General features: G+C 66.7%; 39 protein-coding genes and 7 pseudogenes. 22 read left to right on the top strand and 24 right to left on the bottom strand.

Features of this window, described 5'->3' with window-relative positions; all coding sequences use genetic code 11:
- Window positions 1-38: 38 nt before the first annotated feature.
- Complete coding sequence (locus ABLE93_RS23500; RefSeq protein WP_348842173.1) at window positions 39-812, bottom strand: multiheme c-type cytochrome; 774 nt, start codon at window positions 810-812, stop codon at window positions 39-41.
- Here ABLE93_RS23500 and ABLE93_RS23495 point away from each other — a divergent pair.
- Window positions 799-2,197: pseudogene (locus ABLE93_RS23495) on the top strand (IS1380 family transposase). The gene ABLE93_RS23500 and the pseudogene ABLE93_RS23495 overlap by 14 nt on opposite strands.
- A 341-nt stretch (window positions 2,198-2,538) precedes the next feature.
- On the opposite strand, the gene ABLE93_RS23490 reads toward ABLE93_RS23495, so the two are convergent.
- The 3 genes from ABLE93_RS23490 to ABLE93_RS23480 all read right to left on the bottom strand — a co-directional run bounded on the left by ABLE93_RS23490 (window position 2,539) and on the right by ABLE93_RS23480 (window position 4,669).
- Entirely contained in the window at window positions 2,539-3,261 is a 723-nt protein-coding gene (locus ABLE93_RS23490; protein WP_348842172.1) for a sll1863 family stress response protein, read from the bottom strand.
- Between the two features lie 52 nt (window positions 3,262-3,313).
- Window positions 3,314-3,922 carry a sll1863 family stress response protein gene (locus ABLE93_RS23485; RefSeq protein WP_348842171.1) on the bottom strand — a complete coding sequence of 203 codons (609 nt, stop codon included), beginning with the start codon at window positions 3,920-3,922 and terminating at the stop codon, window positions 3,314-3,316.
- 90 nt (window positions 3,923-4,012) lie between these two features.
- On the bottom strand, window positions 4,013-4,669 hold the full coding sequence (locus ABLE93_RS23480; protein WP_348842170.1) for a CerR family C-terminal domain-containing protein: 657 nt from the start codon (window positions 4,667-4,669) through the stop codon (window positions 4,013-4,015).
- Window positions 4,670-4,789: 120 nt separating this feature from the next.
- Here ABLE93_RS23480 and ABLE93_RS23475 point away from each other — a divergent pair, with 120 nt between their 5' ends.
- From ABLE93_RS23475 to ABLE93_RS23460, 4 genes are all read left to right on the top strand, one after another.
- On the top strand, window positions 4,790-5,869 hold the full coding sequence (locus tag ABLE93_RS23475) for an efflux RND transporter periplasmic adaptor subunit (protein WP_348842169.1): 1,080 nt from the start codon (window positions 4,790-4,792) through the stop codon (window positions 5,867-5,869).
- Entirely contained in the window at window positions 5,866-9,189 is a 3,324-nt protein-coding gene (locus tag ABLE93_RS23470) for an efflux RND transporter permease subunit (protein ID WP_348842168.1), read from the top strand. Before ABLE93_RS23475 ends, ABLE93_RS23470 begins: the two co-directional genes overlap by 4 nt.
- 87 nt (window positions 9,190-9,276) lie before the next feature.
- Window positions 9,277-10,332, top strand: a complete 1,056-nt coding sequence (locus tag ABLE93_RS23465; RefSeq protein WP_348842167.1) for an AI-2E family transporter — start codon at window positions 9,277-9,279, stop codon at window positions 10,330-10,332.
- Between the two features lie 190 nt (window positions 10,333-10,522).
- The gene (locus ABLE93_RS23460) at window positions 10,523-12,805 is read left to right on the top strand and encodes an FAD-dependent oxidoreductase (RefSeq protein ID WP_348842166.1); all 2,283 of its coding nucleotides are present in this window, start codon (window positions 10,523-10,525) and stop codon (window positions 12,803-12,805) included.
- 23 nt (window positions 12,806-12,828) lie between these two features.
- On the opposite strand, the gene ABLE93_RS23455 is transcribed toward ABLE93_RS23460, so the two are convergent.
- From ABLE93_RS23455 to ABLE93_RS23425, 8 genes and pseudogenes are all read right to left on the bottom strand, one after another.
- The gene (locus tag ABLE93_RS23455) at window positions 12,829-13,941 is read right to left on the bottom strand and encodes an ABC transporter permease (RefSeq protein ID WP_348842165.1); all 1,113 of its coding nucleotides are present in this window, start codon (window positions 13,939-13,941) and stop codon (window positions 12,829-12,831) included.
- Window positions 13,942-13,943: 2 nt separating this feature from the next.
- A complete protein-coding gene (locus tag ABLE93_RS23450; RefSeq protein ID WP_510183076.1) occupies window positions 13,944-15,743 on the bottom strand; it encodes an ABC transporter permease in 1,800 nt (599 codons plus the stop codon).
- Window positions 15,744-15,745: 2 nt separating this feature from the next.
- Complete coding sequence (locus ABLE93_RS27065) at window positions 15,746-16,711, bottom strand: ATP-binding cassette domain-containing protein (protein ID WP_510183075.1); 966 nt, start codon at window positions 16,709-16,711, stop codon at window positions 15,746-15,748.
- Window positions 16,708-17,778: an HlyD family secretion protein gene (locus ABLE93_RS23445; RefSeq protein ID WP_348842164.1), complete on the bottom strand. Its 1,071-nt coding sequence runs from the start codon at window positions 17,776-17,778 to the stop codon at window positions 16,708-16,710. The genes ABLE93_RS27065 and ABLE93_RS23445 overlap by 4 nt, the downstream gene beginning before the upstream one ends.
- Window positions 17,779-17,924: 146 nt before the next feature.
- Entirely contained in the window at window positions 17,925-18,353 is a 429-nt protein-coding gene (locus ABLE93_RS23440) for a phasin family protein (RefSeq protein WP_348842163.1), read from the bottom strand.
- Between the two features lie 170 nt (window positions 18,354-18,523).
- Window positions 18,524-19,600, bottom strand: coding sequence for an ABC transporter ATP-binding protein (locus tag ABLE93_RS23435; RefSeq protein ID WP_348842175.1), 1,077 nt, complete (start codon window positions 19,598-19,600; stop codon window positions 18,524-18,526).
- A pseudogene (locus ABLE93_RS23430) lies at window positions 19,600-20,229 on the bottom strand (FecCD family ABC transporter permease); the annotation flags it as partial. The gene ABLE93_RS23435 and the pseudogene ABLE93_RS23430, both read right to left, overlap by 1 nt.
- Before the next feature lie 441 nt (window positions 20,230-20,670).
- Window positions 20,671-21,066, bottom strand: a pseudogene (locus tag ABLE93_RS23425) (transposase); the annotation flags it as partial.
- A 100-nt stretch (window positions 21,067-21,166) separates the two neighbouring features.
- Between ABLE93_RS23425 and ABLE93_RS23420 the strand changes: the two are divergent.
- Entirely contained in the window at window positions 21,167-21,487 is a 321-nt protein-coding gene (locus tag ABLE93_RS23420) for a Spy/CpxP family protein refolding chaperone (protein WP_348842162.1), read from the top strand.
- A gap of 216 nt (window positions 21,488-21,703) precedes the next feature.
- Window positions 21,704-21,901: pseudogene (locus ABLE93_RS23415) on the top strand (helix-turn-helix domain-containing protein); the annotation flags it as partial.
- Window positions 21,902-21,918: 17 nt separating this feature from the next.
- On the opposite strand, the gene ABLE93_RS23410 reads toward ABLE93_RS23415, so the two are convergent.
- Together ABLE93_RS23410 and ABLE93_RS23405 are read right to left on the bottom strand one after the other, a co-directional pair.
- Window positions 21,919-22,950, bottom strand: a complete 1,032-nt coding sequence (locus ABLE93_RS23410) for an IS1595 family transposase (RefSeq protein ID WP_348842161.1) — start codon at window positions 22,948-22,950, stop codon at window positions 21,919-21,921.
- Between the two features lie 45 nt (window positions 22,951-22,995).
- Window positions 22,996-23,748: an ISAs1 family transposase gene (locus ABLE93_RS23405; protein WP_348842160.1), complete on the bottom strand. Its 753-nt coding sequence runs from the start codon at window positions 23,746-23,748 to the stop codon at window positions 22,996-22,998.
- Between ABLE93_RS23405 and ABLE93_RS23400 the strand changes: the two genes are divergently transcribed.
- From ABLE93_RS23400 to ABLE93_RS23350, 11 genes are all read left to right on the top strand, one after another.
- Window positions 23,672-24,631 carry a MaoC family dehydratase gene (locus tag ABLE93_RS23400; RefSeq protein ID WP_348842159.1) on the top strand — a complete coding sequence of 320 codons (960 nt, stop codon included), beginning with the start codon at window positions 23,672-23,674 and terminating at the stop codon, window positions 24,629-24,631. The two genes, ABLE93_RS23405 and ABLE93_RS23400, sit on opposite strands and share 77 nt — an antisense overlap.
- Window positions 24,632-24,727: 96 nt before the next feature.
- Window positions 24,728-25,732, top strand: coding sequence for a TRAP transporter substrate-binding protein DctP (gene dctP, locus ABLE93_RS23395; protein ID WP_348842158.1), 1,005 nt, complete (start codon window positions 24,728-24,730; stop codon window positions 25,730-25,732).
- Window positions 25,725-26,324, top strand: coding sequence for a TRAP transporter small permease (locus tag ABLE93_RS23390; protein ID WP_348842157.1), 600 nt, complete (start codon window positions 25,725-25,727; stop codon window positions 26,322-26,324). Before dctP (ABLE93_RS23395) ends, ABLE93_RS23390 begins: the two co-directional genes overlap by 8 nt.
- Entirely contained in the window at window positions 26,321-27,592 is a 1,272-nt protein-coding gene (locus ABLE93_RS23385; RefSeq protein ID WP_348842156.1) for a TRAP transporter large permease, read from the top strand. The genes ABLE93_RS23390 and ABLE93_RS23385 overlap by 4 nt, the downstream gene beginning before the upstream one ends.
- Before the next feature lie 11 nt (window positions 27,593-27,603).
- The gene (locus tag ABLE93_RS23380; RefSeq protein ID WP_348842155.1) at window positions 27,604-29,016 is read left to right on the top strand and encodes an MmgE/PrpD family protein; all 1,413 of its coding nucleotides are present in this window, start codon (window positions 27,604-27,606) and stop codon (window positions 29,014-29,016) included.
- 10 nt (window positions 29,017-29,026) lie between these two features.
- Complete coding sequence (locus ABLE93_RS23375) at window positions 29,027-30,187, top strand: acyl-CoA dehydrogenase family protein (protein WP_348842154.1); 1,161 nt, start codon at window positions 29,027-29,029, stop codon at window positions 30,185-30,187.
- Window positions 30,184-31,374: a CaiB/BaiF CoA transferase family protein gene (locus ABLE93_RS23370; protein WP_348842153.1), complete on the top strand. Its 1,191-nt coding sequence runs from the start codon at window positions 30,184-30,186 to the stop codon at window positions 31,372-31,374. Before ABLE93_RS23375 ends, ABLE93_RS23370 begins: the two co-directional genes overlap by 4 nt.
- On the top strand, window positions 31,371-32,147 hold the full coding sequence (locus ABLE93_RS23365; RefSeq protein ID WP_348842152.1) for a GntR family transcriptional regulator: 777 nt from the start codon (window positions 31,371-31,373) through the stop codon (window positions 32,145-32,147). The genes ABLE93_RS23370 and ABLE93_RS23365 overlap by 4 nt, the downstream gene beginning before the upstream one ends.
- Window positions 32,144-33,373, top strand: coding sequence for an MFS transporter (locus ABLE93_RS23360; RefSeq protein WP_348842151.1), 1,230 nt, complete (start codon window positions 32,144-32,146; stop codon window positions 33,371-33,373). The genes ABLE93_RS23365 and ABLE93_RS23360 overlap by 4 nt, the downstream gene beginning before the upstream one ends.
- Window positions 33,374-33,404: 31 nt before the next feature.
- Window positions 33,405-34,202, top strand: coding sequence for an HpcH/HpaI aldolase/citrate lyase family protein (locus ABLE93_RS23355; protein ID WP_348842150.1), 798 nt, complete (start codon window positions 33,405-33,407; stop codon window positions 34,200-34,202).
- A 30-nt stretch (window positions 34,203-34,232) separates the two neighbouring features.
- On the top strand, window positions 34,233-34,988 hold the full coding sequence (locus tag ABLE93_RS23350; protein WP_348842149.1) for a class I SAM-dependent methyltransferase: 756 nt from the start codon (window positions 34,233-34,235) through the stop codon (window positions 34,986-34,988).
- A 56-nt stretch (window positions 34,989-35,044) separates the two neighbouring features.
- On the opposite strand, the gene ABLE93_RS23345 is transcribed toward ABLE93_RS23350, so the two are convergent.
- The 10 genes and pseudogenes from ABLE93_RS23345 to ABLE93_RS27060 all read right to left on the bottom strand — a co-directional run.
- On the bottom strand, window positions 35,045-36,334 hold the full coding sequence (locus tag ABLE93_RS23345) for a TRAP transporter large permease (protein ID WP_348842148.1): 1,290 nt from the start codon (window positions 36,332-36,334) through the stop codon (window positions 35,045-35,047).
- Window positions 36,331-36,897, bottom strand: a complete 567-nt coding sequence (locus ABLE93_RS23340; protein ID WP_348842147.1) for a TRAP transporter small permease — start codon at window positions 36,895-36,897, stop codon at window positions 36,331-36,333. The genes ABLE93_RS23345 and ABLE93_RS23340 overlap by 4 nt, the downstream gene beginning before the upstream one ends.
- An 11-nt stretch (window positions 36,898-36,908) precedes the next feature.
- Entirely contained in the window at window positions 36,909-37,925 is a 1,017-nt protein-coding gene (gene dctP, locus ABLE93_RS23335) for a TRAP transporter substrate-binding protein DctP (RefSeq protein ID WP_348842146.1), read from the bottom strand.
- Window positions 37,926-37,991: 66 nt separating this feature from the next.
- A complete protein-coding gene (locus ABLE93_RS23330; protein WP_348842145.1) occupies window positions 37,992-38,891 on the bottom strand; it encodes an ArgK/MeaB family GTPase in 900 nt (299 codons plus the stop codon).
- Entirely contained in the window at window positions 38,888-40,015 is a 1,128-nt protein-coding gene (locus ABLE93_RS23325) for a CaiB/BaiF CoA transferase family protein (RefSeq protein WP_348842144.1), read from the bottom strand. The genes ABLE93_RS23330 and ABLE93_RS23325 overlap by 4 nt, the downstream gene beginning before the upstream one ends.
- Window positions 40,012-40,455, bottom strand: a complete 444-nt coding sequence (locus ABLE93_RS23320; protein ID WP_348842143.1) for a cobalamin B12-binding domain-containing protein — start codon at window positions 40,453-40,455, stop codon at window positions 40,012-40,014. The genes ABLE93_RS23325 and ABLE93_RS23320 overlap by 4 nt, the downstream gene beginning before the upstream one ends.
- A complete protein-coding gene (locus ABLE93_RS23315) occupies window positions 40,452-42,080 on the bottom strand; it encodes an acyl-CoA mutase large subunit family protein (protein WP_348842142.1) in 1,629 nt (542 codons plus the stop codon). Before ABLE93_RS23315 ends, ABLE93_RS23320 begins: the two co-directional genes overlap by 4 nt.
- 6 nt (window positions 42,081-42,086) lie before the next feature.
- Window positions 42,087-42,866 carry an enoyl-CoA hydratase/isomerase family protein gene (locus ABLE93_RS23310; RefSeq protein ID WP_348842141.1) on the bottom strand — a complete coding sequence of 260 codons (780 nt, stop codon included), beginning with the start codon at window positions 42,864-42,866 and terminating at the stop codon, window positions 42,087-42,089.
- Entirely contained in the window at window positions 42,863-43,603 is a 741-nt protein-coding gene (locus ABLE93_RS23305) for an IclR family transcriptional regulator (RefSeq protein WP_348842140.1), read from the bottom strand. Before ABLE93_RS23305 ends, ABLE93_RS23310 begins: the two co-directional genes overlap by 4 nt.
- A gap of 137 nt (window positions 43,604-43,740) precedes the next feature.
- Window positions 43,741-43,941, bottom strand: a pseudogene (locus ABLE93_RS27060) (IS5/IS1182 family transposase); the annotation flags it as partial.
- A gap of 234 nt (window positions 43,942-44,175) precedes the next feature.
- On the opposite strand from ABLE93_RS27060, the gene ABLE93_RS23295 reads away from it, so the two are divergent.
- From ABLE93_RS23295 to ABLE93_RS23275, 4 genes and pseudogenes are all read left to right on the top strand, one after another.
- Window positions 44,176-45,447 (top strand): IS256 family transposase, encoded by a 1,272-nt coding sequence (locus tag ABLE93_RS23295; RefSeq protein ID WP_348842174.1) that lies wholly within the window; start codon window positions 44,176-44,178, stop codon window positions 45,445-45,447.
- Between the two features lie 153 nt (window positions 45,448-45,600).
- Window positions 45,601-45,912 (top strand): annotated as a pseudogene (locus ABLE93_RS23285) (enoyl-CoA hydratase/isomerase family protein); the annotation flags it as partial.
- Window positions 45,913-45,953: 41 nt separating this feature from the next.
- A pseudogene (locus ABLE93_RS23280) lies at window positions 45,954-46,595 on the top strand (4Fe-4S dicluster domain-containing protein); the annotation flags it as partial.
- Window positions 46,596-46,856: 261 nt separating this feature from the next.
- Window positions 46,857-47,246, top strand: a complete 390-nt coding sequence (locus tag ABLE93_RS23275; protein WP_348842139.1) for a hypothetical protein — start codon at window positions 46,857-46,859, stop codon at window positions 47,244-47,246.
- The last annotated feature ends 146 nt before the right edge of the window (window positions 47,247-47,392 follow it).

Below are 47,392 nucleotides of genomic sequence, written 5' to 3'. Positions count from 1 at the left end.
AGGGCATGGGACGCATCAAACGCTTCAAGCGCGTCGCGCTACGCTGCGAAAAGACGGCTCGAAACTTCCGATCCATCGTCAGTTTCGCCGCAGGCCTCTGCTTGATCAAATTCGTCCACACGGCCTAAGGCCGGGCGGCCAGCTTCATTGTCGAGCTTGGCGTAGCGCCCCGGCTCGGCATGGCAGACGAGGCAGTCGACCGCAGTCTCGCTTCGGGGCGGGCCGTCGGCCATCTTCTCCCATCCATAGCCGGCATGGCAGCTCGTGCAGCGTGGCTCGTTCGAGGCGACATTGCCGCAGAACGAGTTGATCACCTCGCTCTTGCCCAGCTCCTGGCCGGTCTTCGGATTCTTGAAATGCCAGGTCCAGTGGATGGAGCCCATCACCTGCTTGGCGGCTTCTGTGTGGCAGGTGAGGCAGGCTTTCGTGACCTCCTCCCCGGACTTGAAGTCCTGCTGCAGGATCTTGAACTTGCAATGGTCCGCCGTGCCGCCGGACCGCGCACTCGATGGGTGATCGGCGCCCGCTGCCGGCGCGCCCGCGCCCTTGTCGAGGCCGGCGGGCTGCGCGATGCCGGGCGACGGCATCTTCGTTTCGGGCGTTTGGGCCCGCGCGGGCATGGCCGCGAGCGCCGCCAGCCCCGCCGCCAGAACTGTCAGCCGCCACGGGCCGACACCAGCCGTTGGCATCTTTTCCCTCCCTGCCCACCTGGCGAAAGCGGTGTTCACCCATCTTATTGGCGACGACGCTGTTCGAAGGTTGGCGAGCGTAGCATAAAGCGCTGAAACGGCGTAGGATTTGGTTGCTGACACCAAGCCTTTCCGCCTTCACCGACCTGCCACGCTCGCCAAGACAGACGATACGTTTCCCGCCGTCGCGTTTCCAGCCGTCGCGGGCAAGAAAGTCACAGCCGCGTTCGACGGCGGACGCATCTCGTCGGATGGCGGCGTCATGCTGCTCGCCATGGCGGAGCGCCGGCTCGGCGTCGCCCAGCGGCTGGCCCGCTGCTTTCCCGATCGCCGCGATCCGTCGCGCATCACTCATACGCTCGCCGATATGATCCGCGCCCGCATCTTCGCGATCGGCTGCGGCTATGAGGACGCCGACGATCTCGACTTTCTGCGCTCCGACCCGGCGTTCAAGCTCGCTTGTGGGCGCCTGCCCGAGACGGGTCGCGATCTTTGCTCGCAACCGACGCTGTCGCAGCTCGAGAACGCACCCGCCCTGCGTGACGTGATCCGCCTGACCTATGCGCTCGTCGACCAATGGATGGCCTCCTACGACAAGCCGCCGTCCTCCGTCACGCTCGACATCGACGACACCTGCGACATCACGCATGGTCATCAGCAATTGTCGCTGTTCAACACCCACTACGACGAGCGCTGTTTTTTGCCGATCCATATGTCTACGACACCGATCGCAGCCGCCCCGTCGCCGTGATCCTGCGCCCGGGCAAGACGGCGTCCGGCGTCGAGGTCAGAGCGCATCTGCGCCGGTTGGTGCGGCATATTCGCGAGCAATGGCCGGCGACCCGCATCCTGTTTCGCGGCGATGGGCATTATGCGCGGCCTGAGGCGATGGCCTGGTGCCAGGATCACGGTGTCCATTACATCTTCGGCCCTCCCGGGACCAAGCCGTTGTCCAGGAAAGTCGACGAGGCGGCGGACGCTGTCCGCGTCGAGCGCGCCCGCGACGACCAGGACGCCGCTTCGGCTACGCCGAGACGCGCCACCGCGCCAAATCCTGGGATAGGGAACGCCGCGCCATCGCGCGCATCGAGGCGACGCGGCTCGGCCTCGACATCCGTTTCGCCGTCACCAATCTTTCGCATGGCGCGCCGCAATGGCTCTACGACAGCCTCTATTGCGCGCGTGGACAGGCGGAAAACCTCATCAAGCTGCACAAAGCGCAGCTTTGCTCCGATCGAACCTCCTGCCGCTCGGCGCTCGCCAATCAGGTTCGCCTCGTCCTGCACACCGCCGCCTATTGGCTGATGCTCGGCGTTCGCGATGCGATCCCAAAGCCGCGCGATCTGGCGAAAGCCGAGTTCTCCACGCTGCGCCTGCGGCTGTTGAAAATCGCCGCTCGCGTGATCGAGACCGCGAGCCGCGTGCGCCTCGCCTTCTCCGCCGCTTGCCCCGAGGCCGATCTCTTCTGCTCCCTGCCGGCGGCGCTGCTCATGCCCTGCGGCCCTTGAACGACGGGGCGTCATGCCCCTCTCGTCGCTCCTGATCCCTCCAACCTGTTCCAAAAAGTGCGATCCCCGAAGCGGTGAAAAAGCCGAACTCCGACGCGCGGCCCGCCCCCATGCACCGCCCGACGTTCCAAAAACCCGCGCTGTCGTGAATAAGATGGGCTAAATGATCAGGACTCAAAACTTCCAGGATGGACTCTCAGAGACTTTTCGTCGGGAAAAGCAAAAAATCACAGCGCGCCGAAAGCGCCAATCACGCTCTCAATTTAGAGCGTTGAACAGCCCTGGTTGAAAGGATGTTGGGCCCGCCCGCAGAATCACGGGCGGATAATACAAGGATATCTTTATTTTGACGCGTCGTCGATCGCCTTTCGAATCGAGCGATAGGTCTCGTAAAAAAGCGTCCTGGCATCCGTGTAGCTCTTCTGCACGGCCTTCCAGGCTGTACTTGAACCTTCTTCGAGCCGTGCGAGCCTCGCCTGAGCATCATCGACCTGCGCTTTCAGCGCGGCGATGCGCGCTTCAATGGCCACGCGCTGGTCGGCCCCGACCTTTTCCGCCCGCGCCCGCAGGTCCTCGACGGATTGCAGCCAAGCCGTGCGCCGGGCATCCAATTCCGCCTGGAGCACGGCCCGGCGCGTCGCGAGGTCTGCTTTGGCGGAATCCAGGTAGGAATCGCGCGCGGATTGGAATGCCGTCCAGTTCGCATCGAGCCGTTCTTGAGCCGCGCTGACCTGCGCATCGGTCCAGGATTTCGCGTTGGCGATCGACGTGTCGGCCTGCGCTCGATAAGCGTCGCGTTGCTCGCGCAGCGTCTTGATCGCGGCATCCGCCTTGGCGCGCGCCTCGCCCGTAAGCGCTGCGGCGTTGCGCTCCAGCGCGGCGATGGTCGCATCGGCCTCCGCCAGACGATCCTGGGTCCATTGGATGGCCTGGCGGGCCGCCGAAGTCTTATCGACGTCCTGCGTCGGCGGCGCGGCGCCCTCGGCGAGGGCATGCGGCGCGGCGAACGCGAGAGCGGGAACCAGGAACGCAATCCCGGCGATGGTGGCGCGCATGTTCTTCATTGTGATCTCCGCAGCATGAGGAAGGGGTCGGAAAGCCCGGACGTCACGTGCTTCAGAGCAACTTGGCGAACGCGCCCTTGATTTTGTCGATGGTACGGTTGTGGACGGCCTTCGCCTCCGCAAGGCCGCTCTTCACAGCCTCCCAAGACGTATCTCCCGCGTCCTTGACCTCGCCGATCCTGGCCTGGAACCTCTCGGCCTCCTCGGACAGACGATTGATGGCCGCGTCCAGCTCCCCGCGCGCGGTGTCCACCGTCTCGGCGGCCTGATCGCGCAGCCTCTTCAGGGAATTGTCCCAAGCCTGGCGCTGCGCTTCGACACGCGCCGCCACGATGCCACGCGCCGTCTCCGCCTGGTCGGCGAGCGCCCCGAGGAGGGACTGGAAGGCTGTCTCGACCTCGACCCATTGGGCGTCGAAGGCGTCCTGGAGATCTTCCGCAGTGCGATCGAGAGCCTCCGCCTCGGCGCGGAGTTCATCGTAGGACTGCTGCAGGCTGGCGCGGGACGCCTCAAGACGGGCCAGCGCGGCATCGGCTTCCGCCCGGACACTACCGCTCAGATCCTTGGACCTCTTCTCCACCTCGGAGATGAGCGCGTCCAGCTCATCAAGCCGCTGCTTCGCCCATACGATGGTTTCGTGGGGGTATGATTTTTCACTCATCTGGCATCCCTTCTCGCTATAGGAATGGCACCACTTACTTATCTCACATAAAAACATATTTCTGCATCATCATTATTGATCTACATTAAATCATGCGAGAAAATTGCTTCGACACAGATCGCGGACCATGACCTCGAACTGGGCAACATGCCCGCCCTGAAAATCATCCCCGTCGATGCTGCGCAGCACGATGCCGCGCAGAAACCTGAAGCTCATGATGGCGGTCACGATCGCGCTGACGCGCAGACGGATGATCTCGTCCTCCGCCTTCGAGGCGGACATGTCGCGCGCCGCCAGAGCGAGCCGGTTTACCAACGGCTTGATGGCTTCCGTGTGGATGAGCTCGAATGCCTCATCCTTGTCGTACGTGCAACGAGCGAAGAACGACGTCCAAGAATGTGGCTCCGCGTCCTCCAGGACGATGTGCAGCAGATGGATGAGCGCGCCTTCGAAACGGCGCCTCGGGTCGGCCTCCGCGCCCCCGTCCAGCAAGGCGCCGACTTCCTCGAAGCGGCCCCGTGCATAGTCGGCGATCATCTGCGCCGCAGCGAGATAGAGCTCCTTCTTTCCTCCGAAATGGTAGGGAATAGCCGACAGGTTCGCATTCGCGGCCTTGGCCAGGACGCGCGTGCTCGCCGCCTCATATCCGACCGAGCCAATGACCTCGATCGTCGCCTCCAGGAGGTGCTCGCGTGTCTTGGCGCTGCGGGCGTCGTGCCCGCTCGGTGCTTTCGGTTTCGATGCCATTGCAATTTCCTCGTTCAATAGTTAGTTCATTCGAATGAACTTATCAAGCGGGAAGCTGCGCTCGATCGTCGCCGGCCGACCCGGATCGAAAACCCGAATGTGACTCCAAAGGAAATCGTCATGCGTGACACGGCCGCCAGGCCTCATGCCGCCTGCCTTGCGGCGCTGCTCCTGATCTTCCCGCCTGTCGCCGCCTGGGCGGCACCTGCCGCCGAACCATCCGCGGGCCTTGCCACCGTGACGGTCGTGGAAAGGGAGGTTCCCGTGACTTACAGCGTGCCCGGATCGGTGGTCTCCGATGGGCGCATCGACGTGTCGTCGCGGGTTGTCGGCTTCATCCAACAGCTCGACGTGCGCGAGGGGCAGACGGTGTCGCGTGGCGACCTCCTCGTGCGCATCGATCCTTCCGACATCCACGAAGCGATCCGGCAGGCGGAGGCCAGCGTGCGAGCCAGCCGCGAGGACCTCGACGACGCCAAGGCGGATGTCGAGAAATATTCCAAGCTCGCCGTCACGGGCGCCATCGCCGCCGAAACCTTGCGCAAGGCGAAGGTACGCGTGGATGTTGCCCAAGCACTCCTCGACAAGGCGCAGGCCGCTCTCGCCGCCGCCAATGCCCAGAAGGGCTACGCCACCATCACCAGCCCGGTAGACGGCGTGGTGGTCTCCGTCGCGCGCCGCACCGGCGAGATGGCCACCGCCGGCACCCCCCTGCTAACGGTGGAATCCCGCGAGGTCCTCCTGTTCAAAACGTTCGTCGCCGAAAGCAGGCTCACGCAGATCGATCCGAAAGCCGAGGTCAAAGTGCGGATCGACACGTTGAAGGACAAGGTATTTCCGGGACGCGTGCGTGGCATCGTGCCGTCCGGAGACGACATCACGCGGCGCTACGAGATCAACGTCATCCTGCCGTCCGATCCGGCGCTGGTACCGGGCATGTTCGGGCGCGCCGACTTCAGCCTTGGCAGCCGCAAGACACTGCTCGTGCCGCGCGCCGCCATCGTGCATCGCGGTGGGCTCGACGGAGTGTTCGTGCTCGACGGCCGCTCGGCCCGTTTCCGCTGGCTGCGCACCGGCAAGGACATCGGCGATGCCGTGGAAGTCAACGCCGGGCTCACCGCCGGCGAGGCCATCCTCATCGGGCCCACCGACGCGCTGCGCGACGGCGCGATCGTCAACCTGATCGGAGGGGCGAAATGAGCGCGCCACGCCTCAACATGGCTGGGCGCCTCGCCCAGACCTTCATCACCTCCAAGCTCACCATCGTCTTCATCATCGCCGTCGCATTGATCGGCATCGTGGCGGTGCTGAAGACCCCGCGGGAGGAGAACCCTCAGATCATCGTGCCGGCCGCCCTGATCACGGTGAGCCTGCCCGGCGCGTCGGCGGCCGAGGTGGAGCAGCTCGTTGTCCGGCCGCTCGAAGGCATCATGAGCGAGATGTCCGGCGTCGACCATGTGGAGAGCACGGCCCAGAACTCTCTCGCTATGATCCAGGTCCAGTTCAAGGTCGGCCAGCCGAAGGAAGAGTCTCTGGTGAAGCTCTACGACCGGGTCCTGGCGAGCCGTGCCCGCCTGCCGGCGGACTCGGGCACGCCCTTCGTGCGCAGCATCGACGCGGACGATGTGCCCATCGTCACCGTCACCCTCGCTTCCCCGCGCTACGACGACTACGCTTTGAAGCGGCTCGCCGAACGCATGGCGGAGCACCTGCGCAGCACGGACAATGTCTCCGTCGTTTCCGTGAAGGGTGGGCAGACGCGCGAGATCGCCATCGAGCTCGACCCGGACCGCCTGCAGGCTTTCGGCGTGACCCTGAGCCAGGCCTATGCGGCCTTCGGCGCCAGCAACCTCTCCGTGCCCCTTGCGCCCACCGTGCGCGATGGACGGGTGGAGACTATCAAGCTCTCCGCCGACTTCGCCTCGGCGGACGACGTGCTGAACCAGATCGTGGCCATTCATGATGGCCGCCCGGTCTATGTCCGCGACGTGGCAGCGGTGACCGATGGGCCGCCATCCGAAATCTCCACCATGAGCCGCTTCTCCTTCGGCCCCGGCGACCCGCGCTTTTCCGGACCGGACGCGACGAACCTGCCGGCGGTGACCATCGCCGTGGCCAAGAAGAAGGGGGCAAACGCGGTAACGGTGGCCAACGCCGTCATCGAGCGGGTGAGGCAGATGCAGGCGACGTTCGTGCCTCAGGACGTTCAGGCAGTGGTCACCCGCGACGATGGCGAGAAGGCCGACGCCGCGGTGAACCTGCTGCTCGAGCACCTCCTGATCGCCCTCGCCACGGTGGGCCTCGTGCTGATCTTCTTCCTGGGCTGGCGCGAGGCCCTGATCGTGATGGTGACGGTGCCGCTCATCCTGTCCATCACTCTTGCGGCCGACCTTCTCGGCGGCGTCACCATCAACCGCGTGACCCTGTTCGCGCTCATCCTCGCCCTCGGCCTCCTGGTGGATGCGGCCATCGTGGTGATCGAGAACATTCACCGCCACTATGGCGCAAAACGTTCCCGCGCCAGCAAGGAGCAGATGACGGTCGCGGCCACCAACGAGATCGGCAACGCCACCAATCTCGCCACCTTCGCGGTGATGCTGGTGTTCGCTTCTCTGTTCCTCGTCACCGGCATGGCGGGCGACTATTTCTATCCCATCGCCTACAACGTGCCCATCGCCATGGCGGCATCGGTGGTGGTGGCCTACATCGTCACACCCTGGGCCGCCAACCGGTGGCTCCACCGCCATGAGGTGCAGGAGGAGGACGCCAAGGCGGTGGCCGCGCACCATGGCGAGCCGGGATGGATGGAGCGCCTCTATCTTCGTCTCATCGCGCCCCTGCAGCAACGGCGCGGCGCTCGCCGCCTGTTCGCCGCGGCGGTGCTGGTCCTGATGGTCGCCTCGATGATGCAGGGGGCATGGCAGTTCATCCGCCCGTCCGGCGTCGGCGGGCCGGCCTCGGCTTTGGGCGTGCCCCTCGGCTTCCTGCCGAAGGACAACAAGAACACGTTCAACGTCGTCATCAAGGCACCGGAGACGACGCCGGTCGAGGTCACCGACCGCTTCGCGCGGGAGATTTCGGCGCGGCTCGCGAAGGAGCCGCAGGTCGCCAACACCCAGACCTGGATCGGGCAAGCGGGCGTCGAGGATTTCAACGGCCTGTTCAAGGGCACCGCGGGCCGCGTCGGCAGCAACGTCGCTGAGATCCGGGTAAACCTCACCGACAAGCACGACCGCTCGGAGAGCTCCATCGATATCGTGCGCAACTTGCGGCCCAAGGTGGATGCCCTCGCCAAAGCCTATCCCGGCACCGAGGTCTCCCTGGTGGAGGATCCGCCCGGACCACCCTTGCGCTCAACCGTCCTCGCCGAGCTCTACGGCCCGGATTCCGAGGGGCTGCGGGCGCTGTCGGGCGAGGTGCGCAAGGCCTTCGCCGAGACTTACGACGTGGTCGATCTCATCGACATCGAGCCGGAGGACGTGCGGGAGCACCGCATCGTCCCGGACAAGGAGAAGGCGGCCCTCTCCAAGGTCTCCACGGCGCAGATCGCCGAAGCCCTCTCCTTGATCCATGGCGGCAAGGTGCTGAGCCGGGCCCATCTGCCCGACGAGAAGAATCCGGTAGACGTGCGCGCCTTCGTGCCCCGTCGCTTCGAGGTGGACCCGACCCGGCTGGACCGCGTGTTCGTCGCCAATGCGGACGGCAGGCCGGTGCCGCTTTCCGAGCTGGTGAAGGTGCTCCCCGCCGAGGCGGACCGTCCCATCCATCATCGCGACAACGAGAAGGTGACCTTCGTCGGCGCCGAGCTCTCCAACTCCGTGCCCCTCAACGCGGTGCTGGATCTGCAGCGGCGCCTTTCCGGCATCACGGCGCCCGACGGGCAACGGCTCCGCACCGGCAATCTCGGGTTCATCCAGGACGTGCCCGACACCATCGGCGGCTACCAGCTCTTGTGGGGCGGAGAGATGCGCATGACCCTCGACATCTATCGCGATATGGGGGTGGCCCTGGGCGGCGCCCTGCTCATGGTCTACTTCCTGCTCGTGGCCTATTATCGGTCGTTCCTCCTTCCCATGATCGCCATGTCGTCGGTGCCGCTCGGCGTCATCGGCATCTTTCCGGGGCACTGGCTGGTGGGCGCCGATTTCTCGGCCACGTCCATGGTGGGCATCATCGCCCTGTCCGGCGTCGTGATCCGCAACTCGCTGCTGATCATCGACTTCATCCAGGATAACCTGAAGCACGGCATGCCGCTCGATGTGGCCGTGCGGCAGGCAGGGGCGGTGCGCCTGCGCCCGATCCTCCTGACCACCCTCGCCATCATCCTCGGCTCGGCGATCATGGTGAGCGACCCGGTCTTCGGCGGATTGGCGATCTCGCTGATCTTCGGAACGGTGGCGTCCACCGCGCTCACCGTGTTCGTCGTCCCGATCCTCTACGATCTCGACTCCCGCCGTCGGGAGCGGCACCTCGGGGCCGGCGACGAAATCCGACCGGCGGGAGGCGGGTCCACGCTTTGATTGCTTGGACATGCCGGGGATTGTTTGGACATGCCGGGCCGGAATAGGCGAGATAGGGAACCTGCAACCACGGAGGCAATGCCGCCCATGGCGCGGACGAAGATCCAGGAGTTCGCCTTTCTCGCCACCCTCGCCCTGGTGACGGTGGCGTTCGTCTGGCTGCTGTCGCCTTATTACGGCGCGATCCTGTGGGCGGTCATCCTCGCGATCCTGTTCGATCCGCTTCAGCGCGGGCTCGAGAGGCGGCTCGGCAGCCGGCGCAACCTCGCGGCAGCGCTCAGCGTCCTGGCCTGCATCTGCGTCGTCGTCATCCCGGGCACACTGATCCTCGCCGCCCTCGCCAACGAGGCGGCCGGCCTCTACACCCGCATCGGCACGCGGGAGTTCGATCCGGGAACCCTGTTCTCCCGGCTCCAGGGCGCGCTGCCGCCCTTCGTCTGGAAGGGGCTCGCCGCCCTCGACCTCGGCGACATGGCGCAGATCCAGGCCCGCCTCACCTCTTTCCTCCTCGAGGTGAGCCAGACCATCGCCACCAGGGCGGTCACCATCGGGCAGAACACGGCCCAGTTCGTCATCAGCCTCGGCGTGATGCTCTACCTGCTGTTCTTCCTGTTCCGCGATGGCGTGGCCCTTGCCGCCCGTATCCGCAAGGCGAGCCCCCTCGGCGAGCGGGAAACCGACCAGATGCTGGAGAAGTTCGCCTCGGTGGTGAAGGCGACGGTCAAGGGCAACGTCACCATCGCCGCCATCCAGGGCGCCATCGGCGGGCTCACCTTCTTCATGCTGGGCATCCAGCCCGCGCTCCTGTGGGGCATCCTGATGGCCGTCCTCTCGCTGCTGCCCGCCGTGGGCGCGGGGCTGGTCTGGGTACCGGCGGCCGCCTATCTCCTGCTCACCGGCGCCTATCTGAAAGGCGCCATCCTGCTCGCCATCGGCACGCTGGTGATCAGCACGGTGGACAACCTCCTGCGGCCACCTTTGGTGGGAAAGGGCACCATGCTGCCGGACTATGCCGTGCTCATCTCCACCGTGGGCGGCCTCTCGCTGATCGGCATGAACGGATTCGTCCTCGGCCCGCTGATCGTCGCTTTGTTCGTCGCCGCCTGGTCGCTCTTCTCGGATGACAAGATGCACCCCTCATGAGCTGGCGCCACATGCCGTTCAAACCGCATGCGTCCGCGCCGAAGTGTCCTAACGCCGGACAAACACCTGCGCCGGGCTCTCGCCGACCCGATCCTCTGCGCCTTCGCTTATTCGTGTGCGGGGAATAGGGTTGCGCAGATACCGCCGCGAGGGTGCGCGACCGCACGATCCCTTCTCCTGGAGCCGTTTCATGGAAGCATCGCGCGCGACAGGCGCCGTCGAGGATCCGACTGCCCATGCCGATTTCCTCCTTTTGGGCGGCGGGCTGGCGAGCGCGGTCGCCGCGGAGACGCTGCGCGCGGAAGGCGCGGCCGGCAGCATCCGCATCCTCTCCGCGGAGGACGTGCGGCCCTATCACCGGCCGCCTCTGTCCAAGCGCCTCCTGCTCGGAGCCGAGGGCGAGGAGCGCATCTTCGTCCACCCGCAGGACTTCTACGACAGGCAGAAGATCGATCTTTCCCTGCACACCGTGGTCACCGCCGTCGATGCGGTCCAGCGCACCGTCGCGACCGCGCAAAGGGAGCGGATCGGATACGGGCGGCTGCTGATCGCCACCGGCGCCGGGCCGAAGCCTCTCGCCGTCCCCGGCGCCGCGCTTCAGGGCGTCTTCACCCTTCGCCACAAGGCCGAAGCCGATGCGATCCGCTCCGCGATCCCCGGCGCGCGGCACGCGGTGGTGCTCGGCGGCAGCTTCCTCGGCATGGAGATCGCCATGTCGCTCCTGGACGCCGGCCTAAAGGTGACCATCATCGAGCAGGGGCCGGTCCTGCTGCGACATCTCGAAGCCACGGGGCTTTCGGACTATTTCCGGCGGCATGCGGAAAGCCGCGGCGCTACCGTGATCCTGGACGACCAGGCCGTTGCGCTTCACGGCGAAGGCGCGGTTCGTGAGATCCACACCGCCGCGGGGCGCCTCCTGCCCTGCGACCTCGTGGTGGTAAGCATCGGCGTCGCGCCTGCCACGGGCTTCCTCGCGGGCAGCGGAATCGCCCTCGATGACGGCTATGTGGTGGTCGATGCCATGCTGCGCACGAGCGCGCCGGGTGTCTTCGCCGCCGGCGACGTCACGACCTTCTACGATCCCGTGTTTGCGCGGCGCCGGCACATCGAGCACTGGGACAACGCCCAGAAGCAGGGCCGCCTCGCCGCGCGCAACATGCTCGGCCGAAGGCTTCGCTATGACGAGGTCTCCTACTTCTTCTGCGAGGTCGGTGACATCGGCTTCAACGTGCTCGGCGCGACCGAGGAGGCGGATTCGTGGATCGCCCGCGGCGCCCTGGACGAGGGATCGTTCGCGCTGTTCTACCTGAAGGGCGACGTGCCCCGCGCCTTGTTCTCGGTGGGCCGGCCAGCCGACGAGACCCGCGTTGCCGAGGGCCTGATCCGCTATCGCGTGGGCCTCGGCGACGTGAAGGAGCGCCTCACCGAGCCAGCCTTCGTCCTCGATCACATCTCCACGCAGACGGCGCTGATTCTCCAGGGGGGCGGCGCGCTCGGCGCGTTCGAGTGCGGGGTGGTGAAAGCGCTGGAGGAGGCCCGCATCTTCCCGGACATCGTTGCCGGAGTCTCCATCGGCGCCCTGAACGGAGCGATCATCGCCGGTCATCCGAAGCAGGCGGCCCGGGCGCTGGAAGCGTTCTGGGCCGAGCTCGCGGTGGCGACGCCCCCGATCGCGTTCCCCGACCTGCGCCACGCCATCGCGGCGGCGAAGATTCTCAGCCACGGCGTGCCGAACTTCTTCACGCCCCGCTGGGCGCTGCTCCCGCGTGGGCCACAGGACTGGCCGGCGAACTGGACCAGCTTCTACGACACCGGCCCCATGCGGGCGCTGCTGGCGAAATACGTGGATTTCGCCAGCCTCAAGGCGAGCCCCGTGCGCCTCCTGATCGGCGCCGTCAACGTCACGACCGCCACCCTCGACGTGTTCGACAGCTATGTGGACGATCTGACGCCGGACCACGTGCTGGCGAGCTGCAGCCTGCCCCCGGGCTTCGGCTGGACCATGATCGACGGCACCGCTTATTGGGACGGCGGCATCATCAGCAACTCGCCCCTCGACCTCGTGCTCGACCGCTGCGGGCCGGACGGCAAGAGGGTGTTCATCGTCGATTTGTTCTCGGGCGAGCGAGCGCTGCCGACCAACATGATGGAGGTCCTCGCCCGGCGCGACGAGATCGTCTATGCGGAACGGGTGCGCTCCGACCTGCACCACCGCGCGACGGTTGAGGGCTATCGCAAGCTCATCGATCATGTCCTCGCCCAGCTCGACCCGGCCCAGAGCGCGCGGATCAAGCGCATTCCGGCCTATATCCAGCTCATGGGCGACGGCGCGGCGACCACCATCACGCGCTTCGTGCGCGCCGGCCGCAAAGGCGAGCCGGCCTCCCGCGACTATGATTTCTCGGACATCGCCATCGAAGCCAATCAGCGGGAGGGCTATGACGTGGCGAGGAAGGTCCTCGGCCTCGCCTGACGGCCTTCAGCCCGGGGCGCCCCTCAGCGCAGGAAGGCCCGGAAGCGCCCGAGCGCGAAGAAGAACAGGACGGCGCCGATCACCGCAAGGGCCAGGAACTGTGGCCACACGACGTCGAGCCCGGCGCCGCGGAACAGGATGGCCTGAGCCAGCATCACGAAGTGCGTGTTGGGCGCGAGCATCATGATGGCCTGGATGATCTCCGGCATGCTCTCGCGCGGGGTGACGCCGCCGGACAGGACCTGGAGCGGCAGCAGCACCATCATCAGGAGCAGCCCGAACTGGGGCATGGACCCGGCGATGGTGGCGAGGAAGATGCCGAGCGAGGTGGTGGCGAAGAGCTGCAGGGCGGTGCCCAGGAGAAACAAAGCGAGGGAGCCCTGGATGGGCACCCCGAGGAAGCCCTGCACCACGACCGTCATGGAGAACGCCGTGGCGACGAGCACCACGAGCCCCATGGACCAGATCTTGCTCACCATGATCTCCGTGGGCGTGACCGGCATGACCAGCAGATGCTCGATGGTGCCGTGCTCGCGCTCGCGGATCAGGGCGGCGCCGGTGAGCACGATGGACAGCATGGTGATGGAGGAGATGGCGTTAGTGATGGCGCCGAACCAGCTCTTGTTCAGCTCGGCGTTGAACCGCGCCCGCAGCACGAGGTCCAGCGGCGAGGCGCTCTCCCCCCGCTCCCGGTCAAGGAACTCGCTCACCTCTCCCGTCACGATGGATTGCACGTAGCCGCCGCCGGTGAAGGCTTGCGACATGCGGGTGGCATCGACATTGAGCTGGATGGTGGGCGAGCGCCCGGCGAGCAGGTCGCGCTGGAAGTTGGGCGGGATGTCGAGGGCGAAGGTGTCGCGGCCCGCATCCATGCGCAGGTCCATCTCCTGCTGGGTGATCAGCTGCGGCGGGGTGAAATAGGGCGGGTAAAAGGCGGTGGTGATGCGCACGGAGACCGGCGACTGGTCCTCGTCCACGATGCCGATGGCGGCCCGGTTCAGGGTTTCCGGCATGGCCCGCGAGGCGGTGTAGATGGACACCGAGAAGGCATAGACGATGAGGAAGAGCAGCATGGGGTCGCGGGCGAGCCCGCGCAGCTCCTTGATGCCGAGCTGGATCACGTTGGCCGCGCGCATGGTCAGATCTCCTGCTTCTTCAGCAGCAGCACCCCGAGGCCGAGCAGGATCGGGATGGTAACGAGGAGCGGCACGAAGGATGCCCACAGGTCGGAGAAGTCGAGCGCCTTCGAGAAGGTCCCGCGCGAGACTGTGATGAAATAGGTGGTGGGATAGATGCGCCCGATGACGGCCCCGGCCCCCTGCAGCGAGGAGACCGGATCGGTCATTCCCGAGAACTGCACGGCGGGAATGAGCGTGATAAGGGCGGTGCCGAAGATGGCGGCGATCTGGCTGCTCATGAAGGTGGAGATGACGAGCCCCATGCCGGTGGCCACCACTACATAGAGCAGGGCGCCGAAGCTGAAGGCGGCGAAGCTGCCGGTGAACGGCACCCGGAACAGGAACACGGCCACCGCCGAGAGCATCAGGAAGTTCAGCATGGCGAGGGCCACGTAGGGCAGCTGCTTGCCCACCAGGAATTCGAGCCGCGTCACTGGCGTGACGTAGAAGTTGGTGATGGACCCCAGCTCCTTCTCCCGCACCACGCTGAGCACCGCCAGCATGGCCGGGATCATCATGAGCAGCAGCGGGATGACCGCCGGCGCCATGGCGACGAGGCTCTCCACGTTGGGGTTGTAGCGGTAGCGGATGGCGAACTGGAAGCTCCCGGCGGCGGCCTTGCCATAGAGCTCGCGCGTCTTCTGGGTCAGCCAGTTGGCATGGATCCCCTGGACATAGCCCTTCACCGTCTCGGCGCGCATGGGCATGGCGCCGTCGATCCAGGCGGCAATCTGGACGTTGCGCCCGTGGGCGAGATCCCGCGCGAAGCCGGGCGGGATCTCGATGGCGAGGCTGAGCTCGCCGTTGCGCATGCGCCGGTCGAGGTCGGCATAGTCGGTGATGGGTGGCTTCTCGATGAAATAGCGCGAGCCGGCGATCTGCAGCACGTAGTCGCGGCTCGTGGCGGTGTCGTCGCGGTCGAGCACGGCGAAGGAGAGGTTCTCCACGTCCATGTTGATGCCGTAGCCCACCACCAGCATGAGCAGGACGCTGCCGAGCACGGCGAGGGCGGCGCGGATCGGATCGCGCCTGAGCTCCAGCGCCTCGCGGCGGGTGTAGGCGAACATGCGTCGCAGGTTGAAGGCATGCCCGCCGTCGAACGCCACCTTGCCGGCCCAGTCTTCCACGCCGTCGGCCGGCGCGGGAGCCGGCGGCGGCGTGGCCGGCTTCGTGCCGATGGCATCCTCCAGATAGGCGATGAAGGCGGCTTCGAGATCCCTGGCGCCGCGCTTTGCGACGATCGCCGCCGGCGTGTCGGAGACCAGCACCTTGCCCGCATGCATGAGGGAGATGCGGTCGCACAGGGCCGCCTCGTTCATGAAGTGGGTGGAGACGAAGATGGTGACGTTGTCCTTGCGCGAGAGATCGGCGAGAATCTGCCAGAAGCCGTCGCGGGCGATGGGATCGACCCCCGAGGTGGGCTCGTCGAGGATCAGCATGTCCGGCCCGTGGATCATGGCCACCGCCAGCGACAGGCGCTGGCGGATGCCGAGCGGCAGGACGCCCGGCAGGGCGTCCATGAAGTCGGCGAGGTCGAAGCGCGCGACCATCTCGGCGATCCGCGCGGGAATGGCGTTGGGGTCGAGGCCGAACAGGCGGGCGTGCAGGTCGAGGTTCTGCGCGACGGTGAGCTCCGAATAGAGCGAGAAGGCCTGGCTCATGTAGCCCACGCGCCGGCGCACCGCCATGTCGTTGGGATCCACCTCCCTGCCGAACAGGCGCGCCGTGCCCTCGCTGGCCGCGAGCAGGCCGGTGAGCATCTTCATGGGGTGGTCTTGCCGCAGCCGTTGGAGCCGAGGAAGCCGAAGATCTCGCCTTTCCCGATGCGGACGCTCACGTCGTCCACCGCGGTGAAGTCGCCGAAGCGCATGGTGAGGTGCTCGGCCTCGATGGCGACCTCGCCGTCCGCCCCCTCCGGGCGGGGCGGGATCACCACCTCTTGGTGCCCCTGCCGCGCCTCCTCCGGAAGCAGCGCGATAAAGGCGGCATCGAGATTGGCTGCCCCCGTCCTCTCGAGAAACTCGGCCGGCGTGCCGGTGGCGAGCACCTTGCCAGCATCCATGGCCACCAGGAAATCGAAGCGCGCCGCCTCCTCCATGTAGGCGGTGGCGACGATCACGCTCATGCCCGGCCGCCGGCTGCGGATGTCGTCGATCAGCTCCCAGAACTGGCGCCGCGACAGGGGATCGACGCCGGTGGTGGGCTCGTCGAGGATGAGCAGGTCGGGATCGTGGATGAGCGCGCAGCACAGGCCGAGCTTCTGCTTCATGCCGCCGGAGAGCTTGCCCGCCCGTCGGTGGGCGAATGGGGCAAGGCCGGTGCTCTGCAGCAACTCGTCGATCCTGCGCTTCCGCTCGGCCCGTCCCTGTCCGAACAGGCGGCCGAAGAAGTCCACGTTCTCGAACACCGACAAGGTGGGGTAGAGGTTCTTGCCGAGGCCCTGCGGCATGTAGGCGATCTGCGGGCAGGTGGCGCGCCGGTGCCGCGCGTCGGCCATGTCGCCGCCGAGCACGCGCACCTCGCCCTCCTGGATGATGCGCGCCCCGGCGATGAGGGACAGGAGGCTCGACTTGCCGACCCCGTCCGGCCCGATGAAGCCGACCATGCACCCGGCGGGAATCTCCAGGTCCACGGCGTTGAGCGCCCGGGTCTTGCCATAGGACAGGAAGACACCCTTCAGCGATGCGACCGCAGGATGGCCCCCCGGCGCACCCTCCGGCGGGCTCACTGGACGAGCCCCTGCTGGAGGCGCGCGGGCCACTTGGCCGCCGGATCGAGCCGCACATAGGCCATGCCGGGCAGGCCCGTCTTCACCTGCTGGATGTATTTCTTCAAGAGGTCGGGCGGGATCTGCGCCTTGATGCGGAACATGAGCTTCAGCCGCTCTTCTTCCGTCTCCACCGTCTTCGGGGTGAACTGGGCCACGTCCGCCACGAAGGTCGCCTTGGCCGGGATGACGTATTGGGGCGCGGCATCGAGCACGAGGCGCACCTCTGCGCCGAGGCCCACCCGGCCGGCTTGGACCGTCGGCAGGAAAAAGGTCATGTAGACGTCGCCCAGGTCGACGAGGTTGAGCACCCGCCCCCCGGCGGACAGCACCTCGCCGGGCTGGGCGACGCGGTACTGGATGCGGCCGGCCCGGGGGGATCTGAGGACGGCGTCGTTGATGTCGGCGGTGATGCTGTCGATGGCGGCACGGGCCGCATCGACAGCCGCTTCCGCATCCACCACCATGGCCTTTGCCGAGCTGATCCCCGCCTCGCTGGCCGCGAGCTGCGCCTGCGCTGCGCCGACCGCCGCCTTGGCGGCCTCCGCATTGGCCCGGTCGTCGTCATAGACCTGCTCGGAGACGGCGTTGGTCTTCACCAGTTGGGCCGAGCGGGCGAACTTGCGGTTGGCGGCGTCGAGCTCGGCCTCGCGCTGGGCGATGGTGGCCTGCGCCGCGCGGCGCTCCGCCTCGCGCTGGGTGACGAGGCTCCTGGCGGTGTCGATGCCGATCCGGGCCCGCTGGAACTGGGCCTCAGCCTGGCGGCGCTGGGCCTCGAGCTGCTCCGTGTCCATGTAGGCAAGCACCTGCCCGGCCTCCACGAAGTCGCCCTCGTTCACCAGGATTTCCCTGATCCGCCCAGGGATCTTGGTGGAGACGTCGATCTCGGTGGCCTCGATGCGTCCGTTGCCGCTGGCGATGCCGGCGGGCAGGTCGCGGCTGAAGAACGTCTGCCATCCGAGATAGCCCCCGCCGCCCAAGATCGCGGCGAGGACGGCGAACAACAGGAGTTTTCGGGCCAGGGTCATGGGCAGGAGGTCTTCCGTTGAGGGGCGCGCAGAGCCCATCGCGGTCCGCAACGGCCACGCCGACACAGCGACTGCGCTATGCGGCTGGAACGTGAGCGATCAGGCTGCGTGGGTGGCCCGGCGGAGCATGAGGCCGACCTTCAACGTCACGATGCGGCCGGGAGGCCTTTGCTCACCGCATCGGCGATCTGCCGGCCGCTCTCGAGGCTGGAGCCGACGGATTTCTGCACCAGCTCCGCCTGCGCGGCGAGAATGTCCGCGGGATTGTCGCATTGGGCGATCTTCGCCACATAATCCGCCTGGATCTGGAGCTGCCGCGCAGTGGCAGCGAGCAGCTGCTTCGATGCGGTCGAGTAGACGTTCAGCGGGCCTTCGGAGGCGATCTTCAGCCAGGCGACTTGAAAAGGCGCACCTTTCATAAAAATATCGACCAATGATTGCACGCCTGAGGTGTTGGCATCATTTGACATCGCAGATCTCCGTCCCATCGTCGGATGAGGCCTTCGTGGATACCCCAACTGCCAGAATTCGGCGAGCGAGCATTGATCTTGATCAACAATCGTTGACTGGAGCATGATACTCTACATAACATGAATTGAGTGCAATTGTTTTGTGGGAGAGGAAATGTCCGCCGGATCGGTCGTGCAGCCGACGGACGCGACGCGCGACCTGATCCTGGAAGCCGCCATCCTATGTTTCGCCATGCATTCCAACGAGGAGACGGGGCGAACACGAACTGGTACTTTCAGCCCGGACGCCGGGCGAACTCGGGCAGGCCGCTGACGATCTTCCCGGCGTCGCCGAGGGCGAAGACGAAGCTTTTGATCACCGGCACCGAGCCGACGGTGACGATGCGCTCCACCGGCTGCCGGACGGTGACGGCGCGTCCCGCCACGTCGGTGAAGGTGCGCTCCCCCGCCCCTGCCGTCCCGGCGAGGAGGCAGGCGGAAAGGCAGGAGGCGGCTAGCAGACGGATGGGTCGCATGGCTTGTTGGGTCGCATGGCTTGTTGGGTCGCATGGCTTGTCTCGCGGTGGGACCGCATGGTCGGGAAAGGGGATGAGGACCATGCGGGCATGCCTGCCGGTCTCGTGCGCGACCACGGCGACGGGCGCGCCGTAGAGGTCGCTCATGCGCTGCGAGGTCAGGACATCCTGCACCGGGCCGAAAGCAATCAGCCGCGCCTCCTTCATGAGGGCCGCCTTGCCGCCCAGGAACAGCGCGTGGTCCGGCGCATGAGTGGCACAGAGCACGCCATGGCCGTCCGCCACCGCGCTCCGGATGGCGTCGAGCACCTTGAGCTGGTTGCCGTAGTCGAGGCTGGCGGTGGGCTCGTCCAGCAGGAGGATCCGCGCCTCCTGCGCGAGCGCGCGGGCGATGAGCACGATCTGCCGCTCCCCGCCGCTGATGGCGGTGACCGGCCGTTCCGCGAGATGCGCCACGCCGAGTCGCTCCAGGGCGGAAAAGGCCATGGCGCGATCTTCGGCGCCGGGCATGGCGAGAAGGTCGAGATGGGCGGTGCGCCCCATGAGCACGAGGTCGCGCACCTTGAGGGGCTCGGCGTTCTGCGTCGCCTGCGGCACGTAGGCGACGAGGCGCGCGGCGGCGCGGCGGGACAGGCGCGCCACGTCCTCCCCGTCGATGCGCACCCGGCCCGCCTGCGGCCGCAGAAAGCCGAGGATCGCGCGCAGGAGCGTGGTCTTGCCGGCGCCATTGGGTCCGAGCAGCGACACCACCTCGCCGCCGGCGAGGGAGAAGTTGACGCCGTCGAGCACTGGCGCGCCACGCCTGCGCCGGAAGCTGAGGTCCTCCACCCGCAGCATCACGCGATGTCCTCCCGCTGGCGGTAGAGCAGAAGGGCGAACAGCGGCGCGCCGACGAGGGCGGTGACAATGCTGAGCGGCACCTCCATGGCGTCCGCACTGCGGCAGATGTCGTCCACCACGAGGAGGAACAGCGCGCCGAGGAGCGCCGCCACGGGCAGCGTTCGGTCGAAGCCGCCTCCGGCGACAAGCCGCGCCATGTGCGGCACGATGAGGCCGACCCAGCCCACCGTCCCCGCAAGCCCCACCGCCGCCGCGGTCATCAGCGTGGCGGCGAGCACGAGGGCGAACTGCACGAGCCCGATGCGCACCCCCATGACCCGCGCCTCCTCGGCACCCGATGCCAGGACCGTCACCTGCCAGCGCAGGGCCGCCACCACCGCCAAGGATGCCAGGATCAGGCCGAACGCCGGCGGAATGGCGCCGGGCGTGACGCGGTTGAGGCCGCCGAGCAGCCAGAAGGTGATGACGGGCAGCACATCCACTGGATCCGCAACGATCTTCAGGATGGAGAGGAGCGCGTTGAAGCAGGCCGCCACGATGATGCCCGACAGCACCAGCATGACCATGGACTGCCGCCGGATCAGCGTGCCGAGGGCGAAGCACAGACCGACCGCGAGGAGCCCCGCGGCGAAGGAAAAATATTCCCCGCTTCAATGTGTAGGGAATTTGCGAAAAGCGTGTCGTATTTCAAGGCAATAGCCGGGCCATTAGTCCCGACTGGAAGCCCGGAATCGGCAAAATTCCCTGCAAATTCCCGCGGGTCAGGGAATTTTAGCGGAGACGGGTTCGCTGCCGACTGCATCAACCGCCACGACTATAATACCTCCATAGAATGTTTGGGGCTTGCGCGCCGGGAGGGCGTTTCCGGGCGAGGGTGGCATTGCCAGGGTGTGCCTGAGCAGGCTTTTGATCTCGCGGTGCTATTTATGGCTTGCAGGCGCCATCAGCGGTGGTGAAGACCCCCTCGGGTGCCGGTCACGCATCCGCGGTGGAGAGACCCGGTCGGTACCGAAAGCGCCGCACATCACCCGTAAATGTCTCCCGAGGACACTTTATACCAACGGCCCTCATTTCTGACCGATGTGTGCCCAGTCGCGCATTCCGATCGATGTGATGACGTCCGGGCTGTCGACGAGGCTGCGCCAGGCATCGCAGGCGGCGTCGACGATGTCGGTGTAGGTCTCGAAGACGCGGTTGGAGAGAAAGTTCGAGCGCAGGTACTGCCAGATTTGCTCGACCGGGTTCAACTCCGGTGATCGCGACGGCAGGAAGATCAGCGTCACGTTCTTCGGCACCGTGAGCATTCCCGTGGTGTGCCATCCGGCGCGATCGAGCAGCAGCACGGCGTGCGCTCCTCGGGCGACCATGGTCGAGATTTCGTCGAGGTGCATCTGCATGGCGTCGGTGCCGATGTAGGGGAGCGCCAAGGCGGCGCCGACGCCACGCGCCGGGCAGATCGCGCCTGAAGCGCCGAGCACACCCTTGAGCTCGCCCGGTTCACAAATGCCCATGGGCGGCATGATGTCGACGATGGGTGCTGGCGGTATGCCCATGATGGGGATGATGACCGGGCACATCGAGGGCCGGTTGGCATTCCTGAAGACCGAGCTCAAGATCACCGACGTTCAGGAATCCAAATGGATCGTGTTCGCAGACGCCGTGCGAGCCAACGCGAAGGCGATGATGGGCATGCGCGACGATATGATGCAGGTGCGGGTCGTCGCTCTCCCGGTTCGCCTTGAGCGGATCGAGAAGGCTATGGCTCTATGCCAGGAATCGCTCCGGACAATTAAAGCATCGGTGGAGTCGCTCTATGCGAGCTTCAGTGACGAACAAAAGCGCGCCGCCGATCAGTTGATGGTGAGCCCGATGGGGCTGTTCTGAACGAAAAGTATTTGCGGGCAAGCAGAACCAATCGTCTCGCTGGAAGCTGGTCTGGCGAGCCACGCGCACAACGACCGCAGATTTCATAACGCGTCGTCGCCGAACCCATTTTGTAGCCCGGTGAGTGTTGTTATACCAACGGCCACGGCGGCTGACTCTTCCGGGCTTTTCGGCGGGTCGGATCGCTGATTCCATGGCGCGGGGAGGATTCGCGCCATGGCCGCTGCGGTGAAGCTTCGGACGGACTACTCGGCTTTGGACCTGCGGCGGCTCGCTGCGGCATCGAAGCACGCTAATCAGAGCCGACGGTTGTTATCGCTGGCGGCGGTGCTCGACGGGATGGACCGCGAGCAGGCGGCGCGGATCGGTGGGATGGATCGCCAGACCCTGCGCGATTGGGTCCATCGCTTCAACCAACCGTGCCTATCCGATTAAAGCATACAGCCGCTAAATGTAGGGTGCCGCCACTCTCCTGAATAAAGCGCGTCGAATGTAGGCGCGTCGACTTCGCCGGCGATCCCGAGCAACGAGCGGAAGGCGTTGAAGGGGTAGAAGCGCCGATTGAAACGGAAGGTGAACTCGTTGAGGTAGGCTTGCAGATGCTTCGCGCTGACGCCGTGATGGGTGCCGCTGAGCCAAGTCTGCAAGTTCGAAAAGACGAGATGGATGATGGGCAGAAATTCTTCGGCGACATCTGGATCGCCGCATTCGGCGATGGCGTGATGGTCGTAGCCGCGCTTCCGCAGGCTTGCATAGCCGCTCCAATCGTCCGTCACCGTGAGCGTTCCCGGCTCGACGACGCTCTCGACAAATCCGCAAAGCTGCTCGGCGCTCCGGTCGGACGCGACAGCAAGCCGGACACGCCCGGCGTAGCGCCCGGCGTAGCGCCCGTCCTTGCGCGTGTCCTGCGCGGTCCCCGGCTTACGATGACGCACTTCGACGGCGCAGGCCACGAGGACTTTGTGATGGACGCCCCGACCCTCGCCGCGCGTCCGTCCGCCGACCCACGTCTCGTCCACTTCGACATGTTGGCCGGACCGACCACCGATCCTGTCCTGGTTGGGCCGCACCATGGCCGCGCGGAGCTTGTGGAGAAGGCCAAAGGCGGTCTCGTAACGCGAGAGCCCAAGTTGGCGTTGAAACTGCACGGCGGACATGCCGGTCGTCTGGCTGGCGACGAGATAAGCGGCCCAGAACCATATGCTCAGCGGCGTATGGCTGCGTTCCATGACGGTCCCTGCCGTCAATCCCGTCTGGCGGCGGCATTTGCGGCAGGTCAGGACACCTGGCCGCGTGGCGATGCGGAACGGTTCGCCGACTTCGCGGCAATGCGGGCAGATGAAACCCTCGGCCCAGCGGGCCTTTTCAAGATAGCTGGCGCACGCCGCGTCGCTCGGGAAAAGCTGCTGGAATTCGGGAAGCGATTTCGGAAATGCGAGCGCGGCGCGGTCGAGAACGTCCATCGTAGCAACCGCCTCGTCCGATCGATGACAGATAAATATCTACATCTAGTGAGTGTATGCGTCAACCGGATAGGCACGCAACCAACAGGGGCCCGATGGACTGCGCGACATTCGCTCGAAGGGGCATCCACCCCGGCTGTCGGGCGCTTTTCGCAAGGCGTTGATGGCGGCGCGCTTGACGGCGGTGAAGTTGGCGGGCGCGTTCTTCTTTCGGATGCGGCAGTCGTCGTCGCGGAAATTGACGTCCAAGACCCAGTGCAGGGAGTTCTCGACGCCCCAATGAGCGCGGATGGCGCTGGCGAGCTTGTCGGCGTCGGCGGGCAGCGAGGAGATGTAGAAGCGCCTCTCCTGCTCCTTGCCTTTGGCCGTCTCGCGGCTGGAGACGATTGCCACGATGGAGCGCAAGCCCTTCCAGTCATGGCGCTGCTTGAGCCAGGCGATGTCCTCCACTGCGAACGCCTCGCGGATCTCCATGCGGCCGTGCTCGGCGTCGCAGCTTGACGCGCGCGAGACGGCGACATCCTTGAAGCCGCAGGCCATGTGCTCGGTGAACAGCAGTTCCACGTCGTCGCGCAGGGTTCCCTGATTGCCCTTGAGGCCGAGGACATAGTCGGCCCCCTTGTCGATGGCCTTCTTGGCGATCTTCTTCTGGCAGCCCATGGCGTCGATGGTGACGATCGCGCCCTTGAGCGCCAACAGGTCGAGCAGTTCCGGGATCGCCGTGATCTCGTTGGATTTCTCGTCCGTCGCGCGGGCGCCCAGCATCAGCTTCTGGACCGAACTCCAGGCCGAAACCATATGCACCGCGCCCTTGCCGCCCGCCCGGTCGAAGGAACAGCACCGCGCACAGCGTCAGAAGCAGCACCTCGTCGAGCGGATAGAGAACCTTGACCGACTGCCGCGGGTCGGCCAGCGCCGAAAAATGTCCAAGAAAATCAAGCTTTCCGCCCAGCCCCTCGGCTTCATCGTCAACCATCGTCACGCCTCCCGCGCCGCGAATCACGCAGGAGAGCCCGAATCACATTTCGGCTCGCGCCGCTACACGAAACTCATTCGATTGCCCTGCGGTGTTGCCGCCCGGCTGTTGACAAGCCCTCTGGCCTTTGCCATGTTTGTACGGACAACCGAACAAATAAAAAGACGACCAAAATGTCTTGGCGCGGGAGGTCATTTCGTGAAGAAAATCGGTGAAAAAAGGTATCGTGGAGAACTTGGCCGATACTACGAGGATTTCGAGGTCGGTGACGTGTATGAGCACCGGCCTGGCCGCACAATAACTGAGGCCGACAACATCAATTTCTCCCTGATGACCATGAACCTGCATCCCATGCACTGCGATGCGGCCTATGCGGCGAAGTCCGAATTCGGAAAGCCCCTGGTCAATAGCGGGCTCACGGTCGCCATCGTGCTGGGCATGACCGTGCCGGACGTGAGCGGCAAGGCCATCGCCAATCTGGGATGGGAATCCATCATGCTCACCGCCCCGGTCTTTCCCGGCGATACCATCTACGCGGAATCCGAGGTGCTGGATAAGCGGGAGTCCAAGTCCCGCCCCGGCGCCGGCATCGTGAAGGTGCGCACCAAGGGCGTGAAGGCGGACGGCACCGTCTTCATGACGTTCGATCGCTCGGCTCTCATCCAGAAACGCGAGGGCAACATCGATACTGAGGCCGGCTACTGACACGTCGGCGCCAAGGCAGATCCAAAGCAAGAAATGGAAAAAGGCCTCCATAATGGAGAGGTTTTTCTTGGAGATGTAAGAGGGAGATTCGCCAAGATGAAGATGCTCAGCCCGAAGTCCATTCTGATTGCCGGATTGACACTGGCCGCGCTGGCCGGCCCGGCGGCTGCGGCGGAGACGCTCGTGCTGCCGAACGAGGTGGCCGCGACTCATTGGAAGACCGACTATCAGAAGCAGTTCGGCGATCTGGTGAAGCAGAAGACCGGCGGCAAGATCGACGTGCAGGTCTTCCCCGCCGGCCAGCTCTATAATGAACAGGATGCGCTCGCCGCTCTCGGCACCGGGTCCGTGCAGATGGTCTGGCCCGTCTCGGTGCGCATCGAATCCATCGCGCCGCAGGCGGGCGTCCTGAACCTGCCCTTCGCGGTCAGCGACAAGATGATGACCAATGCCTGCTTCTCCAGCGGGTTGACGGAGATCATCTCCTCCTATGTGGAGCCGCGCGGCCTCAAGGTGCTCGGCCTCATGCGCACCGCCGACCTCTTCTTCATCTTCGGCAACAAGGAAGTGAAGAAGATGGACGACCTGAAGGGCACCAAGGTGCGCGTCACCGGCGGGCGCATCTTCCTTGACACCATGAAGCGGCTTGGCATCAGCCCCGTCTCCATGGCCGCCTCGGAGATGAGTTCCGCCATGTCCCAGGGCGCCATCGACGGTGTCTTCTCCTCGCCGGCCGGCTGGGCCGAGATGATCGGCATCAGCGGCAAGTATGGCTGGTACGTGCCGGGATTCCAGCTCGCCACCTATGCCGTGGTGGTGGACAACGCCTGGTTCAGCGGCCTCTCGCCCGATCTCCAGGAGGCGGTTTCCTCCTCCATCCGCGAGATTTCCGCGCGCGAGTGGGTGGAGGCCAAGGCGGCCGACGAGAAGCTCGTGGAGAAGATGAGGAGCCAGGGCGCGCAGTTCAACGTCGCCGACGATGCCGAGATCGCCCGCTGGCGCAAGCTCGCCGAGGAGGCGAACGCGCCCTTCGACAAGGCGAACCCCGGCCTTGTGGGCAAGGTCAAGAAGATGGAGGCGTCCTGTGGCGTGGGTGGCTGAAACCACGGGCGCGAAGCCCCCTTCCGCCGGGGCGGATGGGCCGCCCGCCGCCGCGCGCCGGCGCGGCAGCCTCTGGGGGCGGCTCGAATGCGGCCCGCTCCTGTCGCTCGCGACCCTGCTCGCGCTCGCAGCCACCGGCATCATGCTGATGGAGGCGTTCAGCCGCGGGTTCCTCGGCCACAGCTACTTCTGGGCCGAGGAAAGCGTGCGCTACCTGATGGTGTGGGCCTTCTTCCTCGCCATCGGCGCCACCGGGCGCAACGGCATGCACATCCGCACAGAGATGCTGGCGGATGCCTTGCCCCCGCGCGGCCGCTGGGCCTGCAACTTCCTGGCGAGCCTCGCCGGCGTGGTGTTCGCGGTGATCCTGTTCCTCGCCTCCATCCCCCAGGCGCAGCGCTATTACACCATGGGCATGATGACGGAATCGACGCTCGACCTGCCCATGTGGGCGCTGTTCCTCGCCATGCCCATCGGCGCGGTGCTGCTCGCCGTCTATTACGCCGGCTGCGTGGTGCGCGCGCTCAGGGGACAGAACCCGTTCGATCCGCTGCCTGAAGCGTCGGCGGACCGGCAGGGAGGCGCGGCATGACCCTCGCCCTCGCCTTGCCCGCAGCCCTGTTCTTCCTGGCCATCGGCAGCCATGTGGCGGTCGCCCTCGGCCTGGTGGCGGCGGCGCTGCTCCTCGTGTTCGGCGGCGTGCCGATCACCGTCATCTCCCAGACCGCTTTCAAGTCGGTGAACTCCTACTCGCTGATGGCGATCCCCATGTTCGTGCTCGCCGGCAACCTGATGATGCGCGGGCGCATCGCGGAGCTGATGATCGAGCTCGTCGGCTCCATCGTCCGCGCCGTGCGCGGCGGCCTCGCCCAGACGGTGCTCATCACCTCCGTGTTCTTCGCGGCGGTGTCGGGCTCCTCGGTGGGCTCGGCGGCGGCCATCGGCGGCTCCACGGTGGACGGGCTGAAGCGGGAGGGCTACCCGGTGCGCTTCGCCGCCGCCCTGGTGGCAGTGGGCGGCACGCTCGGCCTGATGATCCCGCCTTCCCTCGGCTTCATCCTGATCGGCTCCATCGTCGGCCTGCCGGTGGACAAGCTGTTCCTGGCCGGCATCCTGCCCGGCATCATGGAAGCCGTCCTGCTCATGATCGGCGTTGCGATCATGACCAAGCGGAACGACTTCGGGTACAAGACCGCACGGCCGGACTTCAAGGGCTTCACCAGCCGCCTGCCCATGGCCGCGCCGGCGCTGCTGATGCCGGTGCTGGTGATCGGCTCCATCTATTCCGGCTTCCTGACGCCGACGGAGGTCTCCGCCTTCGCCGCCGGCTATGCCGCGCTGCTGTGCCTGTTTGTCTACCGCACGGTGCGGCTCGGCGTCATGTGGGAGACGGCGCGGGAATCCATGCTGCAGACCACCATGATCTTCGCGGTGGTGATGGGCGGCAGCCTCGTCGGCTTCGTCATGGCGCGCATGGGCGTCTCCCAGGCGCTCATCGGCGCCCTGCACGCCGCCGGGACCAACCACTACGTGTTCCTGCTGGTGGTGAACGTGGTCCTCCTGTTCCTGGGCATGTTCCTGGACGGCATCGCCCTCATCGTGCTGACGGCGCCGCTGCTGTTCCCCGCCGCCGTCGCACTCGGCTCCGATCCCATCCACTTCGCCGTCATCATGGTGGCCAACGTGGAGATCGCGACGCTTACCCCGCCCATCGGCCTCAACCTGTTCGTGATGAGCGGCATCGCCCGCATTCCCGTGCACGAGGTGGCGCGCGGCGTCATGCCCTTCTTCGCGGTCCGGCTCACCGGCCTCGCGCTCATCACCTATGTCCCGGCGATCTCGCTGGCCCTGGTCAAATAAGAGGAAACGCCATGAACGACCATATCCGGATCGAGGCGGCCGAGCTCATTTCCCGCCGCCTCGCCGACTTCACCGAGGGGCTGGACGGGGCCGCCATTCCCGCGCAGGTCCGCGAGCGGGCCCGCTACCTCATCCTCGACGCGGTGGGCATCGCCCTCGCCTCCACCCAGTACGACTTCGCCCACCGCACGCTCAGCGCCCTGCGCGAATTCGGCGCGGGCGCGGGCGACGTCATCGGCCATCCCACGGTGCGCCTCGCGCTGCGGGACGCGGTGATGATGAACGGCTTCCTCATCCACGGCCTCGATTACGACGACACCCACACGGCGGGGATCATCCACGCGACGTCGAGCTGCTTCCCCACGGCCCTCGGCATTGCAGCGGAGACCGGCGCCTCCGGCCGTGACCTCCTCACCGCCTATGTGGTGGGCATGGAGGCGGCGACCCGCCTCGGCTCGGTCGCCAAGGGCGGCTTCCACCAGGTGGGCTTCCACCCGACCGGCCTCATCGGCGCCTTCGGCTGCGCGCTCGTCGCCGGCAAGCTGAAGGGCCTGACGGCGAAGCAGCTCGCCCACGCCCAGGGCATCGTGCTCTCCATGGCCTCCGGCAGCCTCGAATTCCTGCAGGACGGCGCCTGGACCAAGAGGATGCATCCGGGCTGGGCGGGTGTCGCTGGCATCACCGCGGCGGCGCTGGCGCGCAACGGCTTCCTGGGTCCGAAGGCGGTGTATGAGGGGCGGTTCGGCCTCTTTCCGAGCCATCTCGGCACCTATTTCGATCCCGCCAACCTCGCCCTCGCCACGGAGGGCCTGGAGGAGGTGTGGGAGGTGGAGAAGGTGGCGGTGAAGCCGCTTCCCGCCTGCCACTTCACCCATGCTTGCGCCGATGCCGCCGTGGCCCTGCGCGCGGCCCATGCCATCCGGCCCGAGCAGATCGCCCAGGTGCGCGCTTTGGTGCCGGCCGAGGTGGTGAAGACCGTCTGTGAGCCGGTCCACCACAAGAAGAAGCCGCAGAACAGCTACGACGCGCAGTTCTCTATCCCCTTCGCCGTGGCCTCGGGCCTGGTACATGGCCGCTTCGGCCTCGCCGAGCTGGAGCCGGATGCGCTCAACGACGCCACCACCCTCGCGGTGGCCCACAAGGTGGATTACGAGCCGGACCCCAACTCCGCCTTCCCCAAATACTATTCCGGCGAGGTGATCGTCACCCTCACCGACGGGCGCGAGCTGCGCCACCGCGAGCACATGAACCGCGGCGCCTCGGACAGCCCGCTCAGCGCCGCCGACATTCGCGCGAAGTTCGAGGAGAACGCCGGCATGGCGCTCGCCCCGGCGCATGTGGCGCGGGTCGCCGAAGCGGTGCTGGGGCTCGATGACGGAATCTCGGCGCGAGACGTGTCCGCGGTCCTCGCAGGCCGCGCGTGAGGGTGATGCGATGCTGAACGAAAAGGAAATGGTCGAGCAGGAAGACCTCATGCTCGACATGGTGGACCGGTTCCTGGAAACCGAGGTGGCACCCCATGTGCGCCACTTCGACCACGACGACGTCTACCCCGCCGATATCGTCGAGAAGATGAAGGAGATGGGGCTCTTCGGCTGCATCATCGCCGAGGAATACGGCGGGCTCGGCCTGCCCACCTCCACCTACGCGAAGATCGTGGAGCGCATCTCGCGCACCTGGATGTCGCTCTCCGGCATCATCAACTCGCACCTCATCATGGCCTCCGCCGTGCAGCGGGCGGGCACCCAGGCCCAGAAGGCCGAGTTCCTGCCCCGCTTCGCCACCGGCGAGCTGCGCGGCGGCATCGGCCTCACCGAGCCGGACGCGGGCACGGACCTCCAGGCGATCCGCACCGTCGCCCGGCGCGAGGGCGAGGAGTACGTGGTGAACGGCGCCAAGACGTGGATCACCAATTCCATGTACGGCAACTGTATCGCGCTGCTGGTGAAGACCGACCCCGCGGCCGAGCCGCGCCACCGGGGCATGAGCCTGCTCATCGCCGAGAAGGGGCCGGGCTTCGAGGTGGTGCGCAAGCTGGAGAAGCTCGGCTATCGCGGCATCGACACCTGCGAGCTGCTGTTCCGCGACTACCGCGTGCCGGTGGACCGCCTCGTGGGCGGCAAGGAGGGCCAGGGGCTCAAGCAGATCCTGTCCGGCTTGGAGCTGGGCCGCATCAATGTCGCCGCCCGCGGCGTCGGCGTGGCGCGGGCGGCGCTGGACGAGGCGCTGAAATATGCCCAGGTCCGCAAGACCTTCGGCAAGCCCATCTGCGAGCATCAGGCGATCCAGCTCATGCTGGGCGAGATGGGCACGCGGGTGGAGGCGGCCCGCCTCCTGGTTGAGCAGGCGGCCCGCGCCTTCGACCGCGGCGAGCGTTGCGACATGGAAGCCGGCATGGCGAAATACTTCGCCACCGAGGCGGCGCTCACCAACGCCACCGACGCCCTGCGCATCCACGGCGGCTACGGCTATTCCAAGGAGTACAATGTGGAGCGCCTCTATCGCGATGCGCCCCTCCTGACCATCGGGGAGGGCACCAACGAGATGCAACGCATCATCATCGCCCGCCAGCTGGTGGAAAGGAACCCGGCATGAGCCTGCCACTCGAGGGCGTCCGCATCGTCGCCGTGGAGCAGTATGGCGCCGGGCCTTTCGGCACCCAGCACCTGGCGGATCTCGGGGCCGAGGTCATCAAGATCGAGAACCCGCTGGAGGGCGGCGACGTGGGCCGCATGGTGGGCCCCTATTTCTTCGAGCCGGGGGACAGCCACTTCTTCCAGTCGTTCAATCGCAACAAGAAGAGCGTCACCCTGGACCTGAAGAGCCCTGAGGGCCAGGAGATGTTCAAGGCGCTGGTGGCCACGGCGGACGCGGTGTTCGACAACCTGCGCGGCGACCTGCCGGAGAAACTGGGCGTCACCTACGACGCCCTCTCCTCCATCAATCCGGCCATCGTGTGCTGCCACCTCTCGGCCTATGGCCGGGAAGGCCCGCGCAAGGCGTGGCCGGGCTATGACTACCTGATGCAGGCGGAGGCGGGATATTGCTCCCTGACCGGTGAGCCGGACGGGCCGCCCGCGCGCTTCGGCGTTTCCATCATCGACATGATGACGGGCACCACCGCCGCCATGGCGCTGCTCGCGGCCCTGGTTTCGGCCCGTGCCACCGGCAAGGGGCGGGACATCGACACCTCCCTGTTCGATGTGGCCATCCACAATGTGAACTATCTCGGCACCTGGTACCTGAACGAGGGGGTGAAGACCGGCCGCCTGCCGCGCGGCGCCCACCCCTCTCTGACGCCCAGCCAGATGTACAGGACGAAGGACGGCTGGCTCTTCATCATGTGCAACAAGGAGAAGTTCTGGCCGGTCCTGGCGCGGCTCATCGAACGCCCGGAATGGGCGAGCGATCCGCGCTATTCCAGCTTCAAGGCACGCCTTGCCAACCGGGACGTGCTCACCGCCGACCTCGATGCCGCCCTTTCCGCCCGCACCACCGCCGAGTGGATCGCGCTGTTTGCCGGAAAGGTGCCTGTGGCCCCCGTCTATGACGTGGCGCAGGCGATGGATAGCGACTATGTGCAGGAGCAGGGCCTGATCGCGGACGTGCCTCACCCCGCGCGCGGCACCATCAAGACGCTCGCCTGCCCGGTGCGCTGCCCCGGCGAGGACCTGCCGCTGCGGCCGGCGCCCAGGCTCGGCGCGCACAACGAGGAAATCCTCGGGCCGCTCGACGCAGCGAAGGCGCGGCCCAGACAACCGGTGTATGGCGACGCCTCATGACCCAGTCCTCTCCCCTGCCCCTCGGCGCAGGGCAGCCCCGCTACCATGCCCTCGCCCAGACGCTGATCGATGCCATCACTTCCGGCCGCTATGCGGTCGGCTCGCTTCTGCCGACGGAACACGAGCTGTGCGCGCAATTCGGCGTCAGCCGCCACACCGTCCGCGAAGCGATCCGGCGCCTGGCGGATCTCGGGCTGGTGACGCGGCAGCCGGGGGTGGGCACGCGCGTGCGCGCCATGAAGAGCGCCTCGCGCTATGTGCATTCGAGCACGGGGTCGGGCGACCTGTTCCAGTATGTGCGCGACGTGAAGCTGGTGGTCGCGCAGCAGATCGAGGTCATCGCCGACGAGGATCTGGCGGAGCTTCTGGAGTGTCAGCCGGGCCAGGCCTGGCTGAAGGTTGCGGGTGAACGACGCGTCACTGGAGAAGACCAGCCCATAGCGCTCTCCGAGGTCTTCATCATGTGGCCCTATCGCGACGTGCTGAAGGGCGTCAATGCGCCGGACCTGCCGCTCTATGCCATGATCGAGCAGCGCTATGGCGTCGTGGTCACCGAGGTGCGCCAGCAGATCAGCGCCGTGGCCATCGACGAGGAGAGCGCCAGGGTGCTGGGCGTGGAGCCGGGAACGGCGGGCCTCAGGGTGATCCGCAAGTATCTCAATGCCGCGGGCAACATCATGGAGGTCGCGGTGAACCTTCATCCCGGTGACCGCTTCAGCCATTCCATGACGCTGCGCCTCGAGAGCGACCAGGCCCCGGGACGCGGCGCATGAGGGCGCAAGGGGTAACCCCGCCGGGCGGCGGGGCGCTGTTTCCGCTCTCCGTGACCATCACCATCCAGGCGCTAGTGTCCCTGGCCTCCCTTGCCGCGCCGGTCATGGCGCCGGCAGCGGCGCGGACCACGGAGCTGGCGGCCGAGATGGTGGGCCTCTTCGTGGGGATTGTCTACGCCACCGCGAGCCTGTCGAGCCTCGTTTCGGGCGATATGGTGCGCAGGTGGGGCGCCATCCGCATGAGCCAGGTCTCGCTCCTGCTCTGCGCACTCGGGCTCACCGCGGCGGCCACCGGCACGCCCGCCATGATCCTCCTCGCGGCGGTGCTGATCGGCCTCGGCTACGGGCCGGTGACGCCGGCAAGCTCGCACATCCTGGTGCGCACCACCCCGCGCCACCGCATGGGGCTCACCTTCTCCCTGAAGCAGACGGGCGTGCCCCTGGGCGGCATGCTGGCCGGCCTCTTCCTGCCGCCGCTCATCGGCGGCCTGGGCTGGCAGATGGCGGCGCTGGTGGTCGCCGGCCTGTGCGTGGTCGCCGCCATGGTCACCCAGAGCATCCGCGCGCAGCTGGACGATGACCGCGATCCCGCCCGGGCGATCTCCGCCAAGGCGCCGCTGCGCGCGCTCCAGCTGGTGCTGACCACGCCGGCCATCCGCGACGTGGGCGTGTGCTCCTTCTTCTTCGGTGCCATGCAGCTCTGCCTCACCACCTTCCTGGTGATCTACCTCACCACCGCCCAGGGCATGGGGCTCGCGCTGGCGGGGACCATCCTCGCGGTGGCGCAGGTGGCGGGCGTGGCGGGGCGCATCGGCTGGGGCTGGCTCTCCGACCGCTTCATCCCGCCCCGCCGTCTCCTGGGCCTTCTTGGCCTTGCCATGGGGGCGGCGGGCATCACCTTCGCCGCGGCCGGCACCACCTGGCCCGTCGCCGCCTTCATGCTCCTCGCTGCCATCTTCGGCGCGAGCGCCATCGGCTGGAACGGCGTCTTCCTCGCGGAGGTGGCCAATCTCGCCCCAGCCGGGCAGGCGGCGACCGTGTCGGGCGCGAGCCTCTTCATCACCTATGCGGGCGTGGTGGTCGGTCCGCCGGCCTTCGCGCAGGTGGTGGCGCGCACGGACAGCTTCTCCGTGGCCTATCTCGCCATCGGCAGCGTCATGATGCTGGTGGGCCTCTTCCTCATCCTGACGCGGGCCGGCCCCAGCCGGCGCCCGCATCCCATCTGAACCGGCGGAGCCACTCCGCGGAGGCACGACATTGACCCATCGCAGTTATCTCTTCGTGCCCGGCGACCGGCCGGAGCGGTTCGACAAGGCCGTGGCGGCCGGTGCCGACGTGCCGGTGCTCGACCTCGAGGACGCCGTGCTGCCGGACGCCAAGGGGCGCGCCCGCTCGGCCATCCGCGATTGGCTGGCGGCCGGCGGCCGTGCCGCGGTCCGGATAAACGGCATCGGCACCCATTGGCACGAGGAGGATGTGGCGCTCCTCGCCACCCCCGGGGTCACCCACGTCATGCTACCCAAGGCGGAGGACGCGGCGGCCCTGGCCGCCTTCGCCGCCCGGCTGCCCCAGGGCCTGCCCATCGTCCCGCTCATCGAGAGCGCCGTGGGTCTGTGCGAGGCGCGCGCGCTGGCGGCGGTGAAGGGCGTGCGCCAGCTGGCGTTCGGCTCGGTGGATTTCCAGTTGGACACCGGCATCGAGGATGATGTCTCCGGCCTCCTCTATGTCCGCTCCTGCCTTGTGATCGCCTCCGCCGCGGCGGGTATCGCGCCCGCGGTGGACGGCGTCACCGTCGCCCTGGACGACGAGGAGCGCCTTTTGGCCGACGTGCGGGCCGCCCGCGGACTCGGCTTCGCCGGCAAGCTCTGCATCCATCCGAAGCAGGTGGCGGCGGTGCACCGGGGCTTCGCGCCCGATGCAGCCCAGCTCGCCAAGGCTTCCGCCATCGTCGCCGCCGCCGACAGTGCCGGCAACGGCGCGGTGCGGCTGAACGGCCAGCTCATCGACCGGCCGGTGGTGGAACGGGCGCGCCGCCTGCTCGCCCAGGCGGTCTGACGGAACCGAGGTGAGGGAGGAAACAACAAGATGACCCAACCCGAACGCATCACTGACGAGCTGGAGCTGATCAAGCGCCACGTGCCCGTTCGGGGCGGCCATCTCCTCGACCTCGGTTGCGGCAGCGGGGACATGACGCGGCGCCTGGTGACGGAAGGCGGTGCGGCCTCGGCCCTGGGGCTGGACATCGAGGCGGCCGTGCCCGTTCAGGCGACACCGGTGGCGGGTGTCGCCTTTCGCGCCGGGCAGGCCGAAGCCCTCGATCTGGCGGATGCCAGCTGCGACGGCGTGCTGATGCTGAAATCCCTGCATCACGTGCCGGTGGAGCGGATGGACGAGGCCCTTGCCGAGGTGGCGCGCGTGCTGCGACCCGGTGGCGTGCTCTACGTGTCCGAGCCCATGGCCCGCGGCCCGTTCGACGAGATCATGCGCAACTTCCATGACGAGGCGGAGGTGCGCGCCGCCGCGCAGAACGCACTGCGGCGGGTGGGCGCCTTGCGCGTGATGAAGGATTTCATCTTCCTCTCGCCGATCGCCTTCCCGGATTTTGCGAACTTCGAGCGGCGCATGATGACGCTGCCGAACCTGACCCGGCCCATCACGCCCGGAATCCGCGCGGCGACCGAAGCGGCCTACCGAGAGCGCGCCGCCGCGGACGGGAGCTTCGCGGCGGAGCGGGAGTTCGCCGTCAAGGCCCTGCGCCTCCATGAGGGCGCGCCGGCGCCTTCCGGTGATCTCCCGGCGCCGATCGCAGACGCCCGCAGCAGCCGATCTCAGCCGGCGTGATCATTACGCTCCGCGGATCGAGCCGCCGAAAGGGGAGGGGCATCGCCCCCCTCGGCTCAGATGAAGACCTGCGGCAACACCGCCACCAGGGCCAGCGCCAGAGCCATGATCAGGACGTAGGGCAGGGTCCCGGCAATGATGCGCCCCAGCGGCACCTCCGGCACCACGCCCTTTACCACGAACAGATTGAGCCCCACGGGCGGCGTGATGAGCGCCATCTCCATGTTGATCATCAAGATCACCCCGAACCACACCTTGTCCCACCCGAAGGTCTCGATGATGGGGATGATGATGGGCGTGGTGATGACGATGATGGACAAGGTTTCCAGGAAGCAGCCCAGGAAGAGCAACAGCAGGTTGATGGCGATGAAGACCAGCCACGGCGGCAGGTCCGCCCCGGCCACCGCGCGCGAGAGCGTGGGCGCCACGTCCGTAGTGGTGAGGGCGTAGCCGAACAGCATGGCGCCGGCGATGATGGCCAGCACCATGATGCTGCCGCGGCCCGTTTCCATGAGGATCATCCGGCATTTGCGCCAGTCTAGCTCGCGATAGAGGCCTAAAGCCAGGAGCAGGCTGACGGCCACGCCGATGGCCGCCGTCTCCGTCGGCGTGGCGATGCCCGTATAGATGGAACCCAGGATGATGGCGATGAGCGCCGCCATCGGCAGGATCTCCACCAGCGCCCGCGCCCGGTCCGCAAGGCTGACCGGCCCCATGCGTGCGCTCTGGGCCATGGTGGAGACCCGCGTGCGGGCCAGCCACATCTGGTAGCCGCCGAACAGCAGCGCCAGCAGCAGACCCGGCAGGATGCCCGCCATGAACAGCTTGCCGACGGATTCCTCCGCGATGACGCCATAGACGATCATGGGGATGGACGGTGGGATGAGGATGCCGAGCGTGCCCCCCGCGGCGACCGCACCGCAGGCGTCGGATTCGCGATAGCCGAAACGCCGCATCTCGCTGACCGAGAAACGGCCGATGGCGGCGGCCGTGGCCACGCTGGAGCCCGAGATGGCGGCCATCACCGCGCAGGCGATGGTGGTGGCCACCGCGAGGCTTCCGGGCAGGCCGGCCGACAGGGTGGCGATGGCCGAATAGAGCCGCGCGCCCATGCCGGAGGCGGCGATGATGGCGCCCATGAGAATGTAGAGCGGCACCGCTGTGAGCGTGAAATTGGTGACCGAATCCCAGATGGTGCTGGGCACGAGGCCCAGCGCCGACCAGTCCCCGCCGCCCGCCATGAGCAGCGTGGAGATGGCGATGGCGAACAGCGCGAAGGCCACGGGCACACCCACCAGCATGAGGCCCATGAGGCCGCCGAACATGAAGACCGCGGTCGCTGTCACGATGGCACCTCGCGATGGGCGGCCTGCGCGCGCGGGCGCATGGAGCAGAGCCGGCCGAGCAGGCGCACCGCCTGGAAGGCGAACAGGAGAACGCTGCCGGCAAGGAAGGTGAGATAGGGAATCCAGAGCGGGACGGAGAGCATGCTCACGGAACGCTCGCCGCTGGTGAAGGCATCGTGCCAATAGCCCCAGCTCAGGGCCACCAGCACACCGGCCAGCAGCAGCACCGCAAGGTCGCAGAACAGCCGCAGCCGGCTGGCCGCCCGCCCCTTCAGGCTCACCAGGAGAAAATCGACCTCCACATGGGCGCCCTGGTAAAGCGCGGCGCCCATGCCCACGAAGACGATGTAGCCGATGAGATAGGCTGAGACCTCCTCCACCCAGATCACGGAATAACCGAGAACCGAGCGCATGAAGACCTCGTAGCACACCGACGCGGCAATGACGGCGGCCGCAAGGCCCGCGCTCGCGACGATCAACCCCGCGAGGCGCTCGATGAAGAGGGGCGCCGTCGACGCCCCCTCCCCTTGTGGGTTGGCCTGCCGGCCGGCGTCCTGGCTCATGGCATCACGGCTCACGACTTGCCGGCGAGCATCATGTCCAGAATGGGCGCCGCCTGCGGGAAGTCCGCCTTAAACTTCTCGTGGCTGCGCTTGAAGAAGGGCTGCCAGCTGTCCCACTCCTTGAGGGACATCTTGGTGACCTTCACGCCGTGATCGGCGAATTCCTTCGCGATCCGCGCGTCCTCCTCCTTGGCGCCGGCGAGGCTGCCGGGCTCGAGGCTGGCGCCCACCTCCGTGAGGATCTTCTGCTGCGCGGGCGTCAGCTTCTCCCACGTCTTCATGCTGATGGCGATGGGCTCGATGGTGAAGTAGACTGAATATTCCTCCGGCGAGGTGTAGGCCTTGGAGACCTCATAGAGGCGGAAGGCGCCGAACGAGGAGGAGGAGGTCCACATGGCGTCCAAGAGGCCGAGCTGCATGGCGTTGTAGTTGTCGGACGAGGGCATGGACACCGGGGTCGCCCCCGCATCATGCAGCGCCGCCTCCATATACTTGCCGGCGGCCCGCACCTTCTTGCCCTTCACATCGTCCGGACCATGAACCGGCGCGCCCGAGGAGGCGACGCCGCCGGAGATCTGGATCCAGGACAGGGTCTTGAAGCCGTAGGCCTCGGCCTTGGCCTCGATCTTCTTCCACGCTTCCGACTTGCGGAAAGCGAAGACGTCGTCATGGGTCTTCCAGATGCCGGGCATCAGGATGAGGTTCATCTCGGGAATGGCACCCGCGGCGTAGATGTAGGGATAGACGGCGAGGTCCACCGTGCCGGTCTTCAGGGCCACATGTGTGTTGGAGGCCTTGGCCAAAGACTGGGCGGGATAGAAGGTGATCTTGATCTCGCCGTTGGTGCGCTTCTCCACCTCGCTGGCGAACTTCACGGCGGCCGCGACCACATAGTCCTTCTCGTCCTGCGGCCATTGGTGGGCGAGCTTGAGGGTGATGGGCTCGGCCCGCGCGGCCGGAGCCGCGACGAGCGAAAGACCCGCCAGCAGTACGGCGGCGAGAGTGCCGCTGAGCAACGTCTTGGACATCTGGATGATCCTCCCTGTTTGGGTCTGGTGCGCCTGTTGATCGGCGCTTGGTGAAATGGCTCCGCGCTAGCCGTCTCCCCTATGGGAGAGGCCGGCGAGGACGGCGGCATAAAGGGCGGGAAGCGGCTGCTCGAACGCCTCGTGCGGCAGGTCCGCGAGGGCCCGCGTGAGCTGGCGCCAGAACAGGCCCTTGACGCGCTGGCGGGCGCGGCGCAGCCGTGCATCGTCGCCGCCCGCGGCCTGGCATGCCGCGGCGGCCTCGATGGCATCGTCGAGGGCGGCGATATTCTCCCCCGCATCGGCGCGCACACGCAGCACCGGCGGTGGATCGCCGGGGGAGGTCAAGGCAAGGGTGGCCTTCAGCTCCGCCTCCACCTTGGCGGCGTCGGGCTGGTCGGCCTTGTTCACCACATAGATGTCGGCGGTCTCCAGGATGCCCGCCTTCATGGCCTGGATCTGGTCGCCGGCGCCGGGGGAGAGCACGAGAAGCTCCACATCCACCAGCTCGCGCACGGCGAACTCCGACTGGCCGACGCCCACGGTCTCCAGGATGATCTCGTCGAAGCCGAAATCGTCGAACACGGCGAGGATCTCGGGCAGGTTGTCGGCCAGGCCGTCGGTGGCGCCGCGGCTGGCAATGGAGCGGATGAAGACGCGCGGATCGTCCACCAGGGCATCCATGCGGATGCGGTCGCCCAGGATGGAGCCGCCGGTCTTGGGGCTGGTGGGATCGATGGCCACGATAGCCACCCGGCCGGCGCGGGCCAGGCGATGGCGGGCCAGAGCGGCGATGAGCGTGCTCTTGCCGGCGCCCGGCGGGCCGGTCACGCCGATGCGGCGGGCCAGGTGCCCGCCTTCGCCACGGGATGCCTTGAGGATGTCCGCCACCGCGGCATCGGCGGCGCGCGACAGCGCCCGGCCCAGCGCGCGCCGATCCAGCATCGGAGTGCGCGGGGCCACGTTCATGCCGCGTGCCCTCCATCGGCGAGGTCGTCGTGCTCGCCCAGAAGGGGCGGCGGCGCGAAATGCTCCTTGGCCCCCACCACCTTGATGGGATTGCCCACCACGCGGAGGGTGGCGCCGCCGCAATCCACGTGGGCCACCATGTCCCTCGCCGCGGTATGCTCGCTGGCGAGCGCCTGCTCCAGCGTCTCCACGCCGGCCGCCACCACGCCCAGCGCCGACAGGCGCCGCACCAGGTCGTCCGTCCCCTCGCCCTTCAGCGCTGCCTCGATCTCGCCCAGCACCAGGTCGCGGTTGGCCCGGCGCGCATCCATGGTGGAGAAGCGCGGGTCGGTCAGCCAGTGCCCCTGCCCCAGCTCCTGGGCGAACCGGCGCCAGAAGTCGTCATGGGTGATGAAGAGCGCGATCCAGCCGTCGCAGGTGGGGAAGATCTGCGCGGGGACGATGTAGGGATGGGCGGAGCGGTCCATGCGCCGCGCCGGCTCGCGGGCATTGAGCCAGGCGCCGGCGATGTAGTTGAGCTGGGAGAGCATGACGTCGTACATGGCGATGTCGACCTGCCCGCCCTTGCCCTCCACGAGCTTCGCCACCAGCCCCAGCGCGCCCATGATGCCGGCGGAATTGTCCACCGCCGAATAGCCGGTCTTCACCGGCGGTCCGTCGGGCTCGCCCGTGAGCGCCATGATGCCGGTGAGCGCCTGGATCACGTAGTCGTAGGCCGGCCGCTCCGCAAAGGGGCTGTCGAGGCCGTAGCCGGTGAGCGCGACGCACACGATCTTCGGGTTCCACCGCTTCAGGTGGCCGTAGGTCAGGCCGAGCTTGCGGATCGCCGACGGCCGCAGGTTGGTGAGCAGCGCATGGGAGCCGGCCACCAGGTCGCCCAGCTTGCGCTGCCCCTCGCCGCTGGCGAGGTCGAGCACGATGCTCTTCTTGTTGCGGTTGAGGCTGGCGAAATAGGCGTTGTGGCCACCGATGGTGTGGGGGCTGATGCGCCGGCCGATATCGCCCTCCGGCGGCTCGACCTTGATGACGTCCGCCCCCAGATCCGCCAGCAGCATGGTGCTGTACGGGCCCATGAGCATGTGCCCGATCTCGATGATGCGGATTCCGGAAAGCGGCCCGCTCATGCCGGGGTCCCCTGGAGGCCCGCGGCCACCTCGGCCACCACGTCATCGAGCTTCATGTCGGCGGTGAAGACCGCCTTGACGCCTAGTTCCAGCAGGGCCGGCACGTCCTCCGCAGGGATGGTGCCGCCCACGAAGACGGGAATGGCCGAAGCCCCCTCTTCTGCCAGCGCGGCGATGGAATCCGCCACCAATTCCTTGTGGCTGCCGGAGAGAATGGACAGGCCCACCGCGTCCACATCCTCGTCCACCGCCACGCGGGCGATGAAGCCGGGGCTCTTGCGCAGGCCGGTATAGATCACCTCGGCGCCCGCATCGCGCAGCGCCAGGGCGATCACCTTGGCGCCCACGTCGTGGCCGTCGAGCCCCGGCTTGGCGACCAGGATGCGCTTGCCCTTGAGGGGCGTCGCGGGAACGGCGGGGGTTTCGAGGATGTCGCTCATAGCCGGATGGGCTCCTGGAACTCGCCCCAGCAGGCCTTGAGCCGCGCCACCATCTCACCGACGGTGGCATAAGCGTGGCAGCATTCGACGAGGTACGGCATGATGTTCTCACCGTCGTCGGCGGCCGCTGCGCCGAGCCGGTCGAGGGCGCGGGAGACGGCGGCATTGTCGCGCCGGTCCATCACCGCCTCGTACTTCTCCACCACGCGGCGGCTCGCCTTGGGGTCGATGCGGAACACCTCCACGGCGCCGCGGTCCTCGTCCTCCTTGCGGAAGACGTTGAGCCCCACCACCGGAAAGGCGCCGGAATCGATCTGCCGCTTGCGCTCGTGGGCGCGCTGGGCGACCCGCATCTGCAGCCATCCGTCCTCGATGGCCTTGACCGCGCCGCCATAGGCTTCCACCTCGTCCATGCGCTCGCGGATGCGCTTCTCCATCTCGTCGGTAAGCCACTCCACATAGTGGGAGCCGCCCAGAGCATCGACGCTGCGCGCCACGCCGCTTTCCAGCGCCACGATCTGCTGGGTGCGCAGGGCGATCTCGGCGGAGGTCTCGGTGGGGATCTGGAACGCCTCGTCATAGGCGCATGTGAAGATGGACTGGGCGCCGGAGAGCACGGCCGCCACCGTCTCGATGGCGACGCGCACGATGTTGTTCTGCGGTTGCGGCGCCACCAGCGAGGAGCCGCCGCACACCACGCCGAAGCGGAACATCTGCGCCTTGGGATCGGTGACGCCGTAGCGCGTCTTCATGATCTCCGCCCAGATGCGCCGGCCGGCGCGGAACTTCGCCACCTCCTCGAACAGGTCCATGTGCACGTAGAAGAAGAAGGACAGGCGCTTGGCGAACTTCTCCGCATTGCCGCCGCGCCGCAGCAGCTCGTCCACATAAGCGAGGCCGTTGGCCAGCGTGTAGGCCATCTCCTCCACCGCGTTGCAGCCGGCATCGCGCATGTGGGCGCCGGCGATGGAGATGGGGTTGAAGCGCGGCGTCGTCCGGTTGGCGTAGAGGATGGAATCCGCGGTCAGGCGCATGGAGGGGCGCACCGGGAAGATCCAGGTGCCGCGCGCCACATATTCCTTCAGAATGTCGTTCTGGATGGTGCCGGTGAGCAGGACCGGGTCGATCCCGCGCCGCTCGGCGCAGGCCACGTACATGGCGTAGATGAGCGCCGCCGTGCCGTTGATGGTGAAGGAGGTGGAGATCTTCGCAAGGTCGATGCCGTCGAACAGGATCTCCATCTCGGACAGGTTGGAGAGCGAGACGCCGACCTTCCCGATCTCCGAGCGCGCCATGGGGTCGGTCGGGTCGTAGCCGCACTGGGTGGGCAGGTCGAGGGCGACGGACAGGCCGGTCTGGCCCTCGCGCAGCAGGAACTGGTAGCGCGCGTTGGACTCTTCCGCGGTGCCGAAGCCGGAATACTGGCGCATGGTCCAGGCGCGGCCGCGGAAGCCGTCCGGAAAGATGCCGCGGGTGAAGGGAAATTCGCCCGGCTGCTCCAGCGCGCCGCCGGCCACCATGCCGGCGTCCACCACCCGGGGCGCCTCGATGCCCGAGGGCGTCGCGGGGGAGATCCCCTTGGGATCCTCGGTCTCGACCATGGGCTTCTGCTTGAGCGCTGTCATGGGGTCTCAGCTCCTGCGGGCCAGCATGCGCTCGGCGGCGGCCCAGTGCTCCTGGCTCGTCCAGGCTCGGATGAAGCGGGCGCGCTCCTCGGTCGAGAAGGCCGCGCGCCACGACGGGTCCCGCGCCGCCAGCGCCATCGCCTTCAGGTCGCGCACCAGCGCCGGAGGACGGCCGAGGATCGGCGCGACGACGCGGTCGACCAGCTCGGCGAGGCTCTCCCCCTCGCCGGCCACGGCGTCGAGGAGACCCAGCCGCTGCGCCTCCGCCGGCGCCAGCGGCTCGGCGGCGAGCAGGAGGCCCATGGCCCGGCGCGGGCCCAGCGCGGCATTGAGATCGGCGCCGCCGCCGAACCCGGTGGTGAGGCCGAGCTGCGCCTGGACGAAGCCGATGCGCGCATGGGCGGCGGCGATGCGGAAGTCGCAGGCCAGGGCGAGCTCGGCCCCGCCGCCGAGGGCCACCCCGTTCAACGCCGCGACGACGGGCACAGGAAAGCTGCGCACCGCATCGAGCGCCGCGCGGCCGGCGTCGAACAGCGCTCCGGCCTCGGCCGTGCTGCGGCGGTCGTTCAGCTCCTTCAGGTCGCCGCCGGCGGCGAAGGCCCGGTCCCCGGCGCCGGTGAGCACCGCAGCGCAGATGTCGGGCGCGTCGGCGAACCGGGTGAAGACCGTCTGCAGCTCGTGCAGGGTCTCCAGACTCAGGGCGTTGCGGGCCTGTGGACGGTTGATGGTCACGTCGAGGCGCGCGCCCGTCACCGCCACCTGGAGCTGGCGCGTCCCGGCGGTCATGCCGCGGCTCCCCGGAGGTCGCGCGCCGCCGCCAGCAGATGCCCGGCCACGGTCTCGACGGCCTTCGCCATCCGATAGCCGGGACCCGCGACAGCGATGCCGATGGCCATCCCGTCCAGGTCCAGGGCGACCGAGAGGGCGGTGACGTCCGCCACGTTCTCGCCGCGCGTGATGAAATAGCCACGCGCCCTGCCCGCATCCAGATCGGCCTTCAACCGCTCCGGATCGGTGATGGTGTTGGCGGTGACGGCGGGGAGCGGCGCCTTGCCGGCCAGCGCGTCGAGGCTGCTCCCGGGGCTCAGGGACAGGAGCGCCTTGCCGATGGAGCTGGAATGGAGCGGCTTGAAGTCGCCGGGGCTGGCCGAATAGCGGATGGTCTGGGGACCTTCCAGCACCTCCAGATAGAGCACCTGGTCGCCCTGCCGCGTGCCCACGATCACCGTCTCCTCGGTCGCCGTCCTGAGCGCCTCCAGGTGCGGAAGGAGGCGCTGGAGATAGGAATCCTTGGCGGCGATGGCGGTGGTGAGCGCGTGCAGCTTGCGCGTGGGATAGAAACCGCGTCGGCGGCTCACCGCATAGAGGTAGCCGCGCTTGAGCAGGGTCTGGATGAGCCCGTAGCAGCTCGACAGCGGCACGTCGATGGACGGCGCGATCTCCGTGAGCAGCAGGGGGCGCCCTTCGGCGCCGAACACCTCGAAGATCTGGAAAGCCCGGGAGGCCGATCGAACCACGCTCATTTATTTCATATATCCGAAATTAAGTTTACAATACCAAAATAAAAATACAGCACCTTGTCAAGATATTTCGCTGGTATGGGTGGCAAGCGTGAAAATACGTTGGAATCTCAATGGTCTTTGGACGCAACTGAGCTACGCCGGATGAGCTTGTGCCTGCGATCGATGTTCACGTGGTTCTTGTAGCCGAAATAACAGCGCCCGTGCTTCTTGGTCCAGCGCGCGTCCTTGTCCTTCTGCCGGTTCTTGTTGGGCTCGTCCTTCCACTCCTGCGGAGTCGCGCCGGCCTTGATCGTCTCGTTCTCCTCGCGCCGGTTGTGCTGCTTGGGCGCGGTGACGATGTAATTGCTCACCCTGCCGCTGGCAGAGGGTTGCCGTGTAGCGCGAGACGGATGGCGCACAAGGGCTCGATCGAGCGGCGTCTGTAAATGCCGCTTTTAGAGCAGGCTCCGAACGATTTGAATCTGGAGGATTCTGTCAGAGCTATGGCGGAATCTGGGTGATGACGGATTGAGGAAGGCGGCGTATCGAGGCGGGTGAGAGCCTGCCAGAACCTCGCGAAGGAGCGATACGCCATCACGACAGATAGCAGCATTCTGAGCTTTGCGCACCCCGACACGCTCGACGATCCCCTGACATCGGTTCTGCGCGAAGGCGCGCGCCGGCTTCTGGCGCAGGCGGTGGAGGCGGAAGCGGATGCGTTTCTGGCGGCCATGGCCGACGCGCGCCTGGCCGATGGGCGTGCCCGTGTGGTGCGGCACGGGCATGGTCCGGAGCGGGCGATCCAGACGGGGATCGGCCCGGTCCCGGTGAAGCGCGCCAAGCTGCGCGACCGGGCGGCTGAGGCCTGCGGCGAGGACCGCATCACCTTCACCTCGTCGATCCTGCCGAAATGGGCGCGGCGGACGAAGAGCCTCGATACCCTGCTCCCGGTTCTCTACCTGCGCGGCATCTCGACCGGCGATTTCCAGGAGGCGCTTGCCGCGCTTCTGGGCAAGGACGCACCGAACCTGTCGCCGTCGGTGATCGGACGGCTGAAGGAGGAATGGACGCACGACTATGACCGCTGGCAGCGGCGCGATCTGTCGGCCCGCCGCTACGTCTACATCTGGGCCGACGGGGTCTATCTTCAGGCGCGCATGGAGGACGATGCCGCCTGCATGCTGGTCGTCATCGGCGCGACGCCGGAAGGCAGGAAGGAACTGGTCGGCTTTCAGGTCGGCGTCCGTGAGAGCACCCAGAGCTGGCGCGAGCTGCTCGTCGACCTGAAGGCCCGCGGGCTTTCGATCGCGCCGCAGATCGCCGTCGGCGACGGCGCGCTCGGCTTCTGGAAGGCACTGGAGGAGGTGTTCCCCGCGACCCGCCACCAGCGCTGCTGGCAGCACAAGCTCGTCAACGTGCTCAACAAGGTGCCGAAGTCGGTGCAGCCGAACATGAAGGCCGATCTCAGGGAGATCCGCGACGCGCCCGATCGGGCGACAGCCGAAGTCGCGATGGCCATTTTCGTCGACAAATACGCCGCCAAATATCCCAAGGCCGTCGACTGCCTGACGAAGGACCGTGACAGGCTGCTGACCTTCTTCGACTTCCCGGCCGAGCATTGGGACCATCTGCGCACGTCGAACCCGATCGAAAGCGTCTTCGCCACCGTCAGGCACCGCACCGTGCGCACCAAGGGAAGCCTGTCGCACAAGACGGCGCGGCTCATGGTCTTCAAGCTCGTCATGAGCGCCGCCAAGACCTGGCGGCGACTGAAGGGCGAAAATCAGTTGCCAATGGTCATCGCCGGCGTCAAATTTACCGTCGGTGTCGCAGAGTCGGCGACGCCAGCTAACCGCGCCGCCTGATCGGCCCCATCACCCAATTCCGACCATAGCTCCTTCTAGGCGACGTCCGGCTGTTCCGCATCTTCGAGGGGACGACGCAGATTCAGCAGCTCGTCATCGCTCGTGAGCTGCTCAAGGGCGCGTCCTGACCGCAATTCGACCAGCGAGGAAGACATGACCGTAGAACTGACGCGGCAGGAAGAGTTCGCCATTCTTACTCTCAACCGGCCCGAGGCGCTTAACGCCCTCAATGCCGAGACGATCCGGGAGATCGGCGCGGCGATCGACGAGGCCGGCCGAATGGAAGCGCGCGTCCTCATCATCACGGGAGCGGGAGAGAAGGCATTTTGTGCCGGGACCGACGTCAAGGAGATGGTCGGGATCGACCTGATTGCCAAGAAGCGCAAATCAGAGTTGGGGCAATCGACCTTTGCCAAGCTCGACACGCTTCCCATCCCGTCGGTGGCCCTCGTCAACGGATATGCGTTCGGCGGTGGGCTTGAGCTCGCCCTGGCGTCGACCTTCCGTCTTGCGACGCCGCGCTCTCCGGCATTCTCGCCGCCGATCATCTCGCCGGCGCGCTGGCTGAGGATCGCGGCCACGACGAGCTTTCCAGCTACGAGGCGGCGTGGCGCTCGTCCGCCATCGGCGCGGACCTGAAGAACGTGCGCAACGTGAAGCCGCTGTGGTCGAAGTTCGGCACCTTCGTCGGCATTCCGCTGGGCACGCTGGACATGTGGACCAACACATTCGGCTTCTCCCTGTTCGGCACGCTGAAGCACGGCAAGACCGACGCCGCCTCTCTCAAGCCGGCGAAGGCGTGCAAGAAGATCACCTATCCCCGGCCCGATGGCGTGCTGACCTTCGACAAGCTGTCCTCGGTGTTCCTGTCCAACACCAACCACGAGGAGAACCAGCAGGTCCACCTGGTGGTGAAGGACATGGACCTGCAGAAGGCGTCGGAGCACGACGTTTATGCCGGCCCGTCCAACCGCTACTGCCCGGCCGGCGTCTATGAGTGGATCGAGGAGGGGGCGGACGCGCCGCGCTTCCAGATCAACGCGCAGAACTGCGTCCACTGCAAGACGTGCGACATCAAGGACCCCAACCAGAACATCACCTGGACCGCACCCGAGGGCGGCGGCGGACCGAACTACCCGAATATGTAGAATCCCATGAATCTGGCCTTTGCGCGTCTCCTGGCCCCAATCGGTGACATCATCCGATGACCGGATGGAGCCTGCCGTCCAGCGTAACGTATGCGGCGCAACCGTCCAGCCGATGGCCAGTATTCGCCTTTGCTCAAGCGCATATGAACAGCATCGTTTCAGCAACTGGCAGCAGACCGAGTTCGTCTTGAAGATCGGCTCTGGTAAATGTGCGTGTTTGGACGAGGCGCGTATGAATCAACGGAAAAGGGATGGTGTGGTGTGTATCGGTTCATCTCTGAAACATGTATCGCCTGTGATAAAGCTGATATGGCAGTCGATAAAATATGTCGACGACTTGCGTCATTGTGTTCAACAATCAAAATTCGCGATGGATGTGTTTTGCAGTTTGACGGTGGACGAGCGGCCCTGAAAGTGGCTGATAATATGCTTTTGATGCGCGTTGAGGCCAACCATCTCCTCTACTCTTGTGCGATAAAAGCCGTTCTGGAGGGGGCACTAGCGGAGACTCATGACCAAAAGCAAAAATACTTGGCATGGCTCACTGCCAAGAACGAGCCATTTGCTGCTTTGGCAGGCCGTGCTGCTGTGACGAAGGAACGAGATGAGCGACAATTTCAATGTGCCGGTACCGCCAATGACAAGGACTAGCGTCCGCACTCGCGTGCATCTAGGCAGTGTGGACGAAATCGCGATTGAATCTCGCTCAGGTATTCCCCTGCCGAATCCGGCATGATTCATAGGACTCCGACTGATTCGGAGACCAGAAGCCATGTCGACGCGGATGGACGAGGAGG

Origin of the sequence: Xanthobacter pollutisoli (genome assembly GCF_040044995.1) — a bacterium.
In the GTDB taxonomy this organism is placed as follows: Bacteria; Pseudomonadota; Alphaproteobacteria; order Rhizobiales; family Xanthobacteraceae; genus Xanthobacter.
Note: the sequence above shows the minus strand (reverse complement) of the source record. Positions and strands in the feature narration are given on the sequence as shown.

What these genes read in the sequence shown, in the direction of transcription:
- ABLE93_RS23490 (WP_348842172.1), bottom strand. Translation starts at nt 3,261, where the DNA reads ATGAAGAACATGCGCGCCACCATCGCCGGGATTGCGTTCCTGGTTCCC.
- ABLE93_RS23485 (WP_348842171.1), bottom strand. Translation starts at nt 3,922, where the DNA reads ATGAGTGAAAAATCATACCCCCACGAAACCATCGTATGGGCGAAGCAG.
- ABLE93_RS23480 (WP_348842170.1), bottom strand. Translation starts at nt 4,669, where the DNA reads ATGGCATCGAAACCGAAAGCACCGAGCGGGCACGACGCCCGCAGCGCC.
- ABLE93_RS23475 (WP_348842169.1), top strand. Translation starts at nt 4,790, where the DNA reads ATGCGTGACACGGCCGCCAGGCCTCATGCCGCCTGCCTTGCGGCGCTG.
- ABLE93_RS23470 (WP_348842168.1), top strand. Translation starts at nt 5,866, where the DNA reads ATGAGCGCGCCACGCCTCAACATGGCTGGGCGCCTCGCCCAGACCTTC.
- ABLE93_RS23465 (WP_348842167.1), top strand. Translation starts at nt 9,277, where the DNA reads ATGGCGCGGACGAAGATCCAGGAGTTCGCCTTTCTCGCCACCCTCGCC.
- ABLE93_RS23460 (WP_348842166.1), top strand. Translation starts at nt 10,523, where the DNA reads ATGGAAGCATCGCGCGCGACAGGCGCCGTCGAGGATCCGACTGCCCAT.
- ABLE93_RS23455 (WP_348842165.1), bottom strand. Translation starts at nt 13,941, where the DNA reads ATGCGCGCGGCCAACGTGATCCAGCTCGGCATCAAGGAGCTGCGCGGG.
- ABLE93_RS23450 (WP_510183076.1), bottom strand. Translation starts at nt 15,743, where the DNA reads ATGCTCACCGGCCTGCTCGCGGCCAGCGAGGGCACGGCGCGCCTGTTC.
- ABLE93_RS23445 (WP_348842164.1), bottom strand. Translation starts at nt 17,778, where the DNA reads ATGACCCTGGCCCGAAAACTCCTGTTGTTCGCCGTCCTCGCCGCGATC.
- ABLE93_RS23440 (WP_348842163.1), bottom strand. Translation starts at nt 18,353, where the DNA reads ATGCTCCAGTCAACGATTGTTGATCAAGATCAATGCTCGCTCGCCGAA.
- ABLE93_RS23435 (WP_348842175.1), bottom strand. Translation starts at nt 19,600, where the DNA reads ATGCTGCGGGTGGAGGACCTCAGCTTCCGGCGCAGGCGTGGCGCGCCA.
- ABLE93_RS23420 (WP_348842162.1), top strand. Translation starts at nt 21,167, where the DNA reads ATGACCGGGCACATCGAGGGCCGGTTGGCATTCCTGAAGACCGAGCTC.
- ABLE93_RS23410 (WP_348842161.1), bottom strand. Translation starts at nt 22,950, where the DNA reads ATGGACGTTCTCGACCGCGCCGCGCTCGCATTTCCGAAATCGCTTCCC.
- ABLE93_RS23405 (WP_348842160.1), bottom strand. Translation starts at nt 23,748, where the DNA reads ATGGTTTCGGCCTGGAGTTCGGTCCAGAAGCTGATGCTGGGCGCCCGC.
- dctP (WP_348842158.1), top strand. Translation starts at nt 24,728, where the DNA reads ATGAAGATGCTCAGCCCGAAGTCCATTCTGATTGCCGGATTGACACTG.
- ABLE93_RS23385 (WP_348842156.1), top strand. Translation starts at nt 26,321, where the DNA reads ATGACCCTCGCCCTCGCCTTGCCCGCAGCCCTGTTCTTCCTGGCCATC.
- ABLE93_RS23380 (WP_348842155.1), top strand. Translation starts at nt 27,604, where the DNA reads ATGAACGACCATATCCGGATCGAGGCGGCCGAGCTCATTTCCCGCCGC.
- ABLE93_RS23375 (WP_348842154.1), top strand. Translation starts at nt 29,027, where the DNA reads ATGCTGAACGAAAAGGAAATGGTCGAGCAGGAAGACCTCATGCTCGAC.
- ABLE93_RS23370 (WP_348842153.1), top strand. Translation starts at nt 30,184, where the DNA reads ATGAGCCTGCCACTCGAGGGCGTCCGCATCGTCGCCGTGGAGCAGTAT.
- ABLE93_RS23365 (WP_348842152.1), top strand. Translation starts at nt 31,371, where the DNA reads ATGACCCAGTCCTCTCCCCTGCCCCTCGGCGCAGGGCAGCCCCGCTAC.
- ABLE93_RS23360 (WP_348842151.1), top strand. Translation starts at nt 32,144, where the DNA reads ATGAGGGCGCAAGGGGTAACCCCGCCGGGCGGCGGGGCGCTGTTTCCG.
- ABLE93_RS23350 (WP_348842149.1), top strand. Translation starts at nt 34,233, where the DNA reads ATGACCCAACCCGAACGCATCACTGACGAGCTGGAGCTGATCAAGCGC.
- ABLE93_RS23340 (WP_348842147.1), bottom strand. Translation starts at nt 36,897, where the DNA reads ATGAGCCAGGACGCCGGCCGGCAGGCCAACCCACAAGGGGAGGGGGCG.
- dctP (WP_348842146.1), bottom strand. Translation starts at nt 37,925, where the DNA reads ATGTCCAAGACGTTGCTCAGCGGCACTCTCGCCGCCGTACTGCTGGCG.
- ABLE93_RS23330 (WP_348842145.1), bottom strand. Translation starts at nt 38,891, where the DNA reads ATGAACGTGGCCCCGCGCACTCCGATGCTGGATCGGCGCGCGCTGGGC.
- ABLE93_RS23325 (WP_348842144.1), bottom strand. Translation starts at nt 40,015, where the DNA reads ATGAGCGGGCCGCTTTCCGGAATCCGCATCATCGAGATCGGGCACATG.
- ABLE93_RS23320 (WP_348842143.1), bottom strand. Translation starts at nt 40,455, where the DNA reads ATGAGCGACATCCTCGAAACCCCCGCCGTTCCCGCGACGCCCCTCAAG.
- ABLE93_RS23315 (WP_348842142.1), bottom strand. Translation starts at nt 42,080, where the DNA reads ATGACAGCGCTCAAGCAGAAGCCCATGGTCGAGACCGAGGATCCCAAG.
- ABLE93_RS23310 (WP_348842141.1), bottom strand. Translation starts at nt 42,866, where the DNA reads ATGACCGCCGGGACGCGCCAGCTCCAGGTGGCGGTGACGGGCGCGCGC.
- ABLE93_RS23305 (WP_348842140.1), bottom strand. Translation starts at nt 43,603, where the DNA reads ATGAGCGTGGTTCGATCGGCCTCCCGGGCTTTCCAGATCTTCGAGGTG.